Source organism: Methanoculleus chikugoensis, assembly GCF_900095385.1.
Taxonomy (GTDB): Archaea; Halobacteriota; Methanomicrobia; order Methanomicrobiales; family Methanoculleaceae; genus Methanoculleus; species Methanoculleus chikugoensis_A.
This window is the reverse complement of record NZ_FMID01000023.1, coordinates 1-43,799: the sequence shown is the minus strand read 5'-3', so window position 1 is coordinate 43,799 and position 43,799 is coordinate 1. Positions and strand designations below refer to the sequence as shown.

41 protein-coding genes, 1 tRNA gene and 1 pseudogene are annotated in these 43,799 nt (G+C 61.7%); 22 read left to right on the top strand and 21 right to left on the bottom strand.

The annotated features are described in order from the left end of the window. Positions 1 to 224 precede the first annotated feature (224 nt). Positions 225 to 680, top strand: coding sequence for a ferritin-like domain-containing protein (locus tag L21_RS04565; protein WP_074369319.1), 456 nt, complete (start codon positions 225 to 227; stop codon positions 678 to 680). A gap of 88 nt (positions 681 to 768) precedes the next feature. On the opposite strand, the gene L21_RS04560 is transcribed toward L21_RS04565, so the two are convergent. The 8 genes from L21_RS04560 to xerA form a co-directional block, all read right to left on the bottom strand. Then, the gene (locus L21_RS04560; protein ID WP_074369317.1) at positions 769 to 1,956 is read right to left on the bottom strand and encodes a cation:proton antiporter; all 1,188 of its coding nucleotides are present in this window, start codon (positions 1,954 to 1,956) and stop codon (positions 769 to 771) included. Between the two features lie 137 nt (positions 1,957 to 2,093). Then, positions 2,094 to 3,386: a phosphopyruvate hydratase gene (eno, locus tag L21_RS04555; protein ID WP_074369316.1), complete on the bottom strand. Its 1,293-nt coding sequence runs from the start codon at positions 3,384 to 3,386 to the stop codon at positions 2,094 to 2,096. 229 nt (positions 3,387 to 3,615) lie between these two features. Beyond that, positions 3,616 to 4,011: a DUF3795 domain-containing protein gene (locus L21_RS04550; RefSeq protein ID WP_074369315.1), complete on the bottom strand. Its 396-nt coding sequence runs from the start codon at positions 4,009 to 4,011 to the stop codon at positions 3,616 to 3,618. Positions 4,012 to 4,357: 346 nt separating this feature from the next. Then, positions 4,358 to 4,430, bottom strand: a tRNA-Gln gene (locus tag L21_RS04540). A gap of 125 nt (positions 4,431 to 4,555) precedes the next feature. Further along, positions 4,556 to 5,908, bottom strand: coding sequence for a mannose-1-phosphate guanylyltransferase/mannose-6-phosphate isomerase (locus tag L21_RS04535; protein ID WP_074369313.1), 1,353 nt, complete (start codon positions 5,906 to 5,908; stop codon positions 4,556 to 4,558). A gap of 199 nt (positions 5,909 to 6,107) precedes the next feature. Next, the gene (locus tag L21_RS04530; RefSeq protein ID WP_074369312.1) at positions 6,108 to 6,551 is read right to left on the bottom strand and encodes a tetratricopeptide repeat protein; all 444 of its coding nucleotides are present in this window, start codon (positions 6,549 to 6,551) and stop codon (positions 6,108 to 6,110) included. Positions 6,552 to 6,662: 111 nt separating this feature from the next. After that, on the bottom strand, positions 6,663 to 7,598 hold the full coding sequence (locus L21_RS04525) for an SDR family oxidoreductase (RefSeq protein WP_074369311.1): 936 nt from the start codon (positions 7,596 to 7,598) through the stop codon (positions 6,663 to 6,665). 279 nt (positions 7,599 to 7,877) lie between these two features. Further along, positions 7,878 to 8,792: a site-specific tyrosine recombinase/integron integrase gene (gene xerA, locus L21_RS04520; protein WP_074369310.1), complete on the bottom strand. Its 915-nt coding sequence runs from the start codon at positions 8,790 to 8,792 to the stop codon at positions 7,878 to 7,880. A gap of 1,278 nt (positions 8,793 to 10,070) precedes the next feature. On the opposite strand from xerA, the gene L21_RS04515 reads away from it, so the two are divergent. From L21_RS04515 to L21_RS04495, 5 genes are all read left to right on the top strand, one after another. Beyond that, complete coding sequence (locus L21_RS04515) at positions 10,071 to 10,640, top strand: DUF5806 family protein (protein WP_074369309.1); 570 nt, start codon at positions 10,071 to 10,073, stop codon at positions 10,638 to 10,640. Continuing rightward, on the top strand, positions 10,637 to 11,392 hold the full coding sequence (gene mobB / locus L21_RS04510; protein ID WP_074369308.1) for a molybdopterin-guanine dinucleotide biosynthesis protein B: 756 nt from the start codon (positions 10,637 to 10,639) through the stop codon (positions 11,390 to 11,392). The genes L21_RS04515 and mobB overlap by 4 nt, the downstream gene beginning before the upstream one ends. 4 nt (positions 11,393 to 11,396) lie before the next feature. After that, the gene (gene glmM, locus L21_RS04505) at positions 11,397 to 12,755 is read left to right on the top strand and encodes a phosphoglucosamine mutase (protein WP_074369307.1); all 1,359 of its coding nucleotides are present in this window, start codon (positions 11,397 to 11,399) and stop codon (positions 12,753 to 12,755) included. A gap of 266 nt (positions 12,756 to 13,021) precedes the next feature. Then, positions 13,022 to 16,588 (top strand): hypothetical protein, encoded by a 3,567-nt coding sequence (locus tag L21_RS04500; protein WP_074369306.1) that lies wholly within the window; start codon positions 13,022 to 13,024, stop codon positions 16,586 to 16,588. Next, positions 16,585 to 16,872 (top strand): acylphosphatase, encoded by a 288-nt coding sequence (locus L21_RS04495; RefSeq protein WP_074369305.1) that lies wholly within the window; start codon positions 16,585 to 16,587, stop codon positions 16,870 to 16,872. Before L21_RS04500 ends, L21_RS04495 begins: the two co-directional genes overlap by 4 nt. On the opposite strand, the gene cas1 is transcribed toward L21_RS04495, so the two are convergent. Next, a complete protein-coding gene (cas1, locus tag L21_RS04490; protein ID WP_074369304.1) occupies positions 16,854 to 17,789 on the bottom strand; it encodes a CRISPR-associated endonuclease Cas1 in 936 nt (311 codons plus the stop codon). The two genes, L21_RS04495 and cas1, sit on opposite strands and share 19 nt — an antisense overlap. A 508-nt stretch (positions 17,790 to 18,297) precedes the next feature. Between cas1 and L21_RS04485 the strand changes: the two genes are divergently transcribed. The 3 genes from L21_RS04485 to L21_RS04475 are packed head-to-tail and all read left to right on the top strand — an operon-like array spanning position 18,298 to position 21,319. Next, positions 18,298 to 19,587 carry a phenylacetate--CoA ligase family protein gene (locus tag L21_RS04485; RefSeq protein WP_074369303.1) on the top strand — a complete coding sequence of 430 codons (1,290 nt, stop codon included), beginning with the start codon at positions 18,298 to 18,300 and terminating at the stop codon, positions 19,585 to 19,587. After that, the gene (locus L21_RS04480) at positions 19,587 to 20,888 is read left to right on the top strand and encodes a phenylacetate--CoA ligase family protein (protein WP_074369302.1); all 1,302 of its coding nucleotides are present in this window, start codon (positions 19,587 to 19,589) and stop codon (positions 20,886 to 20,888) included. The genes L21_RS04485 and L21_RS04480 overlap by 1 nt, the downstream gene beginning before the upstream one ends. Further along, complete coding sequence (locus L21_RS04475; RefSeq protein ID WP_074369301.1) at positions 20,888 to 21,319, top strand: ACT domain-containing protein; 432 nt, start codon at positions 20,888 to 20,890, stop codon at positions 21,317 to 21,319. Before L21_RS04480 ends, L21_RS04475 begins: the two co-directional genes overlap by 1 nt. Before the next feature lie 7 nt (positions 21,320 to 21,326). Here the strand turns inward: L21_RS04475 and L21_RS04470 are convergent, their stop codons facing one another. From L21_RS04470 to hxlA, 4 genes are all read right to left on the bottom strand, one after another. After that, positions 21,327 to 21,695, bottom strand: coding sequence for a P-II family nitrogen regulator (locus tag L21_RS04470; protein WP_074369300.1), 369 nt, complete (start codon positions 21,693 to 21,695; stop codon positions 21,327 to 21,329). Further along, positions 21,692 to 22,423: a DUF1538 domain-containing protein gene (locus L21_RS04465; RefSeq protein WP_074369299.1), complete on the bottom strand. Its 732-nt coding sequence runs from the start codon at positions 22,421 to 22,423 to the stop codon at positions 21,692 to 21,694. The genes L21_RS04470 and L21_RS04465 overlap by 4 nt, the downstream gene beginning before the upstream one ends. After that, positions 22,420 to 23,115 (bottom strand): DUF1538 domain-containing protein, encoded by a 696-nt coding sequence (locus L21_RS04460; protein WP_074369298.1) that lies wholly within the window; start codon positions 23,113 to 23,115, stop codon positions 22,420 to 22,422. The genes L21_RS04465 and L21_RS04460 overlap by 4 nt, the downstream gene beginning before the upstream one ends. An 85-nt stretch (positions 23,116 to 23,200) precedes the next feature. Continuing rightward, complete coding sequence (gene hxlA / locus L21_RS04455) at positions 23,201 to 24,490, bottom strand: 3-hexulose-6-phosphate synthase (RefSeq protein WP_074369297.1); 1,290 nt, start codon at positions 24,488 to 24,490, stop codon at positions 23,201 to 23,203. 103 nt (positions 24,491 to 24,593) lie between these two features. Between hxlA and L21_RS04450 the strand changes: the two genes are divergently transcribed. From L21_RS04450 to L21_RS04440, 3 genes are all read left to right on the top strand, one after another. Continuing rightward, the gene (locus L21_RS04450) at positions 24,594 to 25,556 is read left to right on the top strand and encodes a TIGR03557 family F420-dependent LLM class oxidoreductase (RefSeq protein ID WP_074369296.1); all 963 of its coding nucleotides are present in this window, start codon (positions 24,594 to 24,596) and stop codon (positions 25,554 to 25,556) included. A gap of 566 nt (positions 25,557 to 26,122) precedes the next feature. Beyond that, on the top strand, positions 26,123 to 26,323 hold the full coding sequence (locus L21_RS14525) for a hypothetical protein (RefSeq protein ID WP_074369295.1): 201 nt from the start codon (positions 26,123 to 26,125) through the stop codon (positions 26,321 to 26,323). Positions 26,324 to 26,491: 168 nt separating this feature from the next. Beyond that, entirely contained in the window at positions 26,492 to 27,049 is a 558-nt protein-coding gene (locus tag L21_RS04440) for a DUF2115 domain-containing protein (protein ID WP_074369294.1), read from the top strand. Between the two features lie 42 nt (positions 27,050 to 27,091). Here L21_RS04440 and L21_RS04435 read toward each other — a convergent pair whose 3' ends face one another. The 5 genes from L21_RS04435 to cobT all read right to left on the bottom strand — a co-directional run bounded on the left by L21_RS04435 (position 27,092) and on the right by cobT (position 31,028). Further along, positions 27,092 to 27,622 carry a nitroreductase family protein gene (locus tag L21_RS04435; protein WP_074369293.1) on the bottom strand — a complete coding sequence of 177 codons (531 nt, stop codon included), beginning with the start codon at positions 27,620 to 27,622 and terminating at the stop codon, positions 27,092 to 27,094. Between the two features lie 76 nt (positions 27,623 to 27,698). Further along, positions 27,699 to 28,895 carry a TraB/GumN family protein gene (locus tag L21_RS04430; protein WP_074369292.1) on the bottom strand — a complete coding sequence of 399 codons (1,197 nt, stop codon included), beginning with the start codon at positions 28,893 to 28,895 and terminating at the stop codon, positions 27,699 to 27,701. Beyond that, positions 28,888 to 29,430, bottom strand: coding sequence for a YkgJ family cysteine cluster protein (locus L21_RS04425; protein ID WP_074369291.1), 543 nt, complete (start codon positions 29,428 to 29,430; stop codon positions 28,888 to 28,890). The genes L21_RS04430 and L21_RS04425 overlap by 8 nt, the downstream gene beginning before the upstream one ends. After that, positions 29,418 to 29,972 (bottom strand): GMP synthase subunit A, encoded by a 555-nt coding sequence (locus tag L21_RS04420; RefSeq protein WP_074369290.1) that lies wholly within the window; start codon positions 29,970 to 29,972, stop codon positions 29,418 to 29,420. Before L21_RS04420 ends, L21_RS04425 begins: the two co-directional genes overlap by 13 nt. A 39-nt stretch (positions 29,973 to 30,011) precedes the next feature. Continuing rightward, on the bottom strand, positions 30,012 to 31,028 hold the full coding sequence (gene cobT, locus L21_RS04415; RefSeq protein ID WP_074369289.1) for a nicotinate mononucleotide-dependent phosphoribosyltransferase CobT: 1,017 nt from the start codon (positions 31,026 to 31,028) through the stop codon (positions 30,012 to 30,014). Between the two features lie 325 nt (positions 31,029 to 31,353). On the opposite strand from cobT, the gene L21_RS04410 reads away from it, so the two are divergent. The 3 genes from L21_RS04410 to L21_RS04400 are packed head-to-tail and all read left to right on the top strand — an operon-like array spanning position 31,354 to position 33,420. Then, positions 31,354 to 31,797, top strand: a complete 444-nt coding sequence (locus L21_RS04410; RefSeq protein ID WP_074369288.1) for a phosphatidylglycerophosphatase A — start codon at positions 31,354 to 31,356, stop codon at positions 31,795 to 31,797. Continuing rightward, positions 31,794 to 32,504, top strand: a complete 711-nt coding sequence (gene cobS, locus L21_RS04405) for an adenosylcobinamide-GDP ribazoletransferase (RefSeq protein WP_074369287.1) — start codon at positions 31,794 to 31,796, stop codon at positions 32,502 to 32,504. The genes L21_RS04410 and cobS overlap by 4 nt, the downstream gene beginning before the upstream one ends. Positions 32,505 to 32,541: 37 nt before the next feature. Then, the gene (locus tag L21_RS04400) at positions 32,542 to 33,420 is read left to right on the top strand and encodes a 4Fe-4S binding protein (protein WP_074369286.1); all 879 of its coding nucleotides are present in this window, start codon (positions 32,542 to 32,544) and stop codon (positions 33,418 to 33,420) included. Between the two features lie 78 nt (positions 33,421 to 33,498). Here the strand turns inward: L21_RS04400 and L21_RS04395 are convergent, their stop codons facing one another. Further along, entirely contained in the window at positions 33,499 to 33,801 is a 303-nt protein-coding gene (locus tag L21_RS04395; RefSeq protein WP_074369285.1) for a hypothetical protein, read from the bottom strand. Positions 33,802 to 33,978: 177 nt separating this feature from the next. On the opposite strand from L21_RS04395, the gene tuf reads away from it, so the two are divergent. From tuf to L21_RS04380, 3 genes are read left to right on the top strand one after another with little or no spacing between them, the layout of a single operon-like run. After that, positions 33,979 to 35,256: a translation elongation factor EF-1 subunit alpha gene (gene tuf / locus L21_RS04390; protein ID WP_074369284.1), complete on the top strand. Its 1,278-nt coding sequence runs from the start codon at positions 33,979 to 33,981 to the stop codon at positions 35,254 to 35,256. 30 nt (positions 35,257 to 35,286) lie between these two features. After that, a complete protein-coding gene (gene rpsJ / locus L21_RS04385; RefSeq protein ID WP_011843573.1) occupies positions 35,287 to 35,595 on the top strand; it encodes a 30S ribosomal protein S10 in 309 nt (102 codons plus the stop codon). Positions 35,596 to 35,607: 12 nt separating this feature from the next. Continuing rightward, positions 35,608 to 37,284: a flippase activity-associated protein Agl23 gene (locus L21_RS04380; RefSeq protein WP_074369283.1), complete on the top strand. Its 1,677-nt coding sequence runs from the start codon at positions 35,608 to 35,610 to the stop codon at positions 37,282 to 37,284. Between the two features lie 929 nt (positions 37,285 to 38,213). On the opposite strand, the gene L21_RS04375 is transcribed toward L21_RS04380, so the two are convergent. Both L21_RS04375 and L21_RS04370 read right to left on the bottom strand, forming a co-directional pair. Then, positions 38,214 to 39,308, bottom strand: coding sequence for a hypothetical protein (locus L21_RS04375; protein ID WP_074369282.1), 1,095 nt, complete (start codon positions 39,306 to 39,308; stop codon positions 38,214 to 38,216). A gap of 9 nt (positions 39,309 to 39,317) precedes the next feature. After that, on the bottom strand, positions 39,318 to 40,484 hold the full coding sequence (locus L21_RS04370) for a tubulin/FtsZ family protein (protein WP_074369281.1): 1,167 nt from the start codon (positions 40,482 to 40,484) through the stop codon (positions 39,318 to 39,320). Between the two features lie 114 nt (positions 40,485 to 40,598). Here L21_RS04370 and L21_RS04365 point away from each other — a divergent pair, with 114 nt between their 5' ends. From L21_RS04365 to L21_RS04350, 4 genes and pseudogenes are all read left to right on the top strand, one after another. Then, on the top strand, positions 40,599 to 41,831 hold the full coding sequence (locus tag L21_RS04365; protein ID WP_074369318.1) for an NAD(P)/FAD-dependent oxidoreductase: 1,233 nt from the start codon (positions 40,599 to 40,601) through the stop codon (positions 41,829 to 41,831). After that, on the top strand, positions 41,824 to 42,543 hold the full coding sequence (locus tag L21_RS04360) for a dolichyl-phosphate beta-glucosyltransferase (protein ID WP_074369280.1): 720 nt from the start codon (positions 41,824 to 41,826) through the stop codon (positions 42,541 to 42,543). The genes L21_RS04365 and L21_RS04360 overlap by 8 nt, the downstream gene beginning before the upstream one ends. After that, positions 42,527 to 43,507: a lysylphosphatidylglycerol synthase transmembrane domain-containing protein gene (locus L21_RS04355; protein WP_074369279.1), complete on the top strand. Its 981-nt coding sequence runs from the start codon at positions 42,527 to 42,529 to the stop codon at positions 43,505 to 43,507. The genes L21_RS04360 and L21_RS04355 overlap by 17 nt, the downstream gene beginning before the upstream one ends. After that, positions 43,497 to 43,799 (top strand): annotated as a pseudogene (locus L21_RS04350) (DUF2298 domain-containing protein); the annotation flags it as partial. The gene L21_RS04355 and the pseudogene L21_RS04350, both read left to right, overlap by 11 nt.

Here is a 43,799-nt window from a genome sequence, read left to right as displayed (position 1 = left end):
CCCCCCCCGATGGGGCGGGGGCAGTGCGTGGCGATATCTCCTGGAAAGCCGTGGATGGGCCATATACAACCCCTATCGATCATCCCCGCCTGAAGCAGGTAACCATCTCTCCCCATCCTGCCGCACTATAGACACCTTCCCACCGACCCGGCACCCTACCAAACCCCGCCCCCAACAAGGTATAAAAACCTCAAAGGCTACTTGTCCCACCGGTGCATGAAGCCATGGACATCGAAGAGTACCGTTCGATCATATCGAACGCCATCGAGAGGGAGATCGAATCCTACACCTTCTACCGCACGGTCCGGGAGAAGGTCACGGATGAGAACCTGAAAAACCTCTTCAACGAGCTTGCCGGTGAGGAGAGCAAACACCGAAAGACGCTCGAAGCCTTTCTCCTGAAAGAGCCCGGGAAACTTGCCTTTAACACGCAGCGGGACTACAAGGTGGCCGATACCCTGGAGGTCCCGCCGCTCTCGGCCGACCTAAAGCCTCTCGACGGCCTCGTCATCGCGATCAGGAAAGAACTCGACGCGATGCAGATGTACACCCAGCTCGCGAGCCTCAGCGTTGACCCGGAGCAGATCGAGCTCTTTGAGAGCCTCGCCTCGATGGAGCGGGGCCACAAGGCGCGCCTCGAGGACATCTACACCAACATGGCGTTCCCGGAAGCCTGGTGAATGCGGGGCTCGCGGTTCCGCCACTCTTTTTTATCGCACGGTAAGGCGAGAGGAGATTCGAAGAAAAGGGTGCAGGATCTCCCCTGCATCATTCGACGGCGCAGTATGCGCCCTTGAAGAACCAGTTCCGGTAGACGATCGGGGTGATGAGGGTGGTCAACAGGCTCATCAGGACAATGACAACGAAGATTCCCTGGCCGATGAGTCCCGACTCGAGCCCGATCAGGGCGACGATCATCGCCACCTCGCCGCGCGGCGCCATCCCGAACCCGATGATGAGGGAGTCCTCCCGGCACATCCCCATCGCCCGTGCGGGGAGAGCGCACCCGATGACCTTGGTGACGATGGCGACCAGGGTCAGCACCAGGAGGAAGAAGACCATGTCGGAGGTGAGTGCACGGATATCCGCGAGGATTCCAAGCGATACGAAGAAGATCGAGGCGAAGACGATCTGGAAGTACTCGGCACCCTCGTAGACGCCCTTGCTCTGCCGGAGTTCGACACCGGCGAAGGCGACCCCGGCGAGGAACGCACCGATGATACCGGATAAGCCCACCAGGTCGGCGAGCATCGCGTATAGGAACGCCACCATCATGGCGAAGATGAAGACGAACTCGGGATACTTCCGCGCCAGAGGTGTCGCGTCCATCCGCTCGATGACCTTCCGGATGCCGAAGTACCCGACGGCACCGGCGACGACGATGAACCCAAAGGACTTGGCCAGAATCAGAGCAACCGATGTCACCGAGATGTCCCCGCTCACGACGAGATCGGTGCTGACGGCAAGCACGAGAAGGGAGAGGACGTCGTCGATGACCGCGGCGCCGATGATCGCCTTCGCGGCCCCGGTCTGGAGCACGCCGATCTCTTTGAGAACGTTTGCGGTTATGGCGATACTCGTCGCCGTCAGTGCCGTGCCGACAAAGACTGCGCTCGCGAAGTCGAACCCGAAGAGGACGGCAGTTGCGTAGCCGCCTATCCACGGGACGACCACGCCGACAAGGCCGATGACACCGTAGCGCGGGTCGAGGATATCCCTGATGTTGAACTCGAAACCGATGACGAAGAGGAGGATGATTGCCCCAAGATGCGCCAGGGTCGCGACGAAGTCCGTGTAGGTGATCAGACCGAGGACGCTCGGTCCGACGAGAACCCCCACAAGAATCGCCCCGATCGTCGCCGACTGGTTGATTCGGGATGCCACGAGGTAGCCGGCAAGAGCGAGGAAGAGGAGGAGGCTCATCTGGATCTCAATTGCTAGGGCAGCGCTTTCCATAGTTACCTGCCCATGATCTGGGAGGGAGGCCTTAAGAAATATGTGGAACACCGAAGAGTTGCAGCTCGATCCGGAACCGCTTCTCCGCCACACCGGAGATTCCGCTGACGATACGGGTCCCGGACACCACCCCGGCACTACCGGACGAAACCGTCCCTGCCGGCATACCGGGCCGTATCCCCGGCCGCCTCTTCGATCCTGATGAGCTGGTTGTACTTCTCCACCCGCTCGCCCCGTGCCGGTGCACCGGTCTTGAGGTGGCCGGTCTGCATCGCGACGGTGAAGTCGGCGATGAACGTGTCGACCGTCTCGCCGCTCCGGTGGGAGACCATCGCACCCCAGTGCTGCTGCTGCGCGAGATGCACCGCGGCGATCGTCTCGGTCACCGTTCCGATCTGGTTGGGCTTGATCAGGACGGCGTTGGCGGCCCCCTTCCGGATACCCATATCGATCCGGTCGACGTTCGTGACGAAGAGGTCGTCGCCGACGAGTTCCACCCGATCCCCGAGTGCCTTTGTCAGCAGCCGCCAGCCGTCCCAGTCGTCCTCGGCAAGGCCGTCCTCGATGACGATGATCGGGTACGCCGCCGCAAGGTCGCGGTATCGATCAACCATCTCGGCAGCGGTCAGGGTCAGCCCCTCGGTCCTGAGGTTGTAGACGGCGTCGCTGTAGAACGCGCTCGACGCCGGGTCGAGAGCGATCCCAATCTCCCGACCGGGCGCATACCCGGCGCGTTCGATTGCTTCCACGATCAGGTCGAGCGGCTCGGTGTTCGTGGAGACCGCAGGGGCAAACCCGCCTTCGTCGCCGACGCCGGTCGTGTAACCCCGCGCCTCGAGGATATCTTTGAGCGCATGGTAGGTCTCGCTCCCCCACCGGACCGCTTCCGCGACGCTCGGAGCGCCGTAGGGGGCGATCATGTACTCTTGGAAGTCCGGCCCCTGCCAGTTAGCGTGAACGCCGCCGTTGAGGATGTTCATCATCGGGACGGGAAGGAGCGGCTTGAGCGGGTCTCCGAGGTACTCCCAGAGCCAGAGACCCTCTGCGGCGGCGGCTGCCCGGGCGGCGGCCATGGAGACCGCAAGCGTGGCGTTGGCGCCCAGGTTCCGCTTGTTCGGTGTTCCGTCGAGATCGGAGAGTGACTCGTCTACCGCCGCCTGATCACTGGCGTCCATGCCCTGCAGGGTGGCGGCGATCTCGCCGTTGATTCGGGCGACCGGCCTTTGCACCCCCTTGCCGCCGTAACGGTCTTTTACGCCGTCCCGAAACTCGACGGCTTCGTGTTTCCCGGTCGATGCGCCGGACGGGGTCGCGGCACGCCCGGACGCCCCGCCGGCGAGTATTACATCCGCTTCGACGGTCGGGTTCCCCCTTGAGTCCAGGATCTCGCGGGCATGGATCAATCGTATCCTCGTATCAACCTCGATCATGCTCGATGGCACCGGGAGGCGGGAGGGTATCGAGCGCAAAAAAGGTATCGACGGCACCGGGGTCGCGCGGGCGGCGGCGGCAGCATGGGCCGATATCGCATTACCATTTGCGATGAACCCGATTGCCCGTTCTCGTCCGTCGTCGGAGAAGATCGAGGCACAGGGCAGGTATGCGAAGTTCTATCGAGATACAAAAGGAACCGGCGGCGGTGCGGGTGATGCTCCCTCCTCACCACGCCCGACCGCAGTGCAGGCAGCGATCCCTGTGCATGCTGAGGATATTCCCGCACTGTGGGCATCTCCAGCGGACTTTCTCCTGTTCGACGAACTCCGTGACTCCCTGTTCCCGTATCTCGCGCAGGTTGTCGAGCACGCTCGTCCGGTATTTCGTGTAGCGCCTGTCCAGGTGTTTCAGCCGCGTGCAGGGATATCCGGCGCATTCGTAGCAGTACTCCCCCGTACGGTCTTCGCACTGCCGGATCCTGCACCGGGCGCAATACGCGTTCAGCCTGGCGGCATCATCCGTCCGGCAGCCCGGGCACCTGTTCTTCTCCCGCAGGTAGCCGATGCAGAGCCCGCAGTTTATGCCGCAGGGGGCGATCAGGAGAGGTGAGAGGTGGGTCATTCTTGTATGCTCGCCGTACGCCAAAAAGTCCCTTCCGGTTTCGCCGCCGAACAAGATAAGAGTGGCTGCGAAATACCCACGTGCGGCAATGTGAAGGCCCAGTACTTCGCTAAAACGGTTGAGGTAATCTTCAAGAGGTCAAACCATCGACCTCCCTTCGCGTTCTCCCGCGTGCTTCCGCGTGAAGCCATATTGCTATCTTCGCCCATTAACTCGCGCGAAGAGCGCGAAGCCGCGAAGTCCGGTGCCCGGGTCCTGCCGATCCCGTTGTAGGTCGCTATGCGAGGCTGCATTGGTCTATTTCAGATGCCGAAATTAGCGAAGTACTGAGGCCGGATGAATGCAGTACCCCCGGGCGGATTCGAACCGCCGTCGCCGGATCCAAAGTCCTGCATGATTGACCACTACACTACGGGGGTGCCGAGAGAAACGAACTCGAACCGCCGATACCGCAGGCATCGGCTCCTATATTTTATGTACCGCGGGATTATATCGGTTTGCTCGCGGGCAGAAGGGGTGAGGAGGGGAGGCCAGCCGGGGCTACTCACGTCCGATCGAAGTCGTCCTCGAACCTGACGATGTCGTCTTCGCCGGTGTACTCCCCGATCTGGACCTCGATCAGTTCGAGCGGCAGGAGACCGGGGTTCGCGAGCCGGTGAACCGTTCCCGCAGGGACGAACGTGGACTCGCCGTTCCGGAGGAGGTAGGTCGCATCGCCGATCGTCACCTCGGCGCACCCGGTGACGACCACCCAGTGTTCGGAGCGGTGGTGGTGCATCTGGAGGGAGAGGCGCCGTTTCGGGGGAACGGTGACCCGCTTGATCTTGTATGACTGCCCCTCCTCCAGGTTCGTGTAGGAGCCCCAGGGGCGGTGGACCTGCGTGTGGAAGAGAGCACGCGAGTCCCCCTTCTCACGGAGGGCTTTTGCGATCTCGCCCACCCGCTGGGCCTCGTCCCGGGCGGCAACCAGGATCGCATCCTTCGTCTCGACGATGGCAAGGTCGCGGACCCCGACGGTGGCGACCAGACGGTCGGCGATGATCAGGTTCTCGGAGGAGTCGATCCCGATATGCTCGCCCCTGACCGCGTTACCGCTCCCGTTCTTTGGGAGGGCGGCGTAAAGTGCGTCGAAATTCCCCACGTCGCTCCAGTCGCATTCAAGCGGCACGACCGCCGCCCGCCGGGTCTTCTCCATGATCCCGTAGTCGATGGAGAGAGCGGGGGTTGCCCCGTACGCCTCCTCGAGGGGCTGCTCGAACGCCCGGGCCACCTCCGGTGCACACGCCTCGCACTCGGCGAGGAAGAGGCCGGCATCGAAACAGAACATACCGGAGTTCCAGAGGTAGCCGTCGGCGACGTATCGCCCGGCGGTCTCGATATCGGGCTTTTCGACGAAGGCGTCCACGAGCGAGCCGTCCCCGAGAGGCTCCCCGGGCCGGATATAGCCGTATCCGGTGTGCGGCGAGGTCGGCCGCACCCCGAAGACAACCAGGTAGTCCTTAGTAAGCCGCTCCGCCCGGCGGAATGCGTCGCGGAACTGCCCGGCCGCGGTGATCAGGTGATCCGAGGGGAGAACCGCGACCGTGTCCGGCCCGTCATCCCGGGTGATCTCGCGGGCGCCGTAGTAGATCGCCGGCAGGGTGTTCTTGCCCACCGGCTCCACGAGGACGCGGCAGTCGCACCCGATGGCGGCGAGTTGGTCCCTGACCAGGAACCGGTGATCGGTGTTCGTGACGATGGCGATCTCCTGCGGCGAGGAGAAGAGGAGCGCCCTCTTCACGGTCTTCTGGAAGAGAGACTCGTCGTCGACGAGCGGGATGAACTGTTTCGGGTAGTGTTCCCTTGAGAGCGGGAAGAGGCGGGTGCCGCTCCCGCCTGCAAGTATGAGCGTCTTCATGGGATGACTCCGTGCCGGAGGCACTCGATTGTGTACTTTATGCGGCAGGGAGGATAAAAACGTAAGGTTCTCAGGGAGTTCGGGCGAACCCGGCGATCTCACGATGCGGCCGGGCGATCGGGCTCGATAAGGCGAACCGTATCGCACCTGACAGTGTATCGACCCCGTACCCCCCGGAAAAATGAGTGATCCTGCCCGATCAGGCCCGGGTCATCGTCGAGTTCCCCGGGTAGAGCGCCCGGGCCTGCGGATCGAGGTCTTCGGCCACCGCAAGAACATTCTCGGCCTCATAGTAGTTCCCGAGCCTGCCGAGCACCATGCCGTACGTCACCAGAGCAAAGATGCACGACCGGTCGATCGCGAGCGCCTGCCTGCACGCAAGCGCCGCTTCCTGGGGCCGGTCGAGCCGGGTGAGGATCACCGCCCGGTTGTTCCAGGCGTAGACATCATCGTTGTCGCAAAGTATTGCTGCACTGAATGCAGCGAGCGCTTCCTCGTAGCGCCCCTGCCGTTCAAGCGCCACCCCCCTGTTGTTCAGGGTTGCGGGGTCGTGCAGACCCTCCGTGGCGACGTCGCTGTACGCCCGTGGCGTATCTCTGTCATTACCCTTGCGGGACATCTCCGGTGTAACCAATCGGGGCATACGTCTGCACCTCGCCCCCCTTTACTGTGGAGTAACAATATATAGGTTCCTGCACCCGCCGTGCCCGGGAGCGCGGCGAGCCCGGATCGGCCAACCGGGTGCCTCAAGGGGTTACCGGCCGCCGTCGCGGAACCACGCCACCGTCTCGCGGAGCCCCGCTTCAAGTGTGCAGCGGGGAGAGAACCCGAAGGCCTCCCCTGCCCGGGTGATCTCGGCAAGGGAGTCGCGCACGTCCCCCGGTCGCGGCGGTTCGTATATCGGCCGGCGGTGTATGCCGGTGATCTCTGCGAGAATGGACGCAAGCTGGTTCAAACTGATCCTGCTGCCCCCGGCGATGTTGAAGACGCCGGAAGCATCGCCCTCCATCGCCAGGATGTTTGCCCGCACCACGTCGGCGACGAAGATGAAGTCCCGGGTCTGCTCTCCGTCGCCATAGATGATCGGCGGCTTATCCCCGAGCAGTCGGGTGATGAACTTCGGGATCACCGCCGCATACTCGGAGTTCGGGTCCTGCCGGGGACCGAAGACATTGAAGTAGCGCAGAAATACCGTCCGGATGCCATAGAGATCGGCGGACACCTTCCCGTAGTGCTCACCCGCGAGTTTCGAGACCGCATAGGGGGAGAGCGGTCTCGGCGCCATCGTCTCTCTCTTGGGGAAGACCGGATCGTCGCCGTAGATCGCCGAGGTGGAAGCCGCCACGACCGTCGGGACGCTGCACTCCTTTGCAGCCCAGAGAACGTTCAGGGTTCCGGTCACGTTCACCGCGTTCGTCTCCAGGGGGTTTGCCACGGATCGGGGAACCGAAGCGACGGCCGCCTGGTGGAAGATGCCGTCCGCTCCGGCACAGGCGTCGACGAGCAGGTCGAGATCGCTGACGCTCCCCTCGATGAACGTCGTCCGGGGATGAACCAGGAGACGATCGATGTTCTCCCGCCGCCCTGCGGAGAGGTCGTCGACGATCACGACCTCGTGGCCGTCGCGTGCCAGCCGCTCTGCGAGGTTGGATCCGATGAACCCCGCCCCGCCCGTGACGATGTAACGCATACAGGCAGCATAGATACTCCAGCGATATTTGAGCGTTCCCGAGGGGAAGGGGAAGAGGGCAAAGGCGAGGAAATGCTCGCTCCGGAGGACGAAACGGGTTTTTTCCGCGAAGACACAAGTGGGCTCACCAGATATCCTGCCCCTCGACGCGAGAACAGCGATGATAAACCTGTGTAGGCGCCGGGAACCCCACCCCGGCACGGCTGCACCGCGAGGTCCTGCGTCGGCCGGCACCCATATAGCATCATGCAGTTTATCCGGATCGCCCGGAGGGCCCGATCACTCCTCCTTTTTTCCGTTCGAGAGCGGGAAATACTGCTGATAGACGCGTTTACGCTCGTCGATGTCGGTGTGCAGGTAGATTTCGGTCGTCTTGATGGAGGAGTGACCCAGGTTTTCCTGCACGACGCGGAGGTTCTTCGACCGCCGATAGAGCTCGCTCGCGTAGGAATGGCGGATTTTATGCGGCGTAATCCCGGAAGGAGCGTATTGCTTGAAGAGATGCTGGACGGTTCGCGGGGAGATGTGGTTGCCCTGCTGCCCTACAAAGAGCGGCCCCTCGATCTTGTTGCCGATGAACTGGTTAATCTCTTCAAGCGTCTCTTCGTCGATGAAAACCGTCCTAATTTTGTCGCCCTTACCCTTCACCCGTATCGTCTGCTCCTCGAAATCAATGTCCTCGACGCATATCGCGCAGAGTTCCGAAACACGGACACCGGTGGCGTAGATAAGGCGGACGATCAGCCGGTCGCGCTCGCTCTCGATGGTGTTGATCAGGCGGATCACCTGACTGTGTTTGAGGTATTTCAGCTCCTGATTCTTGATCCGGGGCCGCTCCACCCCGAGCATCGGGTCGGCGACAACGGCCCCCTGCACGTAGAGGTACTTGTAAAACGAGGAGAGCGTCGAGATCATCCGGTGGAGAGTCTTGGGCTTGTAATCCTGCTTCTCCGTAAAATACGAGAAGAAATCGGTGACGAGGGCCGCAGAGACGCTGACGTCCGCATCCAGCGGAGCGTTCTCGAACGTGGCCTCATCGAACGAGGTCTCGTTCGAGTTCTGCCGGAGCCAGGCGTATCGGGCGAAACGCCGAATGGTCTGCAGGTATTTTTCGATCGTCCGGGGCGAATAATTCCGCATCCGGAGGTAACTAGCGAAGCGATCCAGCCATTCCGAGAAAAAGGCGTTTTCCATTGTACAATACATTAAATAACGAAGCATATCAAGATTGCGGTAAATGCCTATTCCCCGCAACATATTGCATCACCGGAGAACCCGGGTCCCACCCGAGGAGGCGTCCACCACACCAGGCACCGAGAGAGCCGCTACAAGGGGGGCGTCCCGACCAGAGAACTCGCCGATCTCCAGAATACGTGCAGCAGGAGAATAGATACCTGGAAAGCAAAAAAATCAGCCCTACCGGACCCATGCCGCTGAAGGGGACCCATAGCAGAGACATCTCCAAAAAAACCCAAAGCGCGCCCGAAAGTTGCAGAAACACTGAATTTACCAGGGCTCCTAAAAAATGGGTATCAGGTGATGCAGATTGTTTCGGAGTTAGGAGGTATGCAGGGGCTGCACCCCAGGTGGGGGCGGGGAAGCAAACCCTACTGAATACATCCTCCTTCAGGTATATGAACCCCTTACCGCGCGGGGAGAAAGTGAACGAACCAGGAGCAGCACAGGCGCTACGCGACCCCCACCTGCCGCCCACATATAAACGACCCCCACATATGAGCACAGACGCCCTATCGCTCCCTCCGGCAACCTCAACTATAGATAAGAGCACGATCGCGGCTCAGAACCCTGATATGAGGGCGCCGGATCCGGGTGGCCGGCCACAGAACGCCGGGACAATGGCGCGCTCCAGGAGAGAAGGCAGGGCAAAGCCATTTTGATGAAGATCCGTACAGCCGGGCATTACTCGAACCCGGCACCAGACAGAACGTCGCAACCCACCCTAACGGTTGGGATGAGGTAACGAAATCTCGTGCAAAGGGCGCGAATCCGCGAAGGGGCGCCCCCAAAGAGAATGGGGATCGGTGGTTTGACCTCGTGGGCTCGAGCACCGTCAGCTCACGCGAAAGCGCGAAGAGCGCGAAGAAAAACTCCCCCGGGGGCTCGACAACGGTTACCGGCCGAGATCGTATCGGGCTTCGGAGACGGCCTCGAACATAACCGGGGCCGGGCGTTCCTTCAGGAACCAGACGAGGGTCCGGTATTTCGCACGGTCCTGGCGAATATTGTGCCGCAAACGAGAGAACAGCCCACCCTGATGGCCGGATCATCGCCCCGCACCCCGGAGCAAAGAGGCAGGCATAAACCCTATGATGCTATATGGTGAACAAGGGCGACCGTGACGGCGGCAGCACCCGCACAACAACCGATCCCGGCGGCGCATCCGGTTTCTTTTGAACCGTCACCGTTCAACCAGCCTTATTGAAATAGCAAAACCAACAAGAGGTAGATAAAATGGAAGAACCAGACAGCATCAAAGACCCGAACAAGTACCAGAAATTCAAGAAGGTGGATGGCGCCACCTACCAGCGGGTCAACCAGTTCCTGCGCAAACACACCCACATCACCGCCCGCGAGTGGGCCATAGCACGCCTCTGCGCAGACTTCAAGACCACCAGCGGCTCGGAGATGACGTTCATCGGCGAAAACCTCCCCGAACTCTGCCCGTTCATGGTCGACTCCTACTCCCCGCAGGCGGTCAACCAGGCAAGGAGTTCGTTCAAGAAGAAGGTGAAGAAAGCCGGGGCCACGTTCTTTTACGGGGCGATGTGCGGTTTCTTCACCGCGGAGGAACTCGACGAGATCCTCTTTGAGGCGAGCGAGGTCGCCCGGTTCCTGCTGGAGGTGGAAGGGACGAGCCTGAACCTTGACGACGAGATCGACGTCGAGGACCGGATCACCGAGGTGATGCGGGGCGTGGCCGAGGCGGCTTCGGTCATCCTGAAGGCCCGGCCGGGCCAGGAAGGCGGGGGCCGGGGAGGAGAAGAACCGGAAGTACAGAATCAAGAAGAGGGAGAGGTATGAAGATCATACAGGTCGTCGGCCGCTCGAACGCCGGGAAGACCACGTTCATAAAGAACCTGATCGGTGCGCTTTCCGCGCATGGGGCCGTCGGAGCGGTCAAACATCTCGGGCACCACGGCTTTTCGCTAGAACCCGGAAAGGACACCACCATGTATTATGAATCGTATGCTGCTATATCCGGCGGTGTCGATGAAGAGAAGTCGGTCGTCGTCAGGCGGGAGAACGATCTCAACTCCACCCTGGAGGTCCTCTGCAATGCCGGGATTGAGTATGCCATACTCGAGGGATTCAAGTCGAGATCGTTCCCGAGGATCGTAATCGGCGATCTCGAGAGCGAGAACGTCGTGCTCCGCAACCCTTCGGTCGAGGAGGTGATCGCCGCACTCGACCGGTTCGAAGACTACTACACCGTCGAGGGGCTGGTCAGGGATCTCCGGCGCGAGTGCGACATCTCGCACGCAGGGGCCATCCTCACGTTCAACGGGATCGTCAGGGAATGGTCGGGGGACGACCGGACTGAATACATGGACTTCGATAAGACCGTCGACACCGTGGCGGAGAGCATCCAAAAAGAGATGGAAACCGTCCCGGGAATCATCGGCGCCCGGTTTTACCACCGGAAAGGACGGCTCTATGCCGGAGAGGATATAACATATCTTGCTATACTTGCAGAGCACCGGCAGGAGGCCTTCGCCGCCGCCGCCAACGCAATCGACAGGCTGAAACGGGAATTACACGACGTGGAGAAGTGATGAGATGCGAAACGGAAAACAGATGTTTGGAACGAACGGCGTGCGGGGCGTGATCGGAGAGACGATGACGCCGGCCCTCGTCCTCAAGATCGGTGCAGCGCTCGGATCGATGAGGAGAGGCACCATCGCGGTCGGCAGAGACACGCGGACGTCCGGCGAAGCCCTGACCCACGCCCTCAAGGCCGGGCTCCTGATGACCGGGTGCGACGTGGTGGACATGGGCGTCCTCCCCACCCCGGCCCTGCAGTATATCATCAAGACCAACCGGTTCGACGGCGGCGCGATGATCACCGCATCCCACAACCCGCCTGAGTACAACGGCGTGAAGATCATCGAGGCCGACGGCACCGAGATGTCCGATGAGGAGATCATCCGGCTCGAAGGCCGGTTCTTCGCAGAGGAGTTCGATGTGGTCGACTGGGACGGCATCGGCAGCGAGAGCGCCGCACCCGACCGGCTCGAGGAGTACATCGAGGCAGTCGTGGCGCACTTCCCGGAAGGCATCGGCAAGGGCATGACCGTCGTCGTCGACCCCGGCTCCGGGCCCGCGGCGCTCACGACCCCGATTATCCTCTCAAGGATGGGGTGCCGGGTCCATACCATCAACGGCAGGCTCGACGGCACCTTCCCGGGCCGGATGCCCGAACCGACACCTGAAGGATTGCAGCCCCTCTCGGAGATGGTCCTCGCCACGGGCGCCGACTTCGGGGTGGCGCACGACGGCGACGCCGACCGGGCGGTCTTCGTCGATACCAAAGGACGCTATATAGAAGAGAACTACGAGTTCGGTCTCATCGAGGACTATGTCTGCGGTAGAAACGGCAACGGGCTCGTCGTCACCCCGGTCGCCACCTCCCGGCTGATACGGGATATCGCGGAGAAACACGGCTGCATCGTCGACTACACCCCCGTCGGGAGCATCTATGTCGCGAGAAGGATGATCGAACTGATCGACAAGGGCAGGAAAGTCTCGTTCGGCGGTGAAGGAAACGGCGGGCTGATATATCCCGACCACCAGTTCTGCCGGGACGGGGGCATGACCGCCGCCATGATGGTGGCGGTGCTCGCGAGCCATAACGGCAGGAAACTCTCGGATATCGTCGACGAACTCCCCGCATACCACCTGGTCAAGGAGAAATACCATACCGCCGACCCGGCCGCACTGGTCCGCACCGTCGAAGAGGCGTTCGCGGGAGAGACCATCGAGAAGATCGACGGCATCAAGATCGTCAGGGAGAACGCCTGGGCACTGGTGCGGGCATCGGGCACGGAACCGATGATCAGGATCATGATCGAGGCAAAGGACCCGGCCGTCGCGGACGCCATGTACCGGGAGATTATGATGGTCGCGACGGGTCGTTAGAGCCGAATTAGAGCCCCGGGCAACCACAAACGCGGGCGGGGACAGACCCGATCCCCCGCCGCCCCAACCCCTCGCCTGCGGGATCGGCATACGATGAAGCAGTTCCGCACGCGGTGCCCGGGATGACTGCTATCCTTCACCTTATCCCCGATATTTTTGAGGAACTCTCCAAATCCATTGAAAAACATTCTTGTGAGAGGGGGGCAACCTATATATCTGATAATGGATATCCATGATGCAGAACCCACGAGAGAGCGCTGATCAAAATGGATGGAAAGCTACAGATAAAACAGAAGATCAACTCCGCTATCTCTTCTGGCGATCTGCGTGAGCTTGAAAAGGTAGCTTCGGACATATCGGAGACCCAGACGAGGAAGGAGAAGAGATCGCTCTACGAGCAGATGAATGCCGCCCTGGTCGAAGCGGCGTTCGACGAAGGCCAGCCGGAACTCTTAAGCCAGCTCGTCGAACCGACCAGAGAAGAGATATTCGATCTCGCCAACCGTGCTGCCGCCATCTATAGCGAGAAAAAAGACGAAGCATGGTTTTCCGCGATATTCACACTGGTCGATAAACTCGATCGCAAGAGCCATCAGTCAGATATCCTCGCCCGGATCTCCCGTGACCTCGTCCAAGCCGGGGTTGATTCCGGCGACATCCATTACATCGAGAAAGGAGGAGAGGCCTTCGATAAGATCAGCATCCGCAAATACCGCTCGGCCATCCTCTCCGAGATCATCCCGCTCTTCATCCGGTACGGGCAGAAGCACCGGAACGTCGAGATCATGCAGTATGCTCTCCAGATGCTTCCCGAGATCGGCGACATATCGCGGCAGTCGCAACTCCACGCCGACGTGGCCCGGGCGATCGCCGGGGCCGGCATCGAGGCCGGCGATATCAACCTCGTGATCCGCGGCCTTTTAAGCGCCGCCGAGATCAACCAGAAGATCCGGCGCACCAACTCAATCGCCGACATCGTGGACGCCGCCTGGAAATCCTCCCTGAAGAAGGAGATCTCCGATATCGAACATATCCTTGACTCTCTCCCGGATATCCCCGAAGAGCGGCTCACGGAGGTTCTCGCGATCCTGACCGAGCAGCTCCTCGACCGCCAGCGGGACAAAAAACAGGTATACACCAGACTGCTCAGGATCGACGACGAAAAGCCGTGGGCAGGCCAGACCCTCGTCCTCGAACTCCTGAAGAAAGCCGAGCGGAGCGGGGAACGCTGGTTCCTCGAGAAGGCGTTCGAGTTCAACGCCCGGGGTGCGGGAGAGACCCAGCTTCCCATCGAAGAGATTGTCCTCTCCGGGATCGCGGTCGTCGAGAAAAGCGGCAACCCTACCGTCCTCCTCGACATCACGCCGCTGATCGACGAGTCCTGCGATGCTGCAAAAGCGGCCCAGCTCTACCGGCAGATCACCGACGCACTCTCCCGCATGGGCGACTTCCATCACGCGATCGAGGTCATGAAGAAGGCCAGCAGCAGTGCACAGAGGATCAACGCCCAATTCTTCGATACCAGCGTTCGCCTGATCAAGGAGGGGGTCCGGCGCGACGAGATCGCACTCGTCCGCGAGAACATCCTCGCCCCGCTGGATATCGAGATCGCCGATTCGCTGGTTCACCAGGCGGTGACCGACTTCTGCAAGGAGTACGACTTTGACGAGATCGTCAGGCACATACCGGCCATAAAGGAACTCGTGGACTCTCACCGCACACAGGACACCCTGCTTCTCGAGTGCAGCACCATCCTGATCGAGCGGGGGTTCGTCCGCCAGAAAGAGCCGTCGGCCCTCGTGGATCTGGTGAGCCAGATTGGCGAACAGGATCTCCGCGAGCAGGCCATCTCGACCATCGCAGTCGAGATGGCACGGGTCGGCGTCGCCCGGAAAGACCGGGATCTCCTCCGGCACGCGACCGGACTCACCTGCGAGATCGTGGACCAGCGGACACGGGCCGAGGCGATGGGGGGCATCGTGGACCAGGCTGCCGTGCTCGCCGTTGAGGACGGCGACCTCGACCTGCTTCACGGGATGCGGGTTCTCTCCACGTCCCTCTTAGAGCGGGACTACTGCCTCTTTGCGATGGGCAAGGTCGTCCACGGCCTGATCATGTACGGGATCGAACAGCTCTCGCTTCAGGCGCTGGACGAGGCGGGCCAGATCCTCTCCCAGATTGCCGACCCGTCCCTGCAGCGGCAACTGGCCGATCCCCTCATCGAAGGCTACGTCCGGGTCGGGAGCCTGCAGGTGGCGGACCACCTCTCCCGGGGTGAGGCGCAGATCTTCGACGGCATGATGGAACCGTTCGAGATCGCGCTCAACCTCCTCAAGACCAGCACCTCGCGCGAGGAGATATCGATCAAGATAGCAAGTTACGTCGATATCATGCTCGAGTACACGCAGGTCTACGCGAGCCCGATCTTTGCGGCGCCCATGTCGCTCTTCTCCCTGGAGATCGACGGCGAATACGAGCGGACCGCCATGATACAGCGGATCCTCACGTTCTTCACCGACTACACGAAAGAGTTCGACTCGGCCGATCCGTATGAGGTGACGGCGTACCTGCTCGAAGGGAGCGAAGGAGGGGCGGCAGCGCAGCCGGTGCTCGAACTGATGTACCGGCTCTTCGAGCACACCAACGACGTCTACGCGCGCTACACCGGGATGTACCGGATCGTGAGCGCCTACTCGGCTCTCGAAAACGTTGAGCAGGCCGAGACAATCATCCGGAGGCTCCACGAGACCATCGGCGACCTCTCCGATCCGTCCGTCCGCGCGATCATGCTCGCCGACCTCGCCGGACTCATGGCCGGGATCGATCACGATGCAGCCAGAGACTACCTTGCCGAGGCGCAGGAGACGCTTGATGCCGCAGGGAGCGAGCGAGAGGCATTCGTCAGGAAGAACCTGATCTACGCCGCAAGAAACCTCAGTTCCGTGAACCGGCAGGAGAATGACATCGAATGGGCAATGGGGCAGGTCGACAGGATCGAGGATCCGGTCGAGTACGTGGACGCTCTCGCGGCGGTCTTCGACATGGTCAGCGAACCTGCGCAGAGAAAAGAGATCCTCTCGTCGATGTGCCATACGGTCGTGAACATCCCCTCTCCCTACGTCCGGCTCTCGATGCTCTTTGACGTGGCACAGTTCGCCGAGACGTACGGCGACGAAGAGGAGATCGAAGAACTGTTAAACGGCATGGAGCAGACCGCCGGTTACATCCAGATCCCGTTCATCACCGCTATGGCGCAGCAGCGGATGGCCCGGATGCTCTTCTCGTTCTACCGGGCAAGCGGGAAACCGGCCGCCCGAGAGCGCGCCGCCGGTATCGTCTCCGCAATCGAAGACGACAGGATCCGGTACAACCTGACTGTCCAGCTCGATCAGAACATGCCCCCGTCATGGAAGAACTCCGTGTATGCCAGGATCCTCGACTGCCGGGACAAGATCCGGAACGGCGAGTACACCACAAAGGACATGGTCACGCTCGATCGAGCGATACGTGCGGCGCCCGACAGGGCAAAGCGGGCAGCCTACTACACGGAACTCTACCTCATTGCCCGGGGCGCGGGGCAGCAGGAGGTTGCGGACAGGATGCTGCTCTGCGCGCTCGAGGAGGCCCGGATCATCAGGCCGCTCTCGCGGCGGGCGTTCGTGCTCGGCGATATGGCGTGCCGGATCTATGCGGAGCGTTACGAAGACCGCACGAGGGAGATCCTCGATCTGGCCGTGAGCGAGGCGCTCAACATCCGCGACTCGGCGATCCGGGACGAAGTCTACGACGAGCTGGATATGTCCATGCGGATCATCCAGGAGCACTGGCTGTGAAGACGATCGAGATCCGGGTCTCGGGAAGGGTGCAGGGCGTCGGGTTCCGCGCGTGCATCAAGAGGATCGCCACCAATCTCGGCGTCGGCGGCGAGGCGATGAATCTCCCCGACGGGCGGGTGCTCATCACCGCAACCGCCGACCCGGTCATCCTCGATAAGTTCGTCTCCATGCTCTACGGGTGTCCCCGGGTCGTCGTCAGGGATCTCGTCCAGCGGGAGATCCCGCACGCTGCGTACCCCGAGTTCACCATCCAGCGGGGCAGTTACCAGTACAGCACGTGAAACTCGGCGTTTGCAAGGAGCGCATCCCGCACGATGCGCACCTGTGCGTCGATACGGGCCTGGTCGATGGAGTCGCGGAGCGCCGCGCTCAGCCGGGCCGAGATATCGCTACCAAGATAACACCGCTTTTCCCCGCATTCGTAATCCCCGCTTGAGATCTCTTCGCGGGCAAACCGGATGACGGCACGATCCACCATCGAGGCTTTCTGCGGTTCGATGAGGTCGTGGACGAAACTCCCCGCCCCTTCATGAAGCATGCCGAGGTTGGGATCGAGGTGAGCCCCGACCACCGAGACGCAGCAGTTGCCGTAAAGCATCGCGTAACCGAATGCAAACATCGCGTTGACGGGGTCGAGGTAGGGGCGGCTCGTCCTGCGGCGGAACCCGAGTTCCGGCGGGAGCGTGCGGGAGAGGATCTCATAGTACATATCGGCGGTCAGGCGGGAGAGTCGACGCAGATTCTCCATCGTGACCGAGGCCGAGAGTTCCTCCCGGGCCTGATAGAGGAAGTCAAGTTCTCCGGCGTAGAAGATATCGTGCCCGGTCTGATCGTAGAGTTCCTCGAGGAGGAGAAGCCTCGACTGGAGGGCGGCCCGCGCAAGCGGCTGAGCGAACCGGTGGGGGCCGGCCCGCTCCTGGGCGAGGCGCACCGCCTCGTCCGGCCGGTAGCCGTACGGGTAGAGGTATCCGACGGGCGTGCCGTCGATGTCGAAGATGGTGATGGCAGCGCCGGCTTTGAGGAGATTCGTCACCGCCGAGGTGTGCAGGGTATGCCCGCCGACGATCAGGAGGTGCTTCACCGTCTGTAAGGGGTAACGCCGGGTATTGCTCCCGCGCGCGATGATCAGCTCCTGTGTCGTCGCCTTGATGTGCCCCCCGTAGCCGAAGACGGGGAGCCAGGGTTCCGTCGCTGTCATTCGATCACTCTGGAAATGAACATTGGGCTGTTTTTGGTGATTAATGCATCGAATCTCCCGGATACAGAGAGAACACAACATCGGCATAAGGGGAGCGGATCGGCCGGCCGCCTGCCTGTGCCCGCCGCCCGGCGCGGGTCCTTCGGGGGTTGCTCAGGAGACGCTTCGGGAAGGAAGGGTCTGGACGACCCGGGACCGTGTAACCGGACCGGAGACTGACACGGTGTGTCATGCCAAGTCTTGACAAACCTTTTCCGCACCGCCCGCCCACATAAAGGTAAAGTATGTCCGGCGGTGCGGCAGGAGCACCGACGAACGACGGTCCCTTCAGGATGCGACGGTTCGTCAGAATCGGAGCTGGAGAAACCTGGAAGGGTTTCGGGAACGGAGTTTGAGCGCCGGAGGTGCGAAAGTGCGATTCCGGCAGGGAATGCCGCACCTTGATGCCGGGCAATATAGCCGGGATGGGGCACGATCTCTCCAACCGGTAAAAAAACGATGGGATACTATGTTCTGGAATAGAGCGATGGAGACGATCCGGCCTGACGAACTCGCGGATCTGCAACTGAAGCGGCTGAAATGGTCGCTGCACCAGGCACAGAAAGTAGGACTATACCAGAGAAAACTAAAAGAAGCGGGCATCTCGCCGGACGAGATCAGGACGCTCGACGACGTGGAGAAACTCCCCTTCACCTACAAAAAGGAACTTCAGGCCGGATACCCGTTCGGCCTCTTTGCGACCCCCTTGAAAGAGATCGTGCGGATTCACACCACCTCCGGCACGACGGGCAAGCCGACCGTCGTCGGCTACACCCGGCAGGATCTGGAGAACTGGTCGGAGTTGATCGCGCGGAACATGACGATGATCGGTCTATGCGAGGACGACATCTTCCAGAACGCTGTCAACTACGGCCTCTTCACCGGGGGGCTCGGGTTCCACTACGGCGCCGAGAAGATCGGGATGACCGTGATCCCGAGCGCGACCGGAAACACCCGCCGCCAGATCGAGATGATCGAGGACTTCGGGGTGACCGCCATTCACTGCACGCCGAGTTACGCCCTCCACCTCGCCGAGGTGGCCGAGTCGATGGGAAAGACGCTGGATACCCTCAAGACCGGGATATTCGGGGCCGAACCCTGGTCGGAGAGCATGCGTAACGAGCTCGAACGGCGTCTCGGGGTGAAGGCCTACGACAGTTACGGACTCTCGGAGATGTACGGCCCCGGCGTGGCGTTCGAGTGCCCGGAGAGGGACGGGCTTCACATCTGGCACGACTGCTACCTTGTCGAGATCATCGATCCGGAGACCGGCGAGCGGCTCGCTCCCGGCGAGCGCGGCGAACTCGTCATCACGCCGCTCGTCAAGAACGCCCTGCCGCTCATCCGCTACCGCACCGGCGACGTGACCCGGCTGATGGACGACGGGTGTGCCTGCGGGCGCGGGCAGAAGATCGAGCGGATCACCGGCCGGAGCGACGATATGCTGGTCATCCGGGGGATCAACGTCTTCCCGTCCCAGATCGAGCATGTGCTGCGGGCCCTTCCGGAGGTCGGGGAGCAGTTCATCGTATATATCGATCGCGTCAAACATCTTGACGAGATGAACATCGAGGTAGAGATGAGCAGGGCGGGGTTCTCCGGTGAACTCCAGGACCTCGCCCGTATGCAGAAGAAGATCTCCGGCGAACTCCACAATGCGCTCGGCCTTCGGACGGCGGTGAAACTGGTGGAGCCGGGAACGCTCCCCCGTTTCGAGGGGAAGGCCAAACGGGTCATCGACCGGCGGGGAGCGATCTGATGGCTTCGTGGAACCCGCGGATTGAGGAGATGCCGCTCGATGAACTGCGGCGTCTCCAGTTCAAACTCGTTAAATCCCTGGTATACAGGCTCTACAGCTTCAACGACTTCTACCGGCGCCGGATGAAGGAGCAGCAGGTTCACCCCGACGACATCAGGACGCTCGAAGATGTCGCGAAACTCCCGTTCATGTACAAGAACGACCTGCGGGACGGCTACCCGGACAGGATCTTTACCGCCGAACGGAACGAACTGGTCAGGTACCACGTCTCCTCCGGGACGACGGGGAAACCGACGGTCGTCGGGTATACGGAGCGGGATATCCAGAACTGGAGCGAGTCGCTCGCACGGGCGTTCTCCTCCTGCGGTCTCGGGCGGGGCGACGTTATCCAGGTGAGTTACGGCTACGGCCTCTTCACCGGCGGCCTCGGTGCCCACTACGGCGCCGAACGGGTCGGCGCAACCGTCCTTCCGACAAGCGTCGGGAACACCGAGCGGCAGATCGAACTGATGCAGGACCTCCACGTCACCGCCATCGCCTGCACCCCCTCCTACCTCCTCCACATCGGAGAGGTGGCGGAGAAGATGGGCGTCTCGATCAAGAACGACACCGACCTTCGCATGGGTTTCCTCGGCGCCGAGCCCTGGTCGGAGCAGATGCGGGGCAGGATCGAGGACTGGCTCGGGATCCGCGCCTACGACATATACGGGACGAGCGAACTCTCCGGCCCGATGTTCACCGAGTGCACCGAGCAGCAGGGGATCCACATCTGGGGCGACCTCGCTCTCGTCGAGATCGTGGACCCCACGACCGGCGAGGTGCTAGAGGCCGGCGAACAGGGCGAGCTGACCATCACCATGCTGCAGAAAGAGGCTCTTCCCATGGTCAGGTACCGGATCGGCGACCTCACCGCCATCGAGGAAGGCCCCTGCGCCTGCGGCCGGACCCACCCGCGCATCGGCCGGATCCGCGGGAGGGTGGACGACATGCTGATCGTCCGGGGCATCAACGTCTTCCCGTCGCAGGTGGAGCACGCGCTGCTCGAGATCCCCGAGGTCGGCAGACACTTCCAGATCGTCGTCGACCGCAAAGGTGCGCTCGATAACATGCTCGTGCGGGTGGAGGTGAGCGAAGAGGCGTTCTCCGACAAGATCACCGAACTGATGGTGATCAAGAAGGTCGTGGAGCACCGCCTGCGGAGCTCGCTGAACGTGAGCGTGGACGTCGAACTGGTCGAACCGGGAACTCTTCCCCGGTTCGAAGGCAAGTCGAAGAAAGTTGTTGACAGGAGGTCATTGTAATGGAGAAGTCGTATATCGTCAAACAGATCTCGATCTTTTCGGAGAACCGCCCGGGGCGCCTCGCGGCGATCGCCGGTGCGCTCCGGGATGCGGGAATCAACATATTTGCGTTCAGTATTGCCGAGGCGGACGGGTTCGGTGTCGTTCGCGCGCTCGTCGACCGGCCGGAGGACGCCCACCGGAGACTGACCGATCTCGGGTTCAGGGTCTCGTTCACCGACGTCATCGGCGTGAAGATGCGGGATGAGCCGGGCGGCCTCTCGGATATCGCTTCGATCCTCGGGGATGCCGGGATCAACATCGAGTATGCCTACGCCTACTCGGGGAAGGACGCGGCGGTCCTGATCCTGCGCGTGGACCAGGCTGAGGATGCCGTCCGGCAGATCCTCGGCCACGGCGGGGAACTCCTCAAAGCATCCCTTTTCCGATAATTCAAGATCAGACCGGTTCCCGGGGTGCTCCCGGGTCCTCGGCCTCGCCTTTGCGGAACATGTGAACCCTTCCCGTAACGCGCCGGATAGGAAGGACGAATGCAAGGCCCATCCCCGGCTGATCCAGTTCTGCGGCGGCGATGATCGCGTCGAGCACCGCGTCCGCCCGGTCGGCGGCGACGACGGTTAAGATGATCTCTTTCTCGGGCTCGATAGCGATCCCGAGAAGGGATTTCACTTCACGGATACCGGTCCCGCGGCCAAAGATGATGGTTCCTCCCTCAGCCCCGGCGCCGCGAGCCGCTGCAAGCACCGGCTCGGACCAGCCCCGTTTTACGATCGTGACAATCAGTTCGTTATCGGACTCATTACTCAAGTTTCTTCACCTCGTGTTCTCCGGTAGAGGATACCGAGCGCCAGCACCGAGAGGATGGGTGCAAGCGCTATCAGCGCGATCAGCCCGAACCCGTCAACGACGGGGTTGCGGCCCTCGATCCCCGCCGCAACCCCCACGGCAAGGGAGAGGAGGAAGGTGACCGCCATCGGGCCGGTGGCGACACCTCCTGAATCAAACGCGATCCCGACAAAATCCTGATCGGTGAAGAGGAGAAGGACGATGACGAGGAGGTAGCCGGGAATTATGATGGAGAGCAGTGGAATGCCATAGACGAGACGGGCCATCCCGAGCGCTACGGAGATCGCAACCGCAACGGAGAGGCTGTAGACGATCAGGGATTCCTTGATGTAGCCGCTCGAAGATTCTTCAACCTGGTAGCCAAGAACCCGGACCGCGGGCTCCGCATAGGTGGCGAGAAACCCAAGGAGAAATCCGAACGGGATGAGCAGCCACAGGTGGCCAAACGCGGTGACAGCCTCCCCGATCGCCCTGCCAGCCGGGAGGAACGCAACATTGACGCCCTGGAGGAAGAGAGCCATGCCAAGGGCTGCGATCAGGATGCCCCGCACGAGGTTTATGACGTAGACCCGCGGAAGTTTCAGAAAGAGCACCTGAAAGACCCCGAAGAAGATGAGCAGGGGAAGAAGCGCCTGCGCAACCTCAAGAAAGACCTGGTCCATTCCCTCAAAGAGGGGCGTCACGATCATAGATAGATCACTCCCACCAGCATGACGCCGATGACCGGACCGAGTGCGGCAAGCCCGACCAGCCCGAAGCCGTCCGTGAGGGCCGAACGCCCGGCGAGAACCGAACTGACGCCGGTCCCGAGCGCCAGGATAACCGGAATCACCAGGAGCCCGGTTGTCACGCCGCCTGCATCAACCGCGACGGCGAGGAGATCCAGCGGTGTGAACGGCGCAAGAAGAAGGACGATACCGTAGCCGGCGGCAAAGAGGTAAGCAAGAGGGAATCCGAAGATGATGCGAAGGACTCCTATGGTGACAATGAACCCGACGCTGACCGCGATCACAAGGATCAGGGAACCGGACGGGATGCCGCCTCCCGAGGCGGTGTCGAGCATGCCTGCGAGGATACGGATATTCGGCTCCGCGATGGTCGTCAGGAGACCGAAAAAGAACGTTCCCCCAATGACCAGTGCGAGTGAACCGCGGGCAGGGAGTTCCGACCCGATTGCATCGCCGATGGGGAGGAGGCCCGCCTTCACGCCGGAGAGAAAGAGGGCAATTCCGAGAACAACCATGCCGCTCCCGAGCAGGAACAGGAGGAGATCGGACGGCGCCGCACGGAGCACCCCGACCTCGAGGATGACGATGATCAGTATGATCGGGAGGACTGCCTGGACGACCCCTATGACCTCCTCCCTGATCTCCTGCAACATGCCGCCGCTCCTCCCCGGAAAACCGTCCGGGTGTCGGATGATCTACCTGTGTCACGCCTTGAGATAAAGGCAGGGGCGACGCCGGTCAGTGCCGTTTCTCCCATTTCAGGAGTTCCGAGACTTCCGAGAGCGTCTTTCCGCGCCGGATCTCCTCGCGGATCCGTTCTTCGGTCTTTTTGACCTCCACCGCGCGCCGGGCAACCTCGTACGCACGCTCCCGGGGAACCACCACGACCCCGCTCTCGTCGGCGACGATCCAGTCTCCCGGCCGCACCTCCTGACCGCAGCAGACGATTTCGGTGTTGATCTCCCCAAGACCCTTCGGGTCACCGGCGTTCGGGACGGTCGCCGTGGCGAAGACCGGGAACTTCATCTCCCGGATGTCGTCGACGTCCCGGACCGCTCCGTCGATCACGACGCCCGCGACCCCCCGGTTCTTCGCGGAGTGGGTGGCAAGTTCCCCCCAGGGGGCGACGTCCGTCCTCCCGTCATTGCTGACGACGAGAACGTCGCCAGGCCCGGCAAGATCGATCGCCTCGACGGGTTTTGCCCAGTCCCCGGCGACCGTCCTGACCGTCACCGCCCGGCCGACCGCCTTTACCCGACCGCAGATGGAGAGGATGCCCGCCATCGCGCCCTTCCGGTGCATGGCGTCGGTGACGTTCGGTGCGGAGACCGCTTCGAAGAGGCGACGGATGGCTGCGTCCCGGCTCTCCTCCTCCCGCGGCCGGATCTCGGGCCGGTCGATGGCCTCCCTGACCTGCCGCGCCGCCCCGGTCACGTCGGCGGCCTTGACGATGTTCCCTCCCACGATGACGACCGAGGCACCGGCGGCGACCGCCTCGGATGCGGTCGCTGCATCCAGTCCTCCCGCAACGGCGACGGGCGTGCCCACTTCCCCGACAAGGCGGCGGAGGAGGTCGAGCGACGATCTACCGATCATCTGCTGGTCGATACCGACGTGGGCGTTGATGTAGTCGACACCGAGCGCGGCGAGTTCCCGCGAGCGGGAGACAGGGTCGACGACGTTGATGAGGTCGGCCATGAGCCGGACGCCGTATTTGCGGGCGGAGCGCACCGCCTCGACGATGACGGCATCGTCGGCGTCGGCGAGGATGCAGACGATCCCGGCGCCGGACTTCGCCGCCATCTCCACCTCGACGGCCCCGGTATCGGCGATCTTCATATCCGCGACGATCTCACGATCGGGAAAACGTTCCCGGAGCACCCTCACGGCCTGCATCCCCTCGCTCTTGATCAGGGGTGTCCCGACCTCGATCCAGTCCGCACCGCCACGGACCGCTTCACCTGCGATCTCAACCGCACGATCGAGCTCGAGGAGATCGAGCGCCACCTGGAGAGTAGGCGTTGCCATGCAGTACAGTATGGCGAGGGTTCTATTTATCTGGTGCCGGACCGGGGGAAACCTATATCCCATGAGGTGCTTGAGGAGGCCGGCGACACGGATGTGATGACGGATGGTCGAGATCGGTTATAAACTGGCATGCGAGGAGCACGGCCCCCTGGAACTCGTCTGCAACGCCCGCCAGGCGGAAGATGCCGGATTTACGTTTGCCATGATATCGGATCACTACCACCCCTGGACGAGCAGGCAGGGGCAGAGCCCGTTTGTCTGGGGCGTCATCGGCGGCATCTCGCAGGTGACGGCGGATCTCCGACTGGTGACGGGCGTCACCTGCCCGACGATCCGGATCCACCCCGGGATCATCGCCCAGGCCGCCGCAACCGCCGCCATAATGATGCCGGGACGGTTTGCCCTCGGCCTCGGATCGGGTGAGAACCTCAACGAACACGTCTTCGGCAGCCACTGGCCTCCGGCGCCGGTCAGGATCGAGATGCTCGAAGAGGCGGTGGAGGTGATCCGGCTGCTCTGGAAGGGCGGGATGCAGGACTATTACGGCGCCTTCTACACGCTCGAGAACGCACAGGTCTTCTCGCTCCCGGAGGATCTCCCCCCGATCTACATCGCGTCGGAAGGCCCGATCAGCGCATCCATGGCCGCGCGGGTCGGAGACGGGTTCATCAACCCGGGCAGCAACGCGGAGAAGAACCTCATCATCTTCCGCGACTCCGGGGGCGCCGATAAACCGGCATACATCGAGAACTCGGTCTGCTGGGCGGAGACGGAAGAGGCAGGGCAGAGAACCGCATACGAACAGTGGCCGATTCCCGCAAACGCCGGGGAACTCAACCGGCTCCTCCCCACGCCGACCCACTACGAGCAGGCGGCGAAGATGGTGACGCCGGAGGACGTGGCGAAGCACGTCGTCTGCGGGCCCGACCCGGAGGCGCATATCAGGAAGATCGAGGAGAGTGTCGGGAAGGGGTTCGACCACGTCTGCGTCCACCAGATCGGGAGCCAGCAGCAGGAGTTCATGGAGTTTTACCGGGAGGAGGTTCTGCCGCATTTTGGGGAGTAGAGGCGCCGGTTCATATTCACTCCATGCCCTGCCGTCACTCTCCGTGCACCGGGGCACGAGAAGGCCAAAGGTCTTCGAGAGGGCATGCCCTCCTCCCCTATCTTACCTCAGAAGATCATACCTATAACCCCACCCCACCCGGCCTTCGGCCTCCTCCCCGCCCCACGGGGGCGGGGGCAGTGCGTGGCGATATCCCCACGGTCCACTGCACCGGGGCTGTCCCCTCGCTTTTCCGCATTTTGTTTAGCGATACTCGCATCTGGCAGTGTTCGTGCTCCTACCTTTCGACCCGCCAGATCCCCCGTATGCCGTTCTTCGGAGCATCGCTTACCCTATGCACGGATTTCAAGGGGATATCGCCATGGGGGGTGGGGCTGACGGGGAGGGGGGAGCATCCCCCCCTGTCTCCAGCCCATAATTGTGATGCTACGCTCACATGTGACAGCAGGCGGAACGTCCTGATCTTAAACATTCTACGACACTAACCATCGGCGAACTCACTCTAAAATAACCCAAAAAAGGACTATTACCCTTCCGGCTCCTCCAGATCCGTCCGCACCCGACAGATGCTCTCCACCGGCAGGACGAAGATCCTGCCGTCGGCCGGGCTTGCCGGTACGGCCGTTCGCCCGGCAGATACCGATGACCCTGTCGACATCGGCATCCCTGACGACCATCTCGATCTTCACCTCCGGGATGAGTTCCGTGTCATCCCCGGCCTAAAGGCCGGGGTCTTCTCGCTCCGCCCCTTCAACCCCGCAAGATAAACGCCGTAGCGCCGGAGTCAATTATATTCCAGCCCCCGGTTCACCCACAAACTGTTCTCGCCATTCGTAGGAACGGAGGCTCCTTCTGACAAATGCAAATATTTCTACCCCTTCGCATGACGGAAGAACTGATGCATCTAGAGGTGCAACTCATATCTGCGTGATGCGATGAGCACGATCCGGGGTCCTGCAGGCGTCCGCGACGTATGCGCCCGCCTGCGGTCGGCAGGGACCAGGAGAGAACTCGCGACGATCCTCTACCGTGAGGTGTCCGGCTACTCGCTCTTTGACCTCCAGGAGGTGCGGGCGAGGGTAGAGCGCGACCTCCGGTCCGTCCCCGCCGGATACCGGCGACGCCTCTACCCGAGCGTGATGGACCAGATCTTCGAGACGCACCACACCCTCATCTCCGCCGCCCGCCGGGGAGGTCTGGAAGACGGGGAGAGGCCGCTCCCGGGGGAATACCAGGACTTCTGCGACATGGTCGAGAAGACGTGCCTTGCCGGAGACGAGGAGGAGCGGCACCTCGAACTCCTCTACTTCCTCCTCGCCGCCTTCAACATCTTCGTCCTCGACCGCCCCGCCCACCCCGTGGGAACGCCGTTTCCCGGCGGGTTCGAGGTCGAAGTCAGGAACGGGGAGTACCTCTGCCCGGTCAGGGAGAAGGCCGACGACGTCCCAAACGCCCTCTGCCCCTACTGTCCGGCAAAGCAGAGCGACGGATGAAGAAGAAGGCGGCGTGAAAAAAAGAAGTTCCGTTATACGATCCTACTCTTCTTCCTCGTAGCGCTCAAAGAACGTGACCTCGTCGAGGACCTTCTTCGTCTTTATCTGGATCTCCTCGGGGTATCCTGCAGGCACGAGAGATACAAGCGTGTAATCCTCCGGGACGTTGAGAAGTTTCCGGACATCCTCAGCGTAATCCTTCTTCTCCCCCGCCACCCAGCAGGTTCCGACACCCCAGGCCTGGAGCGCAAGGAGGAGCTGCATCGTCGCCGCACAGCAGTCTTCGAGGTAATACTTTGCATCCCGCTTCCCGAAGACGGCGAAACAGATGGGCGCATCGGCGATGAACCTGGCGTTCTCGGCGAGATCGGCAATCGCCCGCAGCGTCTCGCGGCCCTGGACCGTCCCGAAAAGCCAGGGCTGCTCGTTTCGTGCGGTCGGGGCAAGCCGTGCGCAGTCCAGGGCGTCTTTGATGATCTTCTCCTCAATAGGATTGTCCTTGTACTTCCGCACGCTGTGCCTGCTCCGTATCACGGTGACACCGAGATTGACCGTTCCACCAATCGGGCTCATGCAACGATGGTGGGCACTCCTGGCCTAAATACCTTGGGGAAACGGAGGAGGGGAGGGCTCCAACAGAAAGGGCACCCTAGAAGAGGCCCAGTATCATCTGGAGCATGTTCGAGAAGCCGTCGGCGATGACAACGGTTGGATCGATCCCGAGGATCGGGAAGATGAACAGGAAGTACGCGATTGTCCCGAGCGTGCTCCCGACGTTCGCGAGGGCTGCAACCAGCACTACCCGGAAGAGCGGGATCCGCCGCATCTCCGTGAACGTCTCCGCCTCGATGATCTGGCGGAACTCTCCGGCGACGGGTTTCCGTATCTTTGCCTCGACGATGGCGGCGAACCATCCCGCCGCAAGCAGCGGGTTGAGCGAAGTCAACCAGGAGACCGCAAACGCCGTGGCGGCCGAGAGAGGGTGTCCGCCGGCTGCAAGCGTGAATACGGCGCTCAGGACGCCGTTGATCACGATCCAGTAAAGAAGAGCGGTCAGCAGGACGTCGATCCCCACGCCCGAGAACGCTATCGCGGCGATCAGGAGGAGGAAGAGGAGGGTGACGGCAGCCCCGATGATCTTCGCCCACGGCAGACTCTTCACACCGGCGGTCAGGGTCGGGAGCGGCGGCAGCGTCTCCGGCGCGTCCAGGTATCGCTGCACGCCCTGAATATGTCCGGCGCCGACGACGGCAAGCACCCGTTCGTACCGACCGGTGAGCATCAGAACCTGATGGGCCAGATAGGCGTCCCGTTCGTCGATCAGGGCCTGGGCGCCCCGGGGAGAGAACTTCCGGAACTCCACCATCGCAGCGCTCACGACGTCCTGGTCCGTGAACTCGTCAACATCGATCTTCTCGCCCTCGACGCTCACAAGCGAGTAGATCAGGGCTCCGACGAGCTTGATCTTCTCCCAGACACCCATCTTGCCCCAGAACCGGGCAAGCGTGATCCGGATATCCCGGTCGATGAGCGCCACGGGCTTCTGGTGCGCTTCAGCCTCCTCGATGGCGGCGATCATCTCGGAACCGGGCTTCACGCCGGTTTCTGCGCCGATTCGCTGCTGGATGTAGGTGAGCACCCACTGAACGAGGAGCTGGCCGAAGTTCCCGCCTTTCAGGATCTCCGCCACCGAGGGTTCGGCCGTCTCCTGTGTGAGCGATATGAATCTTCCCCGGTCAAGCTCGACGCCGACGATATCGGGCAGGAACTCCTCGATGGCAGATCGAACCTCCTCAACGCTTTTCTGCGAGACGTGTGCCGTCCCGACGAGACGGATCTCAGTCATGGAGCACCTTCACGCCCTCGCTGTCGATCACGGCGCGCTTCCCCGGCGGCACCGCCGCTTCATGGAAGACGGCTCGAATACCGGCCTCCTCCACCGTCTCGGCGGCCTGCCGCCTGCAGAGGTCGGCCGCAACATCGCGCGCATCGCAAGGGGAGAGCGGCGCACCGAGGCCGGGACACTCCGATACCGCGAGGTCGTCGTCCACCAGCATGAACGGATAGGTGCGGCAGATCCAGGGGCGGTGAGCGTAGATCGAGCACCGCCCGTCCCGGAGGAAGATACAGGCATCGGCCGTTCGCCTGAGACACCATGCAAGGGTGTACTCGGCGCCGTTTCCGGCACCGATGAAGTCGGGATAGGGCTCGGCAACCTCATCCCAGGCCATACCGGTCGCCGCCATGATTGCCCGGACCTCGGCAGGACTCACCAGCACGAGGTTCGAGTCCTCCGCGACCCGCCGGCAACAGCCGCCGCATCCCCTGCAACGGAATCCAATCGACCCGAGTTGAGCCGCAACGTCATCTACTCCGAGCATATTCTGTCAAAATTCTCAAAGAGAAGCCTCCCGTTGACGGTATGGCTGACCTCCGGGTGCCACTGGATCCCGTAGAGGTGTTCATCGGGAGATACGATCGCTTCCACGTCGCAGATGGACGATCCTGCAAGCCGGACAAACCCTTCCGGCACAACCGAGACCTCGTCCGCGTGCGATGCCCATACCTGCATCCGGTCGGGGTAGCCCTGGAGAAGGGGGTTCTGTTCGAGGATCTCGACCTCGACGGCACCGAACCCGCCGCTCGCACCCCGGCGGATCGCGCCCCCGCGGGCCGTCGCCATGATGTGCAGCCCAAGACAGATCCCGAGAACGGGGAGACCGAGGTCAAGGTAGGCAGAGGCGACGCCGGCACGCTCAAGGGTCGGGCCGCCGCCGAGGATGATTCCCCGGCAGCCCCGGGCGACCTCGGCCGGCGGCGTCTCATTCGAGATCATCGTGGCCTCGATATCCATGTCACGGAGCGTCCGGAGGATCAGATGATTGAACTGCCCGTAATTGTTGACCACATAGAGTGGAAGCATTGCTTATAGATGGATGTAAAAGGGTAAATAGTCCTTCCCTCAGGAGTACTTCCTGACGAAATCGAAGACTTTCCGGGAGATCTCTTCGGGCTCGTGACCCATGAGGTAGGCGAGCGTCAGCGCCCCGCCGGCTCCCATCCCCTCCTTGACCTCGCCGATGCAGTAGCGGGCGAGCCCGACGTGGCCGAGCTCGGCGAAGTTCGGGTCGACATAGTATGCGACGGTGCCGACATCGGCAACCGACCGGACGAACCCGGCGGACGGATCGTCCCTGACATAGACCGTCGTCGCGAGGTGCGGCACCCGTTTCCCGAGCGCTTTCAGGACGGCCGCAACGGCAAGCATCTGGGTTCCGCCCGCAAAGAGGATGTCGCCGGTATAGGTGCTCGCGATCCCCGCCGCAACCGGCATCATGGGGTCGCCCGCGGCGCGGAGGATATCGAGGGGCTCTCTCGCACCCGTCGCGTCGATCCGGGCGAGCGCTTCGCGGCAGACGGCGTCTTTCAGGCCGAGGGGGTTCTTCGCAAACGCGCTGCTGACCGAGGCGTCGTAGCCGAGCGCCCGCAGAACGCAGAGGGCGGTGGTGGTGCCGCCGGGGACACACTCCCCGAGCATCAAAAAGTCGCTGTACTGTGAGAGAAGCCTCCCGACCATCTCCCCCCGCTCGAAGAGGGCAGCCGCCTCCGGCACCGCGTCCTCCGTTCTCGGATCGCCGCCGGGGCTCCCGTAGACGTCGATGCAGGGGACGGTGGGGGTATGGGCGAGCCCCGCGTTGATGATGACGGGGGCAAGCCCGGTCAGTTCCACCATCGACCGGGTGATGCTCGCCGGCGTCGGGCACCCCGTGGGGGTGTTCGGCCGGGCCGCGACACTCGTGATCGCGCCGGTCGTGACGAGTTCCGCGTCCAGGTTCGGGGTGAGCAGGGTCTTTTCGGGGGTCGGCCCTGCGCCCGACACGCCGGGAACGGTGGAGAGCATCGTGTTACCGAGGACGAGCGCCAGCATCGGGCGCTCGGGCCTTATCCGCAGGTCTTCTGAGAGGAAGGGATGAGACATTATTACAGGGTAGGCGCCGCGGGATAGAAGAGGTTGCGGTCAGCGGCCCGGCCCGGCCCGTGCCCTTTGATCGCTCGAATCCGAGGTCCCTTGCCCAAGTGTGATCTCATGCGGTGGCACAGTGAGAGAGGGGGGCTCAGTCTCACGCGAAGGCGCGAAGAACACGAAGAGCCTATCAATGCTCTGACTTCGCGCCTTTGCGTGAACTCGTATGACATTGCGCCGAATCAGACTCAAACTCCACTCGAAACCCTTCGGGGCTCTCGAACACCGGCAGTCGTTAAATCCAAACGCCGAAATACCTCAGGGCTCCAATATCTGAACAATGTTCGAGATAGAGCGCAGACTGGAAGAGAAGGGCATCGTAAGGGGAGATATCGTCGCTGCCGCGATGGAACTCTACGTCCCCCACGGGATAGAGGCGGATGAGGCCGCGCGCAGGCTTGACGCAAAGATCGGGAAGGCACTGGAGGACCCGAACATTTCATCGCTCCTCCTCGGCGCCCTCCTGCTCGAGGACGAACTCTATGTTAAGCGGAAAGACTCCGAGATCGCCGACGACCCGGTCTTCCTCCTCTCCGACGAGATCATCGGGATGGCCATCGCCGAGGTGATCGGGGGGACCTATGCGCGGTTTGAGTTCACCCGGTACGACCAGAAGAAACCGGGGATCCTGGGCAACCTCGGGCCGTTCCTCGACGACGCCGTCGCCGGGCTGATCGCGGGCTGCACGTCGCGCCTCTACAGCGAGTCGATGGGATCGGTGTGAAGTCGGTCCGCGCCCTCCTGCAGTTCTGCACCTCCCTCCCCCTCGGGAGACCGGTCGAGTTCGAGCACTTTGCCCGCCGCTCCTACCTCTACCCGCTCGCCGGGTACGTCATCGGCGGGATAGCGGCCGGGATTACCTGCTGGATAGCATCCCCGGTGGTGGGTGCGGCCGTCGCCCTCGCCATGGTGCTCGTCCTCTCCGGGTGCAACCACTTCGACGGCCTGCTGGACTTCGGCGACGGGCTTATGGCCCACGGGAGCCGGGAGAAGAGGGTCGCGGCCATGACCGACCGGACGACCGGCGCCGGGGCAGTCGCGGCGGGAATCGTCGTCACGCTTCTATCGTTCGCCGGGCTCCAGACCGCCGCGAACCTCCCGGCGACGATCCTCATCGCCGAAGTCTGCGCGAAGGTCGCGATGTCCTGGCTCACCACGCTCGGCGCGCCGTTCCGGGAGGGGATTCACTCCTACCTCCACGGGTTTGCAAAACCGTGGTTCGTCGTCCCGGCCTTCCTGCTTGCACTGCCGCTCTTCCTGCTGCCGGTCCCGCGGGCGGATATCGCGCTCGCCCTCGCCGCTACGGCCGTCATCGTCGCACTGATGCTCGCTCTTTCCCGACGACTTTTTTGCGGCGTCAACGGCGACGTCGTCGGCGCGACGAACGAGATCGTTCGGGCAGGGATCATTCTCCTCCTCGCTCTCCTGTAATCACCTTTTTTATCCCGGCGGCCGCTACTACTGTAGAATGATACAGGACCACACCCTCTACTCCCGGGGGGGGATCATCACCGAGCGGAACGCGGACTATGCGACGGTACGACTGCGGATTCCGGCAGGAGTTCTCTCCGCGGCGCAGATCAAGCAACTCGGAAAAATCAGCGAGAAGTACGGTGACGGCTCGCTCCACCTCACCATGCGCCAGACGGTGGAGATCCCGCACGTGAACCCCGACAACCTCGCAAAGATCGCAAAAGCCCTCGAGAAGAACGGAACGCCCATCGGGGCGGAACAGAACGAAGTCGTCAACGTCATGGCCTGCCCGGGCACGGAACGATGCAAGTACGCCAACTGCGAGACGATCGACCTTGCCCGGAAGATCGACGAGCGGGTCTTCGGGAAAGAACTCCCGATCCGGCTCCGCATCGCCATCTCCGGCTGCACACATATGTGCAACAGCCCGCTCCTTAACGACATCGGGATCATCGGCAGGATCCGGCCGTTGCGCACTCCGGGGCTCTGCACGGGGTGCGGCACCTGCGTGGAGTACTGCAGGGAGTGCGCCATAAAACTGAAGAACGGCATATCGGTTCTTGACGAGAGCAAATGCGTCCAGTGCGGGATATGCATCCACTCCTGCCCCTACCACCTCCTGAAGTCCGAGTACGCCCACTACCAGATCACGGTCGGCGGCCGGCGCGGGGCCTCTCCCGCTATGGGAAAAGAACTCGTCACCGTTGAGACGGAAGAAGAGGTCGTCGAGGTCGTCGACCGCATCGTCTACTGGGTCTACCGCACCGCATGGAGCGGCCGGCTTCTCGCCGACCAGATGGAGGAGATCGGGTACGATAAGTTTGCAGAGGGAATCCGAAGAGAGTTCGGGCAGAACGACTCTGCAGCAGAGTAGTGAAAGATAGCCCGGTGCGCCGGCGCCGGAGGCGGTAACAGGCCGATGACCGCCCCGGTGAAGAACCGGCACCGGGATCTACCGGCGGTACATTGAAGAGAACCCTTCGCCCGCGTCGTCATCGCACTCGATAGCGGTGCCGTCCCGGACAAGGGTGTTGAACATCATGGCTGCATTGAGCAGGTTCTCGTCCGGACTTCCACCTTGCTGAACGCCGGAGAAAGCCTGGCGTTGCGGCGTCGGGATCGTCCGCTTGCCCACCCGGACACCCGCACAGTGTTTGCAGTAGCCACAGTGGGAGTGAACCGAGACCTCGCGATCTGCGCATGCTACCTTCACCCGGTCACTTCCATCGTCACGGTGAAACTCAAGTATCTTCATGGTACGAGGAACGTAGATTTCCCGAGAATAAGATTCTGTCGATTACCGGGGTTTTTTGAAGCATGCGCGCTACTGGCGCGCATAGAAATGCTTTATATGGAAGACGTCCTACGTATAAGATACTCGCATAAGCAGGCTGTTCGAGCTGACACGCCTATTGAGTGGAGGATACAAACTATGGCAGCTGAGAAGCCCCACATGAATTTAGCAGTTATCGGACACATCGACCACGGGAAGTCTACCACCGTCGGTCGGTTGCTCTTTGAGACTGGAACCGTACCGCCTCACATCATCGAGTCGTTCAGGAAGGAGGCCGAATCCAAAGGCAAGGGCTCCTTCGAGTTCGCCTGGGTCATGGACAGCCTCAAGGAAGAGCGTGAGCGTGGTATCACCATCGATATCGCCCACAAGCGGTTCGACACGGACAAGTACTACTTCACCGTCGTGGACTGCCCCGGTCACCGTGACTTCGTCAAGAACATGATCACGGGTGCATCCCAGGCAGACGCCGCACTGCTGGTCGTCGCCGCACCCGACGGCGTGATGGAGCAGACCAAGGAGCACGTCTTCCTGTCCCGTACGCTCGGTATCAACCAGTTGATCATCGGCGTCAACAAGATGGACGTCGTCAAGTACGACGAGAAGCGCTTCAACGAGGTCAAGGAACAGCTCTCCCAGCTGCTCAAGATGGTCGGCTACAAGCCCGACGCCATCAGTTTCATCCCGATGAGCTCGTTCGTCGGCGACAACATCGGGAAGCCCAGTGAGAACACTCCCTGGTACAAGGGCCCGACGGTGCTCGATGCACTCAACGCGCTCACCGAACCCGAAAAGCCCACATCCCTCCCCATGCGTCTCCCCATCCAGGACGTCTACTCCATCTCCGGTATCGGGACCGTGCCCGTCGGCCGTGTCGAGACCGGTATCATGAAGAAGGGAATGAAGGTCAGTTTCATGCCCGCGAACAAAGAGGGTGAGATCAAGTCCATCGAGATGCACCACGAGGAGATCCCGCAGGCACTCCCCGGCGACAACGTCGGGTTCAACGTCCGTGGTATCGGCAAGGGCGACATCCGCCGTGGCGACGTCTGCGGTCCCGCCGACGTACCCCCGACCGTTGCAGAGGAGTTCATCGCACAGGTCGTCGTGCTCCACCACCCCAGCGCCCTGACCGTCGGTTACACCCCGGTCTTCCACTGCCACACCGCCCAGATCGCATGCTCCTTCGTCGAGCTCATGAAGAAACTCGACCCGCGGACCGGCCAGGTCAAGGAAGAGAACCCCACGTTCCTCAAGACCGGCGACGCTGCAATCGTCAAGATCCGGCCCACCCAGCCCATGGTCATCGAGAAGGTCAAGGAGATCCCGCAGCTTGGGCGGTTCGCGGTCCGTGATATGGGATCCACCATTGCGGCAGGCGTGTGCATGGACATCACACCCAAGCAGATGAGATAAGAAGATACCTATAATTTTTTGGTGGTTAACATGCAGAAGGCCAGAATACGTCTTTCCGGAACTGATTTCGAAAAAATCGAGATGGTCTGCGACCGGATCAAAGAGATAGCAGAGCGTACCGGCGTCAATCTGGCAGGTCCTATCCCGCTGCCCACGAAGAAACTCGTGGTCCCCACCAGGAAGAGCCCTGACGGCGAAGGTACCGCAACCTGGGATCGCTGGCAGATGCGGGTGCACAAGAGGCTCATCGACATCGATGCCGACGAGCGTGCGCTACGCCAGCTGATGCGCATTCAGGTTCCAAAAGACATCGGCATTGAGATTGTGCTGGAGAGCTGAGGTGAGTGCGGCGTGAAGGCCGCCGTGTTCGCGGCAGGAGTCCGTGAACGACTACTCTCATTCGAGGGGCTTTTTCTCCTCATATTTCTGGCCACAATTGCCCTCCGTTTTTACTCGCTCGACTTGAAGTTGTTTCACCACGACGAGGCTATTCACGCGTGGTTCTCCTATCGGCTCCTGACCGAGGGGACGTATACCTACGACCCCATGTATCACGGGCCGTTTCTCTACTACATGACGGCCGGGATCTTCTCGCTCCTTGGAGACTCCGATCTTGTGGGCAGGCTCTTCCCGGCGCTGCTCGGCACCCTGCTCGTCCCGCTGGTCTATCCGATCTACCGGCTCGGTTATCTCGATAAGAAGCAGGCTATCGTCGCGGCGCTCTTCCTTGCCGTGTCGCCGAATATGGTCTACTTCTCGCGGTTCCTCAGGAACGACATCTTCATCGCCTTCTTCACGATGGTGCTCCTCGTCGCCCTCCTCTACTACTTCGAGCGGCAGAAGGTGCAGTACGCGCTCATCGCCGGGGCGGCGATCGGGTTCGGGATGTCCGCGAAGGAGAACATGCCGATCATCGTCCTGATCTTCGGGGCGTACCTCCTTTACCTGGTCTGGACTGGAAAAGCGCGGCTCCCGAAGCGCTGGATCCGGGATCTCGCGCTCGGCGCCCTCGTCGCGGTCGGGATCATGGCGGTTCTCTACTCGTCGTTCGGCGCCCACCCCGAGGTGCTCATGGACGGGTGGCTCCGGGCTATCGAGCACTGGACATCGATGCACCAGGCCCAGCGCCTCGGGGGGCCGCCGTACTTCTACATCCTGTTCTTCCTCCTCTACGAGGTGCCGATCCTGATCCTTGCCGTGGTCGGGGTTCTGCAGTTCGTCGACATCCCGGGCATCGTCTCCCGCTGGAAGGAGCGACGGGCGGGGACCACGGGGAGCCCCGGTGAAGGAGAAGAGACAGAGGCTGAGGAAACCCGGGAGACTGAAATCCCGCCCGCTGAGCGGATATCAGGCTTCAAAGACCGGGTCCGCGAGATCCTCTCGGGCGACGGGGAGATCCGGCCGATCGACCGGCAGAAGGAGTTCGCGAGGTTCGCCATCTTCTGGATGCTCCTCTCGCTTGCAGTCTACGCCTACATCGGCGAGAAGGTGCCGTGGCTGATCCTCCACCAGCTCCTGCCCATGATCTTTGTGGCGGTCTATCTGATGACCACAAAGAAAACAGTCATCGCCGTCGTAGCAAGCATCTTCCTGATCGTCATGACGCTCCATGTGGCGTACACCCCGGCGGATATCAACGAACCCATCGTGCAGGTGCAGAACTCCGAAGACCTGCGGGAGGTCTTTGCGAAGATCGATGCCGCGGATAAGGTGGCGGTCGCGACCGACTCATACTGGCCGCTTCCCTGGTATTATCGGGGCGACCGTGCCTCGAAACTCGCGTATTACAGCCAGAAGGTGAGCGAACCGACGATATACGGAGGGGACTTCGATCTCGTGATCACCCACGATGCCGATACCTATCCGACCCTCGAAGGCTACGTGAAGGAGACAAGCCGGCTGAACTACTGGTTCTCCTACGAGGAGAACAAGGACAGGCTGCTCGAGTATTACTTCCTGCGGGACGGGAAGATGGGGAGCAGAAACCTCGAGGTCTTCTCGAGGGTTCCCGCGGGGACGACTGCCTGACACCATTTTCCCGGTCCAGCGGCTGGAGATCTAGTTCCCCACATCCCCTTCTTCTCCCCAAAGTCTCCCGGAGTTCTCAAGACTCGGATTCTCGCGCTTCGCGGCTTCGCGTCCTTCGCGTGAGACTGCATCATCGCTTATAGACTGTTAGCTCACACGAAGTGCGAGCGAGAGCGAGCTTGAGCCGCCCCAAGTGCGAGCCGCGAAGGACGACTTTTCCGAAGGGTGCGACGTTCCGGAGAACGACTGTCCGTAGGATGCAATGGCCCGCAGGGCCGGAACTTGAGAAACCCGAAAGGTTTCGGACAGGAGTTTGAGAAGACCGGAGGTCTTCGAGACGTGAGCGATAGCGAACGTAAGCACCGTCAGGTGCGGGAAAGGAGTTGGAGCACCGGTAGGTGCGAAGTGCGAAGAACACGAAGTTGATCTCGAATATTTGGGTTCAGTACTTCGCTAATTTCGGTATCTGAAATAGACCAATGCAGCCTCGCATAGCGACCTACAACGGGATCGGCAGCACCCGGGCACCGGACTTCGCACCTTGCGGTGCTCATGCTCCTGCCCACGCACCTAACGGTGCTCCAACTCCGTTTCTCTGGAACGTCACACCTTCGGCCAGTCGCGCTTCGCGGCTTCGCGCTCTTCGCGCGAGGTTCTGTTGACATCCTCCAATTTACTCACGCGGAAGCACGCGGGAGAACGCGAAGGACGATGGATGGAACATCCGGAGTTTGAGCAACCGTTAGGTTGCGAAGGGAGGTCGATGGTTTGACCTCTTGAAGATTACCTCAACCGTTTTAGCGAAGTACTGGGGTTTTAGATGACCACAAGCAGTAGGATCAATGGACTTTACCAGGAGCGTTTGACGCCACTCACGCCGGAGAACAGGTACAAAAGATGAGAGTGCGAAAAGAGGGTGGATGTCAGGGCTATCCGAGTTCGTCCCAGCCGGTCTTCTTCCGGTATATCACGACGCCCGCGACGATAAGGACGATGATGACCCCGATGCCGATGTAGAGGAGGAGGTTACCTCCAAGGTTGAATCCTTCGCCGATCTTCTCCTTGAGCGCATTTGCATCGGACAGAGCCTCGTTGGCCTTATTCAGGCCGTCCCCTGCCTTCGACCGCGCCAGCGGGTAGTTCTTGCCGTTCAGGTTGTCCTGTGCCTGGGAGTAGAACTGGACGGCGCTCTCCCGCTTGGTCATGATGGCGACCACCTGCGGATCGGCACTCATGGAACGGTTCTCGACGAAGTAGGTGATCATCCCGTCGAGGGACTCGATCGCCGCACCGGTGTCAGCGACCGCTTTCTCGGCCCACGCCTTATCGAGGAGCGCAATCGCCTCGTCAATATCTATCTTCGCGGTGGCGATGTAACTCGCCGCCTGTGACGGGTCTGCCGACGCAGCGCTGGTGAGCGCCTGGCTCGCGGCGTTGTACTCGGCCTGTGCGGCGGCGACATCAACGCCCTGTGCCGATTTCTCATCGATATCGGCCTTCAGGTCTTTGAGGCGCTGCTGCTGGGCGGCAAGAGAACCCCCGATCTGGGCCGCGGTCACGACGTCGCGGGTCATGCGGTATTCATCCTCCACAGTCTTGTCCCTGTAGTGCTCAATCTTGACCACCTCTAACCTCCCAGCTGAGGTTGTGGGCACGGTACCGCGCAGCTGAACATCGAGCTCGACCTCGCCACTGTAACCTATCTCGAACTCCAACAGGGTCTGGTAGGGACCCCCTCTTGTGGGGAAGGCTATATCCGGATAACCCTCACGCCGGATTTTGAAATCCCAGGCAGGTTTCTGCAGCCCGGTACTGAACTCGAATTTTTCATCGTCCATGTAGGTACTGCCTGTGGAGGCCATCTTATAAGAGATCACATAGTGCGCGTTCACGCTCTGGCCGGGTTCGAGAGCACCGCTCTCAGGTTTAATCTCTTCTCTGGTGACCTCGAACGCCGATGCTGCCTGCGCGACACAGACCAGTGCCAGCAGGAGAATGAACCATCTGCTGATGTTTGTTTTCATAGCGTATCCTCACTCGAACAGCGGCTCTATGCCGTCGTCAAACATGGTCGAGCGCTTTTCCTTGGACTTGAGGACATCTTCCTTCGTGGACTTGGCAATCTCAAGAAGTTCGGTGATCCGGGGAGCGTTCCCGATCGTCGCAAGAACCACCACTGCAGCGATGTAGTCGCTCTGCACCGGGTAATCCCCGCCACGCACCTCGACGCCGGCGATGTTCTCCTCCACCCAGCTCTTCGACTTCTCGACGCCCTTCCGGTCCATCTCATCCGGCGGGCCCGCGAGAAGAACGAGACCGCGCTCGGCCGTCGAGTAGTCGCACGGCAGGGTGAGGCGCCCGAGCATGGCACGCCTGACAAGGGCGATGATCTTCGCAGACTTGTCCTCGCCGGTCAGGACTTCCTCGGTCTTCTCCTTCTTGCGCACCAGGCCGGAGAGGAGCCCCTGGCTCTGCTTCGTACGAGGGCTGATCTTCTCGCTGATGGCGTATCCGACAGAACTGATGCCGCCGCCCCGGAGAGTGTTGATGACCTCGCTCGAGTCCACGACCATCTCGCCGACGCCGGCCTTGCCGACCTCGCCTGCACGGAAAAGCACTCCGAACCGGCGGACGATCTCGTCGTTCAGCCGGTTATACGCATCTTTGACGCTCTCTCCTTCATTCTTCCAGGCACTATTGTCGAAGATGAAGGTATTATCCGCCTCGTTCACCAGGGTGCTCAGGGAACGCGCTGCGTTGTAGGAATAGAGTCGGCCTTCCTCGGGGGCAGGCAGGATGCCGATCGCATAGACCGGTTCCCGGTAGATGCGCTTTAAGTGGCGGGCGAGGACCGGCGAACCCCCTGAGCCGGTTCCGCCGCCGAGGCCGGCGATGATGACGAAGGCATCGATGTCGTGCGTACCGCGCGAATCGATGGCGTTGATAATAGCATCGATCTCATCGGCGGTCACCCGCGCACCGGTCACGTTGTCGGTCCCGACACCATGGCCTTTCACCACGGTCTGCCCGATCAGGAGCCGATCTTTAAGTTCGATGTTTTTCAGCCCCATCAGGTCGGTACGCGCCGTATTTACGGCAATCCCCCTGAAATTCTGGGTCTGCATTCGTTTGTCCTGTTCGATGAACATATCGACAATTTTGCCCCCAGCCTGACCGAATCCTATGAAGAAGACCCTCATTCAGCTTCACACCCTCATAATGACTAATTAATTATATCCACGCTTATGTATAAAGACCATGCATACATTATAACCCAAAAGTGTTCTTATATTTTTCATACGTAGGGATAAATGATGAAGATCTGCGTTGTGGGGGGAGGTCTGTCCGGTCTGGTCTCGGCTCTCGAACTCGCCGGGACACACCAGGTAGATCTCTTTGAGCGAAGGCCCGTTCCGGGCGGCTGCCTCGGTTCGTACCGGATCGGCGATTACTGGATCGAGGAGTATTACCACCATTGTTTTGCCGGCGATGACGCCCTCCTTAACCTCTTCGATACGCTGCAGATGGCGGATCGGCTGGTATGGCTTCGAGGTTCCACCGGCTACTACGTCGACGGAACCATCCACCCGCTCACAACCCCGACCGAGATCCTGCGCTACCCCCATCTCACTCTCATGGAAAAGGCCCGTCTCGGGCTGCTGACGCTGCGCTCCCGCCGGTTGGACGTCTCGGCGCTCGACGGGATCACCGCGAAGGACTTCATCCTCGACAACCTCGGTTCCGGGGTATACTCCTCGTTCTTCGAGCCGCTCTTAAAGAGCAAGTTCGGCTACCGCTCCGGCGAGGTCTCCGCCGCCTGGCTCATATCCCGCATCGCCATCCGGTCCGACCGGGGTGCCGGGGGCGAGCGCCTGGGATACCTGAAAGGGGGGTTCCGGCACTTCATTGCGCGGCTCGAGGAAGAGGCGGCGCGACGGGGCGCCTCGATCCTGCCGGACGCTCCCGTCGAGGAGATCCGGCGGGAGGGGAGCGGCTGGATCGTCAACGGGAGATCGTACGATGCCGTCGTATCGACGCTCCCCCCGCAGGTGACCGCCGACCTTACCGGTCTCGATATCGCCAAAATACCCTACCAGGGCGCCGCCTGCATGACCCTCGCACTCGGCCGGGACGTGACCGACGGCATATACTGGCTGAACATGAAGGATGCGGCTCCTTACGGTGCGGTGGTCTCGCATACCAACTTCGCTCCGTTCGAGTGGTACGGCGAGCATATCGTCTACCTTGCATCCTACTTCAGCGGCAGGCTCCCGGAGGGATTCGAACAGTCGATGCTTGCCGACTTCTGTCGCCGGTTCTCCGTCGACGAGGACGAAGTGCACTGGCACCGGCTCGCGGTCGACCCGTATGCCGGCCCGGTCTACACGACGGGGCTCCGTAACCGCCTTCCCGACTACGAAGAGCATGGACTCTTCCTCGCCGGGATGTTCAGCCCCCCGAATTACCCGGAGCGGAGCATGAACGGTTCGGTCGTCGCCGGGCAGGAAGTGGCGAAGAGGGTTCTCGCGAGGTACCCGGATGCGTGAGATCGAGGTGAGCGCCGTCCTTCCGGTCTATAACGATCTTGCGGCACTCAGGGTAGCCATACCGCGGTCGCTCGAGACGCTTGAAGCGATCGCCCCGGGGAGGTTCGAGCTCATCGTCGCCGAGGACGGGAGCACCGACGGGAGCACGGAGTTCGTCAGGGAGTGCGAGGCGAACGATCCCCGTGTCCGCCTGTTCCACTCCGACGAGCGGCTCGGGCGGGGACGGGCGCTCAACCGCGCGTTTGCCGCAGCCTCGGGATCGATCGTCTGCTACTACGACGTGGACCTTGCGACCGACATGCGGCACCTCGCAGAACTGATCGACGCCATCCGCGACGGCCACGACATTGCAACCGGTTCACGCCTCCTCCCCGAGAGCACCATCATACGGAGCGGCGGGCGGGAGATCGCGAGCCGCGGCTACAACACGCTTGTCCGGACGATCCTCGGAAGTTCGCTCCGCGATCACCAGTGCGGGTTCAAGGCGTTCCGGCGCGACCGTCTTCTCTCCCTGCTCCCATCGGTGACCGCAGATCACTGGTTCTGGGACACCGAGGTGCTGGTTCGGGCGCAGAAGAGCGGCTACCGGATACGGGAATTCCCCGTGCAGTGGCAGCAGGGCGAGGGGACGACGGTACGGAGAAACGACGTAGTAGATATGGGATCGGCGATTCTTCGCCTCTGGTGGCGGCTCCATGTGGAAGAAAGTTAGCGCGGTCGTCATCCCCACCCTGATCGCGGTCGGGATCGTCGCCTACATGCTCTACCGCGTATGGGACGACCTCCTGCTGACGCTCGAACATGCGGTGCTGCCGTTCCTCTTTGCCGCCGTCGGGATCTGCGTCACTGCCTGGATCCTCCGGGGGTACCGGTATCGGTTCATCCTGCAGGGGCTCGACATCAGGAAAGGCCTCTGGTTCTCGACCGCCTGCATCTTCATCTCCCAGACGGCGAACCTCATCGTCCCTGCGCGTCTCGGCGATTTCGTGCGGATGCTCATCCTGAAGCACGAGGATGACGCCACCTACTCGCAGGGGTTCTCGTCCCTCGTCGTCGAGCGTGTCTTCGATATCCTGATGGTCGCGGTGCTCGGTGCCGTCGCGCTCCCGTTCGTCCTCGCGGTACTCGACGTACCCGACTGGTTCATCACAGTCATCGTCGTCCCCCTCGCCGCAGGAGGCGTCTTCTTCGCCGTGCTTCTGTGGTCGGGCAGGATAGAGTCGGGGAACCGGATTATCGCCGCCATCCAGAGGATGCTCAACGAAGTGAAGCGGGCCTCCCTCAACCCCCGGGCTCTCGGTGTGCTCAGCGGGTCGTCGCTCCTGATATGGCTCGTCGACGTCCTGGTCTGCTACGCGGTCGTCCTGATGTTCCAGGAGTCGATCCCGTTCGCCGTCGTCGTCCTCGCGATCGTCGTCGGCAACCTCGTCAAGGCCGTTCCGATCACCCCGGGAGGGGTGGGCACCTACGAACTCGCGCTCGCTCTGACGTTCGGGCTCGCGGGAACCCCGGCGGTCACGGCAACGCTGATAGCGGTCATCGACCACCTGATCAAGAACCTGGTCACGCTCGTCGGGGGCGTCGGGTCGATCTACTACTTCGGCGACTGGTCGATGAATCTCTTGAAAAGAGCATTCAACAGGGAGATCGATACGGAGGATACGTTTGGCGGTTGAGTTTATCGTTCCCGTGCTGCTCTGGCTTCTCGTCGTCAAAGTGCTTCATCTCGCCGTCTGGCCGGCGCTCGACCGCACCCTCGGGAGCCTCGCGGCGGCGGCCGCCTACCCGGCATCGGTCCTCCTCTTCACGCTCGGCACGTGGTACCTGGGCCTCTCGGGCCTTCCGATCGTGCTCGCCCTTCTGCCGTTCGCAGCCGCGATCGCGTATGCAGGGGCACGGGGGTTCTTCACGAGGGAGCGGCTGCGGTCGGCGCTTACCTGGGACCTCGCCTTCCTGCTCCCCTTCCTC

Coding starts and splice junctions, on each gene's coding strand:
- cobT (WP_074369289.1), bottom strand. CDS start 31,028: ATGTCTCATCCCTTCCTCTCAGAAGACCTGCGGATAAGGCCCGAGCGC.
- L21_RS04560 (WP_074369317.1), bottom strand. CDS start 1,956: ATGGAAAGCGCTGCCCTAGCAATTGAGATCCAGATGAGCCTCCTCCTC.
- xerA (WP_074369310.1), bottom strand. CDS start 8,792: ATGGAAAACGCCTTTTTCTCGGAATGGCTGGATCGCTTCGCTAGTTAC.
- hxlA (WP_074369297.1), bottom strand. CDS start 24,490: ATGGCAACGCCTACTCTCCAGGTGGCGCTCGATCTCCTCGAGCTCGAT.
- L21_RS04430 (WP_074369292.1), bottom strand. CDS start 28,895: ATGACTGAGATCCGTCTCGTCGGGACGGCACACGTCTCGCAGAAAAGC.
- L21_RS04485 (WP_074369303.1), top strand. CDS start 18,298: ATGTTCTGGAATAGAGCGATGGAGACGATCCGGCCTGACGAACTCGCG.
- L21_RS14525 (WP_074369295.1), top strand. CDS start 26,123: ATGCTCTCCACCGGCAGGACGAAGATCCTGCCGTCGGCCGGGCTTGCC.
- L21_RS04480 (WP_074369302.1), top strand. CDS start 19,587: ATGGCTTCGTGGAACCCGCGGATTGAGGAGATGCCGCTCGATGAACTG.
- L21_RS04425 (WP_074369291.1), bottom strand. CDS start 29,430: ATGCTCGGAGTAGATGACGTTGCGGCTCAACTCGGGTCGATTGGATTC.
- glmM (WP_074369307.1), top strand. CDS start 11,397: ATGCGAAACGGAAAACAGATGTTTGGAACGAACGGCGTGCGGGGCGTG.
- L21_RS04400 (WP_074369286.1), top strand. CDS start 32,542: ATGATACAGGACCACACCCTCTACTCCCGGGGGGGGATCATCACCGAG.
- L21_RS04515 (WP_074369309.1), top strand. CDS start 10,071: ATGGAAGAACCAGACAGCATCAAAGACCCGAACAAGTACCAGAAATTC.
- L21_RS04535 (WP_074369313.1), bottom strand. CDS start 5,908: ATGAAGACGCTCATACTTGCAGGCGGGAGCGGCACCCGCCTCTTCCCG.
- L21_RS04365 (WP_074369318.1), top strand. CDS start 40,599: ATGAAGATCTGCGTTGTGGGGGGAGGTCTGTCCGGTCTGGTCTCGGCT.
- L21_RS04370 (WP_074369281.1), bottom strand. CDS start 40,484: ATGAGGGTCTTCTTCATAGGATTCGGTCAGGCTGGGGGCAAAATTGTC.
- cas1 (WP_074369304.1), bottom strand. CDS start 17,789: ATGACAGCGACGGAACCCTGGCTCCCCGTCTTCGGCTACGGGGGGCAC.
- L21_RS04530 (WP_074369312.1), bottom strand. CDS start 6,551: ATGCCCCGATTGGTTACACCGGAGATGTCCCGCAAGGGTAATGACAGA.
- L21_RS04410 (WP_074369288.1), top strand. CDS start 31,354: ATGTTCGAGATAGAGCGCAGACTGGAAGAGAAGGGCATCGTAAGGGGA.
- L21_RS04525 (WP_074369311.1), bottom strand. CDS start 7,598: ATGCGTTACATCGTCACGGGCGGGGCGGGGTTCATCGGATCCAACCTC.
- L21_RS04355 (WP_074369279.1), top strand. CDS start 42,527: ATGTGGAAGAAAGTTAGCGCGGTCGTCATCCCCACCCTGATCGCGGTC.
- rpsJ (WP_011843573.1), top strand. CDS start 35,287: ATGCAGAAGGCCAGAATACGTCTTTCCGGAACTGATTTCGAAAAAATC.
- L21_RS04375 (WP_074369282.1), bottom strand. CDS start 39,308: ATGAAAACAAACATCAGCAGATGGTTCATTCTCCTGCTGGCACTGGTC.
- mobB (WP_074369308.1), top strand. CDS start 10,637: ATGAAGATCATACAGGTCGTCGGCCGCTCGAACGCCGGGAAGACCACG.
- L21_RS04460 (WP_074369298.1), bottom strand. CDS start 23,115: ATGTTGCAGGAGATCAGGGAGGAGGTCATAGGGGTCGTCCAGGCAGTC.
- L21_RS04360 (WP_074369280.1), top strand. CDS start 41,824: ATGCGTGAGATCGAGGTGAGCGCCGTCCTTCCGGTCTATAACGATCTT.
- L21_RS04565 (WP_074369319.1), top strand. CDS start 225: ATGGACATCGAAGAGTACCGTTCGATCATATCGAACGCCATCGAGAGG.
- L21_RS04440 (WP_074369294.1), top strand. CDS start 26,492: ATGAGCACGATCCGGGGTCCTGCAGGCGTCCGCGACGTATGCGCCCGC.
- L21_RS04420 (WP_074369290.1), bottom strand. CDS start 29,972: ATGCTTCCACTCTATGTGGTCAACAATTACGGGCAGTTCAATCATCTG.
- L21_RS04475 (WP_074369301.1), top strand. CDS start 20,888: ATGGAGAAGTCGTATATCGTCAAACAGATCTCGATCTTTTCGGAGAAC.
- L21_RS04465 (WP_074369299.1), bottom strand. CDS start 22,423: ATGATCGTGACGCCCCTCTTTGAGGGAATGGACCAGGTCTTTCTTGAG.
- eno (WP_074369316.1), bottom strand. CDS start 3,386: ATGATCGAGGTTGATACGAGGATACGATTGATCCATGCCCGCGAGATC.
- L21_RS04450 (WP_074369296.1), top strand. CDS start 24,594: ATGGTCGAGATCGGTTATAAACTGGCATGCGAGGAGCACGGCCCCCTG.
- tuf (WP_074369284.1), top strand. CDS start 33,979: ATGGCAGCTGAGAAGCCCCACATGAATTTAGCAGTTATCGGACACATC.
- L21_RS04395 (WP_074369285.1), bottom strand. CDS start 33,801: ATGAAGATACTTGAGTTTCACCGTGACGATGGAAGTGACCGGGTGAAG.
- L21_RS04550 (WP_074369315.1), bottom strand. CDS start 4,011: ATGACCCACCTCTCACCTCTCCTGATCGCCCCCTGCGGCATAAACTGC.
- L21_RS04500 (WP_074369306.1), top strand. CDS start 13,022: ATGGATGGAAAGCTACAGATAAAACAGAAGATCAACTCCGCTATCTCT.
- L21_RS04435 (WP_074369293.1), bottom strand. CDS start 27,622: ATGAGCCCGATTGGTGGAACGGTCAATCTCGGTGTCACCGTGATACGG.